Below are 56,309 nucleotides of genomic sequence, written 5' to 3'. Positions count from 1 at the left end.
CGCCCGGCCCCGATCCCGCGACCCGCCCCCGCGCCTGGCGGTGCGAGTGTGCAGAAGGTGGTGTGGCTGACCTCGAAATGGGTCTCGCTGTGGATCACCTCGCCGTCGATGGGAACCCCCGTCCAGGTGCAGCTGCTGCTGCCGCGGGATTGGTACACCCGCCCGGACATGCGCTTCCCGCAGATGATCATGCTGGACGGCCTGCGCGCCACGGACGACTACAGCGGCTGGACCCACGACGCCGACGCGGTCGACTTCTATGCCGACAAGGACGCGCTGGTGGTCCTGCCGATCGGCGGCGAGTCCAGCTTCTACTCGGACTGGGCGAAGCCGGACAACGGCAAGACCTACAAGTGGGAGACCTTCCTCACCAAGGAGCTCTCGCCGCTGCTGGAGAGCCAGTGGCGCGCCACGAACGCGCGTGGCGCGGAAGGTCTTTCCATGGGCGGCACCGCCGCGATGTTCCTGGCCGGGCGCAATCCGGGCTGGGTCAAGTACGCGGCCTCGTACTCGGGCTTCCTGACCACCACCACCCTCGGCATGCCGCAGGCCATCATGTTCGCGATGCGCGATGCCGGCGGCTTCGACTCCAACAACATGTGGGGACCGCCGACGAGCCCGGAATGGGCCGCGCACGACCCGTATTCGCTGGCCGACAAGCTGCGGGGCGTCAGCATGTACGTCTCCGCGGGTGCGGGCACCACGGGGGCGTTCGACAAGGCGACCGACATCCCGGGTGTGAGCACGAACGTCGCGGGTATGGGTCTCGAGATCCTGTCCCGGCTGACGACTCAGAATTTCGTCAGCAAACTCGAGAAGCTGGCGATTCCGGTGACAGCGGAGTTCCGGCCCTCGGGCACCCACTCGTGGCCGTACTGGGATTTCGAGATGCGTCAGTCCTGGCCGCAGGCCGCGGCCGCGCTCGGACTGAACCCCAGCGCGCCCGCCTGCAAGGCCGCCGGCGCGGTCGCCGGTGTGGTGCGAGCGGGTAAATGGCTGGGCGACTGCGTGGGTGGCGAGTACCAGGTGACCGGCGGCTCGGCGCAGGACTTCCATGGCGGACAGGTCTTCTGGTCGCAGGCGACCGGTGCGCATCCGGTGGCCGGCGCGATCGGCGGCACCTATCAGGCGACCGTGGGACCGGGGGGGCCGCTGGGCCTTCCGGTCTCCGACGAACGCGCCACGCCGGACGGACACGGCCGGTTCCAGGCATTCCGCAACGGCGTGATCTATTGGACCCCGCAGACCGGCGCCCAGATGGTGCGCGGTGCGATCCTGGACCAGTGGGGTAAACAGGGCTTCGAGCGCGGTCCGGCCGGATATCCGACCGGGGCCGAGTTGAAGACGCCGAACCGGGACGGCGTTGTTCAGGGCTTCCAGAACGGCCCGATCTATTTCAGCGAGAAGTCCGGCGCCCATCGGATACAGGGCCTCATACTCGGCAAATACGCGCAGCTCGGCTTCGAGAACAGCTGGCTGGGCTTCCCCGTCGCCGAGGAGCAGCCGCTGGCGAACCTCGGGCGCATGAGCCGGTTCGAGGGCGGCAACATCTATTGGAGCCCGCTGTCGGGCGCCTGGGCGGTGCGGGGCGGTCCGATCATGGACGCCTGGGCGAGGCAGGGCTTCGAGGGCGGCAGGCTCGGCTATCCGATCAGCGACGAGTTCCCGGTGCCCGGAGGGGTCCAGCAGAATTTCCAGACCGGATTCATCCTGATCCGCAACGGCAAGCCCGAAGTGCACGGATTGTAGGGTCTCCCGGCGCACGCCGGCGCAGTCTCCGACCCCCTCCGCGCCGTATCCCGCTAGCCTGGACGGCGACCTCACACCCCGGATTAGATCGAGGATACGAATTCATGCTTCGGACCCGTGGAACGGCAACCGGCGTGGCCCGGCGTGGCGCGGCAGCGAGCGTGGCGGTCGCGGCCGCCTCCGTGCTGCTGCTGAGCGCCTGTGGCCACAATGACTCGACGGCGTCGAGCACGCCCACGCTGGCGACCTCGACCACGACCGCCGCACCCAGCACCACGGCTCCGGCGTCCACTACCGCCGCCGCCACGACCACCGCCGCCCACAGCACCTCGAACCGCGCCGCGCCCGCCGCGCCCCCGCCGAACGAGCAGCCGGTGCAGGTCACGCCCACTCCCGAGCAGATCCAGCTGACCGCGAAGGATCACGCGTTCCTGGACAACCTGAAACAGCGCGGCATCACCGTGTCGGATCCGCAGACGGCGTTGGCGGCGGCGGCGTACGTCTGCCAGGCCCAGGCCGGGCACGTCTCCCCGCAGGAGATCCAGACCTACGTGGATGCGATGGCCGGTCAGGACCCGGCCTACGACCAGCAGAAGATGCCGATCGATCAGCTCGGTCAGAACTACATCGATGCCTCTACCCAGTTCTTCTGCCCCAAGTGACGCCGCGACGTAACGGCTTCCCCCGGGCCGGCCGCCGCGAGTGGGGTGGTCGCCGCCGTCGCCGGGGTATGGGCTGTCTGACATTCCTGGCGGTCGTCGCGGTGATCGTCGTCGTGGTGATCCTGCTGTGGTATCTGCTGGCCGGATTGCTGCGCCTGCCCAAGCCGGCCCCGCCCAGGCCGGGCCCGCCGAGTTCGCAGCCCGCCTCCTGCCCGGATGTGCAGCTGCTGGCGATCCCGGGCACCTGGGAGTCCGATGCCAACGACGACCCGCACAATCCGACGTTCAATTCCAAGGCGCTGTTGCTCAACGTCACCAACCCGGTGCGTCAGCAGTTCCCGACCAGCCGCGTGGACGTCTACACCGTGCCGTACGTCGCGCAGTTCTCCAATCCGATCGCGTTGCCGCCCGACGGGCAGGCGTCGTACAACGACAGCCGCTCCCAGGGCACCGAGCGCGCGATGGACGAGTTGACCTCGATGTACAAGAACTGCCCGCTGACCAGCTATGTGATCGCCGGATTCTCCCAGGGCGCGGTCATCGCGGGCGATATCGCCGCCGATATCGGCGCGGGCAAGGGCCCGGTCCCGGCAAGTCAGGTGCTGGGTGTGACGCTGATCGCCGACGGTCGTCGTATTCCGGGGCCCGGACAGGCGATCGAGGTCGGGCCCACGCCACCGGGTATCGGTGCGGAGGTGGCGCTGAAGGGCCTGAGTGTGCCCGGCATCACGATGACCGGTGCGCGCCCGGGCTTCGGCGGGCTGGCCGGCCGCGTCTACACCATGTGCCAGCGGGGCGATCTGATCTGCGCCGCCCCCGATCAGGCGCTGAGTCCGGCCAATCTCATCCCGAGCGTGCTGACCCTGGTTCGCGCGGCCGGGAATCCGATTCACAGTCTGTACGCCTCGTACGTTGTCGATGAGAACAACGAGGCCACCGCCACACAGTGGACCGCGAACTGGGCCGAAGGACTGATCAACCATGCGCCGCGTCCGCCGCATTCGTGACCGACCACGAGAGAACCCAAGGTTGGCTCCACAGCATGTAAAGTGCACCTCTGATTCCCGTCCCCACCACGGTGGGCGAAGGGTTACTGTCCAGTATTACCCTCGACACATCGGTCGAGAATGTGACGCTGATCAAGGAGGCAGCCGGTGAGCGTTTCGCCGACATCGAACTGAGGTGGGATGTCGGTGATACCCCTGCTACGAGACGGTCATGCTCCACAGGGTGCCGTGAGGTTCGCTCTGTAACATGTCTCTGGTTTGAACACATCTAGCCGATAGGTGGTCACCGCGCAGACCGCCAGAAAAGCTGCAGGCAGGCTCGTGCACGACGGAGCGGCCGCGGGCGTAAGAGAGTCGGGGTCTCACAGGTAACGGCGGCCAGGTCGCCGTGCTGCGTGTGCCTCGGAGGAGAAGGAATGACGGACGAGACTTTCGACGACTACCTGGACGACGACGGGAACATCAAACTTCCCGAGGGCCGTACTCTGGTCGACTACGTCGAGAAGCACACTCGCAATGACGCAAACACGCTTGCCTACCGGTACATCGACTACTCACGCGAGCGCGACGGTGAGTACCAGGACCTGACCTGGAAGGAGTTCGGCATCCGGCTGCGCGCGGTCGCCGCGCGTCTGCAACAGGTGACCAAGCCGGGCGATCGGGTGGCGATCCTCGCGCCACAGGGTCTGGACTATGTCATCTCCTTCTTCGCCGCGATCTACGCCGGCTGCATCTCGGTTCCGCTGTTCGATCCGGACGAGCCGGGCCACTCCGACCGGTTGCACGCGGTGCTGGCCGACAGCGCGCCCTCGGCGATCCTGACGGCGAGCTCCTCCGCCGCCGGGGTGCGCCAGCTGTTCCGTGCGCTGCCCGCCGCCAAGCGCCCGCGCATCATCGCGGTGGACGCCGTGCCCGACTCCCTCGGGGAGAAATGGGTGGCGCCCGTGGTCAGCGTCGACGATATCGCGTACCTGCAGTACACCTCGGGATCGACGCGCACTCCGGCGGGTGTGGAAATCACGCACCGCGCAGCGGGCACCAACCTGCTGCAGATGGTCAACGCGATCAACCTGGACGAGAATTCGCGCGGGGTCACCTGGCTGCCGCTGTTCCACGACATGGGCCTGCTGTGTGTGATCCTGCCCGCGATCGGCGGCAAGTACATCACGATCATGTCGCCGAGCGCGTTCGTGCGCCGGCCCTACCGCTGGATCAAGGAGCTGGCCGCGGTCTCCGACGGCGCGGGCACCTTCGCCGCCGCGCCGAACTTCGCGTTCGAGCACGCGGCCGCGCGCGGGCTGCCGCGCAACGGCGAGTCGCTGGATCTGTCCAATGTCATCGGCCTGATCAACGGCAGTGAGCCGGTGACCACCTCGTCGATGAAGAAGTTCAACGACGCGTTCGCCCCGTACGGTCTGCCCAAGACCGCCATCAAGCCCTGCTACGGCATGGCCGAGGCGACCCTGTTCGTCTCGGCCACCCGGCACGAGGACGAGGCCAAGGTCGTCTACGTGGACCGCGACGAGCTCAACGCCGGTCGCGTCGTCCGCCTCGAGAAGGGTGCGCCGAATTCCATCCCGCAGGTCAGCTGCGGCTACGTCGCGCTGTCGCAGTGGGCCGCGATCGTCGACGGCGATTCCATCGACAGCCCCGAGGGCGCCCGCGAGCTGCCCGAGGGCCGGGTGGGCGAGATCTGGTTGCACGGCCAGAACATCGGCATCGGCTACTGGGGCCGCGAGGACGAGACCCGCAAGACCTTCAAGAACCAGCTGGTACACCGGCAGGCCGAGGACAGCCACGCCGAGGGCGCCGCGTCGGACGCGATCTGGCTGCGCACCGGCGACTATGGCGTGTACATCGAGGGCGAGCTGTACATCACCGGCCGGGTCAAGGACCTGGTGATCGTGGACGGCCGCAACCACTACCCGCAGGACCTCGAGTTCTCCGCGCAGGAGGCTTCGAACGCGTTGCGTCCGGGCTTCATCGCCGCCTTCTCGGTTCCGGCCAATCAGCTGCCCCCCGAGGTGTTCGAGACCGGCAGCCACTCGGGCATCGAGTACGACGCCGAGGACTCCTCGGAGCAGCTGGTCATCGTCGCCGAGCGGGGTCCGGGCGCGGGCAAGGCCGACGCGATGCCGATCGCCGACTCGGTGCGTGGAGCCCTGTCACAGCGGCACGGTGTTACGGTTCGCGACGTACTGTTGGTACCCGCGGGTTCCATACCCCGCACCTCCAGCGGCAAGATCGCTCGCCGCGCCTGCAAGGCCGCGTATCTGGAGGGCACACTGCGTGGTGGTTACACGCAGATGGCTTTCCCCGATGCACCCGATGAAGAGTGACATGACGGCTATCCCGGCCGTCATCCCCTGCACCCCCGGACACAGGTAGCTTGAGGATTGATGGCTGATAACTCCGCCCAGAACCAAGCGGGCACCGAGACGACCGAGACCGCCGCCGTGGACGCGGGGTCGACCAACGGCGAAACCGCTGGATCCGCCGACGCCGCCGTAGCGCGGCAGGACGGCGCGGCCGCGGGGGCATCGACGGACATGTCGGTGGCCGAGCTGCGAGAGTGGTTGCGGCGCTGGGTCGCCGAGGCGACCGGCCAGCCGATCGATCAGATCACCGTGGACCGGCCGATGGAGGAATTCGGCCTGGCCTCGCGCGACGCCATCGCCCTCGGCGGGGATATCGAGGAACTGACCGGGGTGATGCTGAACGCGACGATCGTGTACCAGCATCCGACCATCGGCTCGCTGGCGGAACGAATCATCAACGGGGAGCAGGACATCCCCGAGGAACAGACCGACGATTCGTTCTACACCGCCGGGCACGATCCGGGCCTGGCGCACGATATCGCGATCGTCGGTCTGTCGACGCGACTGCCCGGGGCGGGGGATACGCCCGAGTCGACCTGGGAATTCCTGATCAACGGCGGCGACGGCATCCGTGAGCTGCCCGAGGGCCGGTGGTCGGAGTTCACCGCCGATCCGCAGATCGCCGAGGCCGTCGAGGCGGCCAACACCAAGGGCGGCTACCTGGATCAGGAGGTCGTCAAGGGTTTCGACGCGGAGTTCTTCGCCATGTCGCCGGTCGAGGTGGCGCGGGTGGATCCGCAGCAGCGGCTGATGCTGGAGCTGACCTGGGAGGCGCTGGAGCACGCGCGGATTCCCGCGAACGAGCTCAAGGGTGAGTCGGTCGGCGTGTACATCGGCAGCTCGACCAACGACTTCATGATGGTCGCGCTGCTGGGCGCGGGCAATCCCGATCCCGACGCGCCCGCCTCGGCCGACGCGTACGCGATCACCGGCGCCTCGACGGCGATCATCGCCAACCGCGTCTCCTACTTCTACGACTTCCGCGGGCCCTCGGTCACGATCGACACCGCCTGCTCCTCGACGCTGGTCGCGGTGCATCAGGCCGTGCGCGATCTGCGGTCGGGCGAGGCGGATGTCGCCCTCGCCGGCGGGGTGAACATGCTGCTCGCGCCCGTGGCCTCGCTGGGCTTCGACGCCATCGGCGCGTTCGCCAAGGACGGTCGTATCAAGGCGTTCTCGTCCGATGCCGACGGCATGATCCGCTCCGACGGCGGCGGTCTGGTGGTGCTCAAGCGCCTGGCCGACGCCGAGCGCGACGGCGACACGATCTACGGCGTCATCAAGGGCACCGCGGTCAACAACGACGGCCGCTCCAACGGTCTGCTCGCCCCCAACCCGGACGCGCAGGCCGACGTGCTGCGCCGCGCCTACCGGGACGCCGGAATCGTGCCCTCCACGGTCGATTTCGTCGAGGCGCACGGCACCGGGACCCCGATCGGCGACCCGATCGAGGCGAATGCGCTGGGGCGCGTCATCGGCCGCGGGCGCGACGCCGACAAACCCGCGCTGCTGGGTTCGGTCAAGAGCAACTTCGGCCACATGGAGTCCGCCGCGGGCGCGGCCAGCCTGGCCAAGGTGATCATGTCGTTGCGGCACAACGTCATCGCGCCGAACATCGGATACGCCGGGCCGAGCCCGTACATCCCGTTCGACGACGTGCATCTGAAGGTCGTCGACGCCCCGACCGAATTCCCGCGCTACAGCGGTAAGGCCACGATCGGCGTGTCCGGCTTCGGCTTCGGCGGCACCAACGCGCACGTGGTCGTTCAGGAGTACGTGCCCGCCGCGGCAGAGCCGGCCGTTCCGGAGGCAGGCGCCGCAACGGATCTGGACGACGAGAGCACCGACGTCGTCTCGGACGCCGAGGCGCTTCTCGCGAAAACCGATGAGCCGCAAGAGATCGCCGAATGGACCCAGGAGCGCACCGAGCCGCTGCCGGTGATCCTGCCGGTCTCGGCCTATCTGCCCTCGCGCCGCCGCCGCGCGGCACAGGACCTGGTCGAGTGGCTGGAATCCGATGCGGGACGCGATGTTCCGCTGACGGACGTGGCGCGGTCGCTGGCCAAGCGCAACCACGGCCGCTCGCGCGGCGTCGTCGTGGCGACCACCCGTGAGGAGGCGATCGCCGGCCTGCGCGCGCTGGCCACGGGCAAGCCCGGTCCGGGCGTGTTCACCGCCGACGCGCCCGCCGCGAAGGACGCCATGTGGGTGCTGTCGGGCTTCGGATCGCATCACCGCAAGATGGGTAAGCAGCTCTACCTGGAGAATTCGATCTTCGCCCGCATCATCGACCAGGTCGACGAGCTGGTGCAGGACGAGGCCGGATATTCGGTCCGCGAGATGATGCTGGACGACGCCGAGGATTGGGATATCGGCACCTCGCAGGTCGGGGTGTTCGCGATCCAGGTCGGCATCGCGGCGCTGCTGCGCGCGCACGGCGCCGAGCCGGGCGCGGTGGTCGGCCATTCGCAGGGCGAGGCCGCGGGCGCGTACATCTCGGGCGGCCTGCCGCTCGAGGACGCCGTGCGGGTCATCTGCGCGCGCTCGCGCCTGATGAAGGAGGGCGACGAGATGTTGCCCGACGAAGACGTGCGCAATATGGCGCTGGTGGAGCTCAGCGCCGAGGATGTCGAGGCGCTGCTGCCGGAATTCCCGGATATCGAGGTGGCGGTGTACGCCGCGCCCACCAACACCGTGATCGGCGGCCCGCCGGATCAGGTGCACGCGATCGCCGCGCGCGTGGAGGCCGCGGGCAAGTTCTCGCGCGTGCTGCAGACCCGCGGCGCGGGCCACACCTCGCAGATGGATCCGCTGCTGGGTGAGCTGGCCGCCGAGCTGGCCGGCATCGAACCCACCAGGCTGACGGTGGACCTGTACTCCACCGTGCACAAGGCCGCGGTCTATCGCGCCGGTCACGATCCGGTGCACGACGTGGACTACTGGGTGACCAACATGCGCCACTCGGTGTACTTCACCAACGCGGTGCGTCAGGCCGTGGACACCGGAATCACCACCTTCCTGGAGCTGGCGCCCAATTCCATTGCGCTGATGCAGGTTCTGGGCACCACGTTCGCGGCGGGCGTGCACAACGCGGCGCTGGTCCCCACGCTCAAGCGCAAGGAGGACGAGGCCGGGGGCATCATCTCCGCGCTGGCCCAGCTGTACGTGCAGGGCCACGCGGTCGATCTGTCCTCGCTGCTGACCCCGGGCGTGTACGCCGATATTCCGCGAACCGCCTTCCTGCGCAAGGAATACTGGCCCAAGGTCAGCGTCGTCAGCGGCTCCGGCAGCGGCCGGGCGCCGGGTGCGCACGTCGCGATGCCGGACGGCCGGCACGCCTGGGAGGTGCAGGCCTCGGCCGTCACCGATCCGGCCGCGCTGGTGCAAGCCGCTGCGGCACAGGTGCTTTCGGACGTCGCGCTCGGCGCGACCGTGACGCATGCGGCGGTGCCCGCGTCCGGGACGCTGACCACCACGCTGACCCCGCATCTGGGCGGCGGTTCGGTGCAGGTGCATGCCAAGGAGGGCAACGCGTTCCGGCTGTTGTTCGAGGCGGTCGTCACCGCCGCGACCACCGTCCAGCCCGCGGCGCTGCCGCAAGCCGTTGCGACCCCGGCTGTTCCGGTCGAGCAGGACGTAGCGGCCGCGCCGGAGGTCCTCGCCGAATTCAGTGAGCGCTGGGATCCCGAAAGCACCGAGACCGTCGAGAAGCGCCTGGCGAACATCGTCGCGGAATCCATGGGCTATTCCGTGGAGGATCTGCCGATGGAGATCCCGCTCATGGAGCTGGGCCTGGATTCGCTGATGGCGATGCGCATCAAGAACCGCGTGGAATACGAGTTCGACATTCCGCAGCTACAGATTCAGGCCGTGCGCGATGCCAGCCTGCACGAGGTCGCCAAGGTGCTGCACTACGCCATCGACCACCGTGACGAGATGCTGGAGATGGCGCAGAAGCAGGCCGAAGAGGGCGGAACCCTCGCCGTGGACGATGAATTCATCGCCGCGGCCCGTGCCGCGGTGGCGACGGGTCAGGACCCGGCCGCCGTGGTGCAGGCGAAGATCGACGACAAGCCTGCCGAACCGGTTGCCGGTGAGCCGAAGTCCGCTGCCGCCGAGGCCGATTCGACCAACGCCCTGGGCGTCGACGCGGCGGCCATAGCCAAGGCCGCCGAGGAGGACATTCCCCCGCGCGACGGCGCCGAGCGGCTGACCTACGCGACCTGGGCGACCATCACCGGCAAGTCCCCGGGCGGCATCTTCAACGCCCTGCCCGCCCTGAACGAGGCGACAGCGCAGAAGCTGGCCGAGCGGCTGAGCGAGCGGATCGGCGCGCCGATCGATGCGAAGCAGGTACTCGACTGCACGACCATCGAGCAGCTGGCCGACATCGTGCGCGAGAATCAGGACAGCGCCGGAGAGCTGGACGGTTTCGTGCGCACCCTGCGTGCTCCCGCCGCGGGCTCGAAGGCGTTGCCGGTCTTCGTCTTCCACCCCTCGGGCGGCAATACGCTGGTATACGAGCCGCTGCTCAAGCGCCTGCCCGCCGAAACCCCGATGTACGGGTTCGAGCGCATCGAGGGATCTATCGAGGATCGTGCCCTCGAGTACGCCGACAAGATCCGCGAGCTGCATCCGGACGGGCCGTACGTGCTGTACGGCTGGTCTCTCGGCGCGGTATTCGCATTGGGTGTCGCCCAGGTCATGCGCGCGGCGGGTGACGACGTGCGTATCGTCGGCCTGATCGATCTGGCCGTTCCGGTCGAGCCCGAGGACAACAGCGTGGCGGGCCGCCGCGCCCGCATCGAGCGCTTCCAGGCCTTCGCTCAGAAGACCTATGGCATCCAGGGCGAACTGGACGACGAGACGATGCAGGAGCTGGCCGAGGCCTCGGACGAGGAGCAGCTCCAGATCATCACGGAGATGATGAAGTTCGCCGACGTCAAGATCCCGGGCGGTGTGATCGAGCATCAGCGCACCTCCTGGCTGGACAGCCGGGACCTGGAGAAGACTCGGCCCTCGCACTACGAGGGTGACGCCGTGCTGTACCTGGCCGACCGGTACCACGACGGCATCATCGAGATCGATCCCCGATATGCCGATCGCCTGCCCGACGGCGGCTGGGACGGCTACATTCCGAACCTGGAGATCATCCCCATCCCGGGTGATCACCTGCAGATTATCGACGAACCGCGAATCGCCGTCATCGGCGCCGATCTCACCGAGAAGCTGGCGGCGATCGCAAAGGGAGAGCAGTGAGTACGACCGCCGAGAGACTTGCCGATCTACGCAAGAAACTCGAACTCGCCCAGGAACCCGCGGGCGAGGCAGGTGTGGCCAAGCGGGCCAAGAAGGGCATTCCGTCGGCGCGCGAGCGGATCGACATGCTGTTGGATCCCGGTACGTTCGTCGAGATCGGCGCGCTGATGCGCAATCCGGCGGTCAAGGATTCGCTCTACGGCGACGGTGTGGTCGTCGGCCATGGCTTGGTCGACGGTCGGCCGGTGACGGTGTTCTCGCACGATCAGACCGTGTATGGCGGTTCGGTGGGCGAGATCTTCGGCCGTAAGGTGGCCGCCGCGCTGAAGTATGCGGCGAAGGTCGGCTGCCCGATCGTCGGCATCCAGGATTCGGGCGGCGCTCGTGTCCAGGAGGCAGTGGTCTCGCTGGCCTGGTACGCCAATTTGGCACTGCTGACCGAGCCGCTGTCGGGCATGGTGCCGCAGATCTCGATCATGTTGGGGAACTGTGCCGGTGGCGCGGTTTATCAGCCGATCAACACCGACGTGGTGGTCGCGGTCGAGAGCGCCCACATGTTCGTCACGGGCCCGAAGGTGCTCAAGGAGGTGACCGGGGAGGATATCAGCCTCGAGGAGCTGGGCGGGGCGTATAGCCAGGCCGAGTACGGCAATATTCACCATGTCGCCAAGGATGAGCGGGCGGCCTTCGACTGGGTGCGACACTATCTGAGCTTCATGCCGCTGAGCTGCCAGGACACACCGCCTATCATCAATCCGGGTCTGGAGCCGGAGATGACAGACAGCGACCGAGAACTCAATGCCATCGTTCCGGACTCCGACAATGCCGGATACGACATGCATGAGATCCTGCTGCGCATTTTCGACGACGGCGACTTCCACGAGTACGGCGCCGCCCAGGCCAAGAACATCATCTGCGGTTTCGCCCGCGTCGACGGGCGCAGTGTGGGCGTGATCGCGAATCAGCCGCTGGTGTACGCGGGTTCGCTGGATGCCCGGGCCTCCGACAAGGGCTCGCACTTCGTCCGGCTGTGCGACGCGTTCGATCTGCCGCTGGTTTACGTGGTCGACACGCCGGGCTTCATGCCGGGTGTGGAAGAGGAGAAGAGCGGCGTTATCAAGCGCGGTGGTCGGATGCTGTTCGCGTTTGTCGAGGCCACCGTGCCGAAGGTAACCGTGGTGGTACGCAAATCGTACGGCGGCGCTTATGCGGCGATGGGTTCCAAGCAACTCGGCGCCGATGTGAACCTGGCCTGGCCGACGGCCCGCATCGCGGTCATGGGCGCGGAGAGCGCGGTAAGCCTGATCGGCGGTAAGCAGATCGCCATGGCCCCGGAGGATCAGCGCGACGCGATGCGCAAGCAGATGATCGAGTTCTACAACGACACCGTGGCCACGCCGTGGGTCGCCGCCGAACGCGGCTACATCGACGCGGTCATCGAGCCGGCCACAACCCGCTTGGAGATCCGTCGCGCCATGCGCCTGCTGCGCGACAAGCAGCTCAACCGCAACCCTCGCAAACACCACCTCCTGCCCCTGTAGATCCCCGAGCGCCTCGGACCGCGGACCTGTCCGCGATCCGAGGTGAACTGGCGGTGAACGGAGTGTCTTTGTCGGATTCGATGGGTCGAACAGCCGGTATGTGAGAGCCTTCAGCTATGGGTAGCGCACCGAAGGCCGTATTGGAAGGCGGGCCGACCGACCTGCCGCAACGCATCGTTCCGATCACTCCGCCGGGAGTCGAACTGCGAGTGCAGTTCAACGGCGGCTACGAGCGCTTCAAGGTGACCCCTCGCTGGCAGGACACCAGCCAGGGCAACCTCCCGGTTTACGAATGGGTCGCCCGCGTCGAGTGAAGATCTGCTGCACCGAAACAGCCTCGGCGAAACCGGAGGGGCGGCGCGACATCTCGCGCCGCCCCTCCGGTTTCGTCGTGTGACTCAATACAACCGCATCCTGCCCGGACTCCAGAGCCCCGAGCGGGCGGCAGTGCCGGTGTTGATGTCCGAAGGGGTGGCGTCGGGGTAGTAGCGGTCGTAACGCTCGAGGGAACCCCAGTCCCGGGCCCAGTCGTCCTTCAGATAGGTGGGGACGGTGGTGGAACTCGCGAGCATCTGGGTGAAGCCCAGCGGGCCGCCGAATTCCTCTGCCTGCCAGGTGTCGGTCGAGCTGACCGCGAGGGGCCGGTCCGGCAGGATGCGGTAGTTCGGCATGGTGGCCACGCCGTACCGGTGCAGGAACGGTTGCTGGCAGGGGAACTGCAGGCCCACGGCCCAGTCCTCCAGGACCGGCTGGGTGGCACCCAGGAAGGTGTTGAGCGTCTGGAGTTTCGGCACCCGTGGCGGGGTGAACGCCAGCCACTGGTCGCCGATCAGCACCCGGCGGTCGGCGACGATGCGTACGACGTCGGCGTCGGGTGCGATCTTGTCCATCGGGATGCGCAGGTTGCGCCACGACGGGGCCGGGCCGATATCGCGCGGCACATAACTGCCCTCGGACCGCACGGTGCCGTCGTGCTGACGCTTACCGTATTCGAGCAGCAGATTCTGGCCGTACTGCAGCGCGCCGGTCTCGTCGAAGGACAGGATCCGCCCGGCCGCGGTGATCACGATCAGAGGCGACTGCGGTGAGCGGGCCGGGAGTTGATACCAGCTCGAGGTCAGATGCGCCTGGGTCTGCAGCCCTGCCTGGTAGCTGCCCATGATCGGGGTCGTATTCGGGTCCAGGCCGAACGGCAGCGCGACGGTGCTGCCGTTGACGCCCGGATGAGTGATCGAACCGCCGCCCGTGCCCGCGCTCTGCCCCTTGGCGAAGCTCGCGCCGACGGACTGGGTGGAGGTATTGCCGCTGCCCGGCTTCACCTCGACCGCATCGGCCTCGAGATCCGAGGGCACCCCGTTCGGGTCGAAGCCGGTCGAATCCGTGCCCGCGAGCGGGCCGCCCTTGGCAGACGGATGGGCCGGATCGGTGATCGGCCGCAGGCGTCCGCCGTTGGAATTCGGTTCCACCAGAACGTCGTTGGCCAGCCCGCAGCTGTTGCCGCCGACAGCGTCGGCGTTGGACCGGGCCAGCGAATATCCCGGATACTGCGAATACGCGCCCTTGACCAGCGAGAGCACCTCGAACAGCACCATCAGCGCCGCGACAACGGTCAGCGGGATCGCGGCGAACCTGCGTATGCGCCTGCCGCGCACCGACTTCGCGCTCGCCTGTGGTCTCGCATAGCCCTCGCGCAGCAGTTGCCAGCCCACGAGCAGCACAGCCAGGACGAACAGCACCAGCACGATGGTGTTCGACTTGATGCCGTGCACCTGCACCTGTTTGTCGAACCACGGCACGCCGTAGCTGGACACGTACCAGTAGCCGTTCGTGCCCGAGAACGACAGCGCGAGCACGAACAGCAACGCGGCCAGGAAGATCGAGCGGTTCTTGCGCGAGCGCAGCGCCGTGGCCGAGACCGCCACCGCGGTCACCGCCGCCAGTGAGCCCGCGATGCCGGCGTACGCGCCGAAGTGGTGGGTCCACTTGGTGGGGTTGAACATCATCAGGAAGATCGTCCCGAACACCACGCCCAGCAGACGCCAGGTCGGCGCGCTGGCGATGCCCGGCACCCGGACCCGGCGCAGCAGCACCAGCATCGTGGTGACCAGGCACAGGATCATGATCAGGAAGGCGAACCGGCGCGAGACCGAGCCGTCCACGGTCTGCACGAACAGGTAGTAGTACCGCAGATAGTCCTCGTACCACGCCAGATTCGGCCCGGCCGCTTGACGAACCCGGTCGGCCTCCTGAATTCCGGCGAAGGTCTGCGAGGCGTAGACGACGGTGAGCACCAGGAATCCGGCCGCGGCGAGCGGCGCGAGCAGCGGCAGGACCGAGCCCGGGAACGAGCGGCCCCAGCGCGACCGCGACGCCGCGGCCAGCACCCGGCGGCGGCGCACCACGATCCGCACCAGTGGGCGAATTCCCGCCAGCAGCGCGGCGATACAGTTCAGTCCGGTCGGCGCGGCGGCCAGGGTGAACGCCGCCGCGACGATCGCGACAGCGGCGGGGACCAGGCGTCCGGTCGCGATGGCGCGTTCGATCGATACCCAGGTCAGCAGCACGCCGAGCGCGACGATCGGCTCCGAGCGCAGACCGTTGTCATAGGGCAGCCAGAACGCCAGGAACACCAGGCCGCCGGTCCACAGCGCGACCTTCGAGGTACGCACACCCCGGCCCAGCCGCGGCACCACCTCGCGGCTGATGACCATCCAGCACAGGATCGCGCACAGCGTGGCCGGGATGCGCACCCACGGACTGGCGGTGGAGATGTGCGCGAAGGCCTGGATCGTGTCGTAGTACCAGCCGAACGGTGCCTCCGGCACGCCGTACCAGCGGAAGTAGTTGGCCAGATAGCCCGCGTGCGGCGCGACCCGAACCATGGTCAGGATATAGCCGTCGTCGGAGGTGTTGGCGCCCACGAAATGCCACACCACCAGGGTGCCGATGACGGCCGCGTCCGCCCAGGTCGGCCGCAGCCAGCGTGCGGGCAGGAATCGGCGGTGCCCGCGCCCGTCGCTGGTGTCCAGCCGGGCCAGGGCGCCCAGCGCGATGAGGGTGCACAACCACGCCGCGACCGTGGCGACCACCTTGGTCACGCTCGGATGCGAGGTGAACCGGGAATCGACGGTCATATGAAACGACAGCCCGGCCGGGGCGCGTCCCTTCAGATCGGAGAACACGCCCACCACCTGCGGCCGCAGATCCCCGACCTGCGTGCCCTCCACCGGCACGGTCGCCTTGTGCGTCGTCCCGTCCGCCGCCGGCTCATCGATCTGGGTGGTCAGGCCCTCGAAGGAGGCGGTGGTGTGCGCGGCGTCGGAGACGATCCGGATGGCGCCGCACCCGCCGAGCGCGGACCGCTTCGCCGACGTCACGATGGCGTTGCGGTTCACCACGTCCACCGTATCGGCGGTGACGCGCACGAACATCGCCTCGAGCGCGGCCCGCTCACCCTGCGGCGGCGCGGTTTCCAGGACCATCGAGCCGGGCGGCAGCTTCGCCACTGCCGCGCACGGGATGCTCGCCCGCAGATCCACCGGGACCTGCGACATCAGCGGCGCCTCGACATTGCCCAGCACCCCGTGCTGCGGCCAGTTCACCTCGGCGGTGGTCTGGTTCACCGGCAGGAACGGCGTCGCGAGCGCGAACAGCGCGCCCAGCAGGCCCGCGATCATGGCGATCGTGCGGGCCGTGCGGAAATCACGGGACGTCGCAGGGGCGACGGACCTCGGCTCTGTCAAGACAGCGGTTGTGGCGGCGGACACGGTTGGTGATGTTATCGCCTGTGACCGGTTCTGCCGCGGTTCACTGCCGGGCCTTGATCGGCGCGTCCTTGGCCCAGCCCCACCGGTTGCGGACGGTGACGCCGAGCGTGGCCGGGCGGGCATCCGGGACATACGGGGTGAACCTTTCCAGCTCACCCCAGTCCCGTTCCCAATCGTGGTCGAGGTAGGTGGGCACGGTGTCGGCCTTCAGCAGCACCTCGGTCCAGCCGAGCGGTCCGCCGCCGATCGCGTCCTGCCAGGCGTTGGAGGCGTCCGAGCCGACCCGGTCGGGCAGGATGCGCCACTCGGGCGTCTCGGCGACGCCGTCCTTGTGCTCGAAGGGGCGCTGGCAGGGGAAGGCGAGTCCGACGTGCCAGTCCTCCAGCACCGGATCGGTCTGACCGACAACCGAATTCAGGGTGGCCAGCCGCGGCAGGCGCGGCGGGGTGACCGCGAGCCATTGGCGGGTGGTCAGGTCGTCCGCGGCCGCGACGATCCGCACGGCGTTGGTTCGCGCCGGAATGCGGTCCAGCGGGACTCGCATATCGCGCCAGGAGGGTGCGCCGCCGATGTCCAGGGGCATGAAGTCACCGAGCGGGGTCACGGTGCCGTCCGCGTCGCGGTGCGCGAACTCCACCCGCAGCTTCTGGCCGTAGGTGAGCACGCCGTCCTCGTCGACCGACTGGATCCGCCCGGCGGCGGTCACGACCAGGACCTTGTAGGCCGGATTCCCTTGGGCCGCGGCCAGATCCAGCCGATACCACTGGGAGGTCAGGTGAGCCGGCTGCTTGCCGCCGCTGGTGTAGCTGCCCATGACCGGCGTGCGGGCCGGATCCAGGCCGAACGGCAGCGCGACGGTGCTGCCGTTGACCCCCGGACGCTCGATCGAACCGCCGCCGGTTCCGGCGGCGGTGGTGCGGCTGGTCGTGTTCTGGTTGTCGCCGCTGACGGAGTTGGCGCCGCCCTGGGTGGTCTCCTGGGCGTCGGCGGTCAGGTCGCTCGCGACGCCGTCCGGGGTGAATCCGACGCTGTCCGCGGCCAATCCGCCTGCGGCCGAACCGCTGTAGGGCTGTAGCAGCGAATCGGCCGTATTCGTCTCCACCAGAACGTCATCGGCCAGGGCGCACGTCTTCCCTTCCAGCGCGCGCAGATTCGACTCCGCGATGGAGTAGGCGGGGTACTGCGTGATCGCCCCCTTCGCCAGCGAGGCGACCTCGAACAGCACCATCGCGGCCGCCGCGATCGTCAGGGGTTCGATCGCGAACCTGTCGAAGCGCGACCGCGGCGAGCCGCGAAAATCCTTCTGCCCACCGGTCTTCCGGTACGGCTCGCGGTAGTACTGGAAGGCCGTGAGCAGCAGGCACAGCACCGCCAAGCCCAGGAAGGCCGTGGACAAGCCCTTGCCCAGGAGCAGCGGAGACTTGTCGAACCAGGGCACGCCGTAGCTGGACACGTACCACCAGCCGTTGGACCCGGTGAAGGTGACCGCGAGCAGGAAGAACACACCCGCGGCGAACAGCGAGCGGTTGTAGGGCGCGCGAATGCCGTTGACTCCCACCGCGACCGCGGTCAACGCGGCCACCGAACCGGCCAGTCCGGCATACACGCCGAAGTGGTGCGTCCACTTGGTGGGCGTGAACATCATCAGCAGCAGCGACATGAACACGATGCCCTGGATGCGTGCCGCCGGGCCGCGCGAGGTCCCCGGGATCCGGCCGTTCTTGCGCAGCATGACCAGGACGCATACCGCCAGGCACAGCAGCATGCCCAGGATGCCGAAGCGGCGAGACAGCGATCCGTCCGGCGACAGGGACAGCAGCGCGTCCCAGCGGGTCCGCTCGTCGAACCAGGCCACGTTCGGCCCGATGATCCGGCGCACCCGGGTGGCCTCCATGACCGCGGCCAGCGTCTGGTCGGCGAACACCACCACCAGCACCAGAACTCCGGCGGCGACGCCCGGCGCGAGCAGTGAGCCGTACCGCAGGATGGCCGACTCCTCGCCACGACCCGCACCCGTCGTTCCGGCGTGCGGCCGGCCGGATTGCGCCGGGCGATCCCGGCCGGCCGCATGCCGGGATGACGAAGCGGGTCGTGCGCGTTTGATGATGACCTGCAGCACCGGACGTGATCCGGCGATCATCGCGGCGATGCAGATGAGCCCGGTCGGCCCGGCCGCCAGCGAGAACGCGGCGATCAGCACGCCGATCGCGGCGGGCAGCAGCCGCGCGGTGGCGATGGACCGCTCGATCGAGGCCCAGGTGAGCAGCGCGCCCAGGGCGATCAGCGGTTCGGGGCGCAGGCCGTTGTCGTAGGGCAGCCAGGCGGCCAGGAAGATCAGGCCCCCGGTCCACCGCGCCACCCGGTCGCGCCGCACGCGGGCGCCCAGGCGCGGCAGTACCTCGCGGCTGAGCACCATCCAGCACAGCAGACCGGCCAGCAGGGAGGGCAGGCGCATCCAGGGACTCGAGTCGCTGACCCGGGTCATCCAGGACAGCACCTCGTACGGCCAGCCGAACGGCGCCTCGGCCACCCCGAACCAGCGGTAGTAATTGGACATGTAGCCCGAATGCGTGGCCGTGCGGGCCATATTCAGGATGTAGCCGTCGTCGGAGGTGTTCGCGCCGATGATGTGCCACAGCACCAGCGTGCCGAGCACCACCGCGTCGGCCAGGGTGAACCGCCACCAGTGCGGCGGCAGGACGCGCCGGGGGCGGCGGCCGTCGGAGGTGTCGATCAGGTGCAGGGCGATCAGCGCGAGCACGGTGAACAGCACCGCGAGCACGGTCACGACGGTCTTCAGCAGGGTCGGGGAGGAGGAGAAGCGCGAGTCGACACTCGCGTGCAGGTGTACGTCACCGAGTTGGGCGCGGGTCAGATCGGTGAATACGCCGACGATCTGGGGGCGCACATCCCCGGTCACGGTGTCGGTGAACGGCGTGCCGTCCTGGCGATGAACGCCGGTCAGCGTGGCGGTCGTCGAGGTCACCACGGAATCGAGGATGAGTTCGTCACAGTCGCCGACCTCCGCGATCGGGGCCGACAGCAGCGGGATCTCCCGTTGTAGCACCAGCAGGTTGGGTCCGGCGCCGGGATCGTCGGTCACCCGGACGAGCAGGCCCCTGGCCTGCGCGGCGGGCGCCTGCGCGGGCACCGTGGACAGTACGGTCGCGCCGGCGGGGGCCTTCTCGCCGGTCGTCGAGGGATGAGCCGTCGCCGGTTCGGCCGCTGCCACGGTGGCGGCCGCCCGGATCGCCGCGCACGGCAGCGAAAGGTGCACTCGTAGCGGCACGTACGACACGAGGGGCGCGTTCACCTGGACCGATTGCGGCTGCGGCCAGTCCAGCGTCGTGCGGTCCTGCCGGACCGGCAGTAGCGGCGTGATCACCGCGAGCAGCGTTGCCAGAACACCCGAGACGAGGGCGACCAAGCGGATACGGGAGAGCCCGGGGGAGTCAGCGCGCACGACTAGGGATGCTAAAGCGTCGGGGTCGACTGCAAGCGCAAGCTCGCATGATTGCGGCGGGGGAGTGGCCGGCCCGACCGCTCGGCCGCGACGCCCTACGATCGGTCTCGGATGGGCCGGGCTGTTAGGGGATCGGGGAGTTATCCACAGAAAATCCGGTTTTCCACAAGGTTATGCACAGGCCGGTCGGGCTGTGTGCATGATCGAGGTGTCCTGCCCTGCCATCGTCAGTGCCGTACCACCAGCGTGAACGGCCCTATGGTCGTCGCGGTGAAGTGCGGATCCTCGAACAGCGACTTGGGAAATGTGACGGTATAGCGGCGCACGTTCGGATCGTTCGGATACACGTCCGAGGCCAGGCGCAGCGTATAGCCGTCCCCGCTGCTGCGGAACAGGAAGGCGTCCGGCGCGCGCCACGGGCAGTGCTCGAGCGCGTCGACCAGGTCGGCCGGGGTTTTGAGCCCGGTCCAGCGCTTGATCTCGGCGGCGCGGGCCGGGAACAGGGCCAAGGGATTGGCGTAGTGCGGGGTCAGCGCCTGGAAGCCGTAGTACGGGTAGTAGGACAGGAAGCTGGTGTCCGCGGTCAGCACCACGGTCCGATCGCGCGGACGAGCGGTCTGCGCGAGCAATGTGGCGTCGAGCTGCCGGTAGTAGGACACCGCGGAGGGGCTGCGCTGATCCGCGCGTACACCGTTGCCGTCGGTATCGGTGTACGCCGTGGTGATCTCGGTGCTCAGCACGTTGGGGATGTTCTGGGTGAACGCCAGCGCGCCGATGATCCCGACCGCGACGACCACCGCGCGCAACCGTCGCGGCTCGTTCAATGCCTGGTAGACCGCCCGCGCACCCTCGGCGAAGCCGAAGACTCCCGCCGCGGCCAGCAGCACCTGCAGGATCGGATCCAGCCGGAACGCCAGCAACGTGGTGCCGGCCACCGTGATCGTCATCGACAGCAGCGACCACAGGTAGATGGCCACCACCGCGATCCCCAGGCCCTGCGCCCGCCGCGAACTGCTCGCCCGCAACACCAGCCAGATCGTGCCGATCAGGCACAGCACGCCCAGCAGCGAGAATTGGAACATCGGGAACGGCAGCTGCGATCCGTTCTCCGGGAGATAGTGCTGCGAGACGTTCGAGCCGTGTGTCGTCAGCGATTTCGCGAGGTACGGGCCATAGGTGAGCAGGCCGAGCACCCCGGCGAGCACACCCATCACGATCAGCCGTCCCAGGATCGGCCACAGTGTTCCGAGTACCGAGGCCCGCGCAGGCCCTCCGGCGGCCCGGCGCTGCCACAGCTGCACGAGCCAGGCCACGAGCGCCATCAGGCAGACGGCGAACACCGCTATGCCGAAGAACAGGGTGTAGCACATCGCGGAGAGGCCCAGGAACAGTCCGACCCCGATCGCCGCACCCCAACCGCCCGCCGTGGCCGCATCGCGTTCGGGCCGGTACAGCGCACCCCAGGCCAGCACCATCGCCGGGGCGAACAGCACCACCAGCACCGAGCTGTACGCCTCGGGCGAGGCATAGGCCACCGTCACCGCGGTGGTCGCCGCGGCCACCGCGACGGCCCAGTCGGCGCGAATCAGCTTGGACCACAACACCAGTGCGAGCACCGCGGCGATCGACAGCGAGACGATCGCCCACGGCTTGAATGCCTCCCAGCCGGGCATCCCCAGCAGATGCGCGACCCGTCCGCCGAGCCAGAACCATCCGGCCGGATAGTAGGGCGGCAGATCCGCATAGGTCATATCGTGCAGCGCCGCGGAATCGGTGAGGCGGGTCAGGTACGCCGTCCGGAACTCCTGATCCACCGAGATCCCGAACAGATACAGCTTCGTCGCCGCCAGCGGCATGCCCAGCGTGACCGTCACGAATCCCGAGATCCCGGCCCAGGACAGCACCTTCGCCAGCCAGGGCCAGCGGTGCAGCCGCATCAACAGGACGGCCGCGAACAGCACCACCGCCGCCGCCACCTGACCGACGGTGGTGATCGCCCGAGTCACATTGGAGGCGTTGAACGCGGGCCAGTGCACCGTCGAGAACGCCTCCAGCCCGACCACGGCGACGCCGCCCGCGACGATCGCCGCGAGCACCGCCTCACCGAGACCATCGCCCATCCGCCGGACAAGTACTCGCACGCCGCCTCCGGATTCCGCTATTCGGTTACCTGGACCGTAAACCGTGGGTCAGCCTAACCGCGCGCCGTGACGGCGGCCGATGTGGTCCGCCGGTGTCGATTGCGTCTCAATGCCTCGATTGGTAGCATCTGAATTCCTACCGAAAGTAGCATTGGGGGTGTGAAGTTGAGTGTCAGTCTCTCTGTACAGGATGTCGCGCTACTCGACGAGGTAGTCCGGGAGCAGGGGTTGGCGTCCCGATCGGCGGCGGTGCAGCAGGCGATCGCGCTGCTGCGGCAGGCCGGGCTGTCGGACGCCTACGCGGCCGCATGGTCGGAATGGGATTCCTCGCACGACGCGGATCTGTGGGATGCCACAGTCGGCGACGGGCTCGGGTGATGCGACGGGGTGAGATCTGGTTGGTCGATCTCGAACCGGTCCGCGGGTCCGAATCGAACAAGCGCCGCCCGGCGGTCATCGTGAGCAACGACTACGCCAACGAGACTGCCCGGCGACTGGGTCGCGGTGTGGTCACCGTCGTTCCAGTGACCAGTAAGACCGGTCGTGTCTATCCGTTCCAGGTCGTCCTCGATCAGGACGTGCCCGGGATTCGCGTCGAGTCGAAGGCGCAGGCCGAACAGGTCCGCTCGGTATCGGTCGACCGCCTGGGACCCCGGATGGGCGCGCTGCCGCCAGCGGTCATGGATGCCCTCGATCGAGCATTGCGCCTGCATCTGAGTCTCTGACGGGGCGATAACGATATCGGCGATGGCCCCGGACCGCACGGTCCGGGGCCATCGCCGTCGACTCGAGGACTAGATGGGGAGTCTGCGGAAGATCGCGCGGGGGATATGGCGCAGCACGATCATCACGTAACGGAACGTGCCGGGGGCCCAGACCAGGTCCTTGCCCTGCTGGGCGGCCGACACCGCGAGGGTGGCGATATCCTCCTTGTCGACCGTCAGCGGGGCTTCCTTGACGTGCGCGGAGAAGCGGGTGCGGACCATGCCGGGGCGGATCACCAGTACGCGCGGGCCGTGTGAGCGCAGCGCCTCGCCCAGGCCCAGGTAGAAGCCGTCCAGTCCGGCCTTGGTGGAGCCGTAGACGAAGTTGCTGCGGCGCACCCGCTCACCGGCCACCGAGGACATCACGATGATCCGGCCGAAGCCCTGGGCCTTCATCTTCTCGGCCAGCAGCACGCCGACCGAGACCGAGGCGGTGTAGTTGACCTGCGCGACCCGCACGGCCTTGCGCTGGTTCTGCCACAACTCCTCGGGATCGCCGTCCAGGGCGAAGGCCACGATGGCCACGTCCACATCGCCCGAGGCCCACGCCGCGTCGATGACCTTGGCATGGCCGTCGGTGTCCAGGGCGTCGAAGTCGACCACCTCGACGGAGGAAGCTCCGGCTGCCTCCATCTGGGTCACCGCGTCCGCGCGCAGCGGATCGTCGGGCAGCGCCGCCAGCACGATCCTGGCCGGACCCTTCTTCAGATACTCGGTGCAGATCGCCAGCCCGATTTCCGAGGTGCCGCCCAGGAGCAGAATCGTCTGCGGGTTGCCTACGGCGTTGATCACTGCAGCTCCAGCCTTCTCGCCATATCGGACATGAAAACGCCTGTGGGATCGACGCTCCGGCGGATCTTGATCCACTCGTCGATCCGGGGGTACATCTTGTGGAAGGTCTCCGCGCTGGTGCGGGAGTCCTTCGCGGTGTAGAGGCGGCCGCCGAACTCCACGACGCGGCGGTCCAGATCGGTGACCAGTTCGTTCAGGCCCGGCCGAATCGGGAAGTCGCAGCAGATGTTCCAGCCGGGCATCGGGAAGCTCAGCGGCGCCTGATTACCCGGGCCGAACAGCTTGAAGACGTTCAGCGCCGAAATGTGCCCGGACGCCTGGATATCGATGATGATCTGCTTGAATTCCTCGACCGCCTCGGTCGGCACCACGAACTGGTACTGCAGGAAGCCGGCCGGACCGTAGGCGCGATTCCACTCCGCGACCATGTCCAGCGGGTGATAGAACTGCGTCAGATTCTGGATCTTGCCGGTGTAATCCCCGCCCATGGCGTAGTACGCCTCGCCTACCGCGCCGAGGGTCAGGCGATTGGCGGTGAAGCTGGGGAAGATGTTCGGGACGGTGAGCAGCTGGGGCGCATCGAATTTCAGCGGATTGCGCTGCTTCTTCGCCGGGAGCTCGTCGAGTTTCGCCAGCCGACCGCGAGTGATCGTGGCACGGCCCAGTTTCGGCAGCGGATTCATCACGTCGAACCACGCGCTCGAGTACGTGTAGTTCGCTTCGCTGCCGTCGCTGTGCGCGGCGATGGTCTCCTCCAGCGAGCTGGTCTTGACGCCGTCGTTGATGAAATAGGCCGTCTCGGTCGGGATCATCTCGACGGTCACGCGCAGGATGATGCCGGTCAGCCCGTTGCCGCCGACGGTGGCCCAGAACAGCTTGGCGTTCTTCTTGGGCCCGATCGTCTGCACCTTGCCGTCGGCGGTGAGCAGATCGATCGAGCGCACGTGATTACCGAACGAGCCCTCGCTGTGGTGGTTCTTGCCGTGAATGTCGGAGGCGATCGCGCCGCCGACGGTCACCTGACGGGTGCCCGGCAACACCGGAACCCACAGGCCGAACGGCAAGGCCGCCTTCATCAGCTGATCGAGGCTCACCCCCGCGTCCACATCGACCAGGCGGGTGTCCTGGTCGATGCGATGGATGCGGTGCAGGGCGGTCATATCGATCACCAGGCCGCCCGCGTTCTGCGCGTGATCGCCGTAGGAGCGGCCCAGGCCGCGCGCGATGACGCCGCGGCGTAGATGCGCGGGCTTGGCGTCGTTGTCCTCCGCGACCATGGCGACCGCCTGGGCGATCAGCTCCGGGTCGGTGGTGGAGAGCACTTCCGAGGTGGTGGCCGCGGTGCGACCCCAACCGGTCAGGCGTCGGGTCTGCGTGGGCAGCGGCTGCGGTTCGTGCGACCCTGCGCTGCCGTTCTCCGGTGCGCCGCCGTCGCTCGGGGTCGCTGCCGGACCCGCGGCGGTGGAGGTCTGAGCTTTCGTGGACATCGGCATAGAGGCTACAGGTATCGCCGAAACTTGGTCCGGGAGTGACCGGCGCATCACCGGACTTGGAATCGACGTCACAGTGTGCGGAGGGTTTACCGGAGCCCTATCCGAATGCCGTTCACCGGGGGATCAGCACATTTCGACGCGGGACCGGTGGGCTCGGGATGTCCGGGCCGCTACGCTCGTGCCCGTGACCGCGCAACCTCATCTTCCCCTGCCGCCCGAGCTGCCCCTGGTGGACGAGCCCGGCGGCACGGATGTGGATCTGACGACGCAGATCATCCGGTTCGTGCTGACCGGTGTGCTGTCGGCGGTCGTGGACTTCGGGCTCTACCTGGTGCTGTGGAAGGGGCTGGGGCTCGAGCGCGACATCGCCAAGGCGTGCAGCTTCATCGTCGGCACGACCACCGCGTACCTGATCAACCGGCGCTGGACGTTCAAGGCCGAACCCAGCCGCAGCCGGTTCATCGCGGTGGTGGTGCTCTACGCGATCACCTTTGCCGCCCAGGTCGGCATCAACGCGGCGCTGAACGTGAGCTTGCCCGCGATGAAGGTGCACGTCGGAGGGCATTCGGTGGCCTTGGCGGTGCTGGTGGCGTTCGTGATCGCCCAGGGTGTGGCCACCGTCATCAACTTCATCGTGCAGCGCGCGGTGATCTTCAAGATTCGCTGAGCTCACCCCCTACACGGTATCCACCAGGCACTGCCGCTCGGCCTTCGCGGCGAAGTAGTCCCCACCCTTGGCGCGGGTGTCGTCCGAACCCCACTGCCGGGCCTCGCGCGGGGCCGGGATCAGGTGCGGAATGTGTTTTCGGCAGTGGATGTAGGCCTCCTCGATGGCGACCACCACCCACAGGGCCGCGGATCGCCCGCGCTGCGACTCGGGCAGGTCCGGGACCGAGGTGCGCAGCGAATCGTCCTCGACGATGCGGGCCGGGCCGTTGATGTGCAGGCCGATGAGGTCGCGGCTGAAGTCGATCAGCATGATCCCGACGTGCGGGTTCTCCAGGAGGTTGCCGAGGCTCGCCATGACGCCGTTGCCGCGGTATTCGGGATAGGCGATCGTGCGCTCGTCGATGATGTGCAGGAAGCCGGGCCGGCCGGCGCGGAAGCTGGCGTCGCATTCGCCGTGCCGGTCCGCGGTGGCGATGAAGGCCATATCCATGCGGCGGACGAATTCGATCATCCGGGTGTTGAGCCTGTCCAGTACCTGATCATCGTAGAAGCGGTCGGCCCGTTCCCGGGTGCCCGAGCGCTCCTGTAATTCTCGCTCGCCGTCGCTGCCGTGAAACTTGCGGGGCATTGGTCGCCCTCTCGCGTAGCTGAGGTTCGCATACGCCGGGGTGTGCGCGGAACCTCAGGCGGGCGTCAGCGTCACCGGCACACCGTTGAACACCGCATTCCCCGAGGGCGCGTCCACGAGCGAATCATCGGTCAGCGCATTGGCGTTCACCCCGGCGTGCGCACTCGCGACCGCCTGCTCGCTGTCGGTGTGACCCCAGCCGTGCGGCAGGCTGACCACGCCCGGCATGATCTCCTCGGTCGGCTCCACCGGCACCGTGAGCATCCCGGCCGCGGACTTCACCACCGCCCGGTCGGTCAGGCCCAAGCGGGTGGCGTCGTGTGGGTTGATGTGCAGGGTGCAGGTGTTGGATCCGCCGACGAGCGGTGCGATGTTGTGCATCCAGCTGTTGTTGGAGCGCAACTGGCGCCGCCCGATCAGCAGTAGTTCGGGTGCGACGTCGGCCAGGCGGGCGCGCAACCGGACCACATCCGCGATCAGCTCCGGCGGCGCGAGTTCGACCCGCCCCGAGGCGGTGCGCAGCACCTCGGGCAGGCGGCCCGGACGCAGCGGACCCAGGTCGACGCCGTGCGGATTATCCAGCAGCACTTGCAGATTCATGCCGCCATACGGTTCGGTGACGGGCGTGCGCACCGCATCGGGCCGCCACTGCCCATAGGGCCCCAGCCGCAGCATCATGTCGATGCGCTGCTCGGTGCTGTTGTCTCCCACCAATTCCGCGCGCCGCTCCAGCAGTCCGGCCTTGTGCAGCGTTCCGGCGATGACCAGTTCGTCGACGGTGGTGAGCGGGTCACGATCGGGCTCGGGCTGCTGTCCGGAGACCGCCAGGGCCAGGCGCGCGATCACCTCGGCCTCCGACGGGCGCCCGTCCAGCGGCACGAGCGCAGGCGAGTATCGGGCATAGTCGCGCACCGCGAACTGCAGCAGCGCGAAATCGTAGTGCGGCGACTGCGCGATCCGGGGCGGCGGCAGGATGACGTCGGCGTGCCGGGTGGTCTCGTTGAGATATCGGTCCACGCTCACCATGAATTCCAGCTCGGCCAGCGCGGCGTCCAGGCGGGTCCCGCTGGGCGCGGACAGCGCCGGATTCCCGGCCACGGTGATCAGCGCGCGAACCTGCCCCTCGCCGGGCGCGGTGATCTCCTCGGCGAGGGTCGCGATCGGGAATTCGCCCATGGCCTCGGGCAATTCGCGCACCCGGCTCGTCCAGCGGGCGATGCGGAAGGGGCGGGTGCGCACGATGCCCAGCGCGGCGGCGGTGCTGAACATCGCACCGCCCGCGCGATCCAGATTGCCGGTGAGCGCATTGATCACCTCGACCAGCCACTGGGTCAGCGTGCCGAATTCGGTGGTGCACGTGCCGATGCGGGCGTAGACGGCGGCGCTGGGCGCGGCGGCGAGTTCGGCGGCCAGGCGCACGATGGTCTCGGCGGGGACGCCGGTGCGCCCGGCGACCACCTCGGGTGTGAAATCCTGTGCGGCGGCGCGGACCTCGTCGAGGCCCTCCACCGCGACGCGCACGTCGAGCAGGTCCCGCGCGAACAGGGTGTGCACGATCCCGAACAGCAGGTAGGCATCGCTGCCGGGACGAATGAACAGATGCTCGTCGGCCAGCTTGGCGGTTCGGGTACGCCGCGGATCCACCACGACCATGCGGCCCCCGCGTCGTCGCAGCGCCTTCAACCGGCCCGGGAAATCCGGTGCGGTGCACAGCGATCCGTTGGACTCCAGGGGATTCGCGCCCAGCATCAGCAGATAGTCGGTGCGGTCCAGATCCGGCACCGGCACGGTCAGCGGGTCGCCGAACATCAGCCCGCTGGCCACCTGTTTGGGCATCTGATCCGCGGTACTGGCCGAATAGATGTTGCGAGTGCTCAGCGCGCGGGCGAGCACGGGAACGTACAGTGCCCCGGCGACGGTGTGCGCGTTGGGATTACCGAGATACAGCGCGGCCGACCCGCGGCCGTACTCGGCGACCAGCGCCGGAATCCGTTCGGCGATCAGATCGAACGCCTCCTGCCACGACGCGGTGCGCCAGGCGTCGGTGGCCCGATCCCGGATCATCGGTTCGGTGATCCGGTCCGGATCCTCGTCGAGGTGGCCCAGGCTCGCCCCCTTCGGGCACAGGAAGCCAGCGCTGAAGGGGTCCTGCCGATCGCCCCGCACCCGGACGATGTGATCCTCGTCATCGAGGGTGAGTTCGAGCCCGCATACCGCCTCGCACAGCGGGCAGGTGCGTAGCGCGGTCCGCTGACCGACGGTGACACGTGTCATAGATCTCATCATCACCCGCGCCGATCGAATGTGAAATACAAATCTCCGACCGCGCCGCGAGATCCCGAACTCACCCCCGGCTCCGGACAGCACGAAACCGCGGGAGGCCGTGCACCTCCCGCGGTCATCGCGATGTCGTTCTGTCGAACCTGTCTCAGCTGGCGATACGGGCCAACGCGGGCTTGCGGCGGGTGGCCGACCGCACGGCCGCGCCCAACGCGACGACCGGCGGAACCCAGCGGGCCTCGCTGGGCGCGACGCTCCAGCAGGCCTCGCCGGCGGACAACTGGGTGGGCGGCAGCGGGATGCCCGCACCGTCGGTGTGCACGATCGCGCCGACCTTGCGCAGCGCCTGGATGGCCATCGCGGCCTTCCGCACGCCGGTGACCAGGTGGATCTCGCGGCGCTCGGCGCCCGGAATCTCGATGATCGGACCAGTCAGGTTGTTGGCCCGCAGGTAACGGCGCACGGCTGCGGCGAGCTCGCCGGTGACCTCGATGCCCGAGACGTCCTCGTCGGTGATCAGGCAGACGCCATTGGTCGTTTCAGCGACCGTCCAGCCGCGCTGGATGTACTCCTGCGTGCTAGCGGCTACAGCTGCCGCCTTGACGGAAGCTGCCGCCTTGACGGAAGTCGGAAACGTCGTACGCACGGTCTTCTCCATTCCCCGGGTAGATCTTGGGTCCTGCTCGGTGTTCATGGGGCGTATCGGTGGGCGGTATTCGCGGTGTTACATGTCCGCGAAACTTTTTCGGCCTGCGTCGAATTCGTCACAAGATCACCGGCTTGATTCTTTTTTGCTATGACCTCTTCGTTTCGCTCCGGGTGAAGCGGTCACGATGAATACCTTCGTGCTCCTGGCTGTGAGCCGCTGAGGTGTTCCCTGTGAACTGAATCCGTTGTCTCTGGCAGAATCCCAACGGAATTCTTAACGCCCCCTGGGAGCAGGCGCATTGCCGGACGATGCCACCGGCGAGAGGATCACACCCATGAGTGATGAGCCCGGCGGGCCGGTGGAGGTAGAGCTCGATCCCGAGTACATCGCCTGGCGTGAATCCCTGGCGCGGCGGCTGTCTCGGCGGTCGGCCGCGCGGCGAATCCCCGACGAGGATGTCGGCGCGGAACAGATCCCTGGCGGATTCGGTGCGTGGAGCGTCGCCGCCGTCCGGGGCCTGCTCGATGTGCGGTTCCGCCGTCCGGCGACGCGCACCCTGCTGCCGCTGGCCTATCTGCTGGGCCTGGCGTTCGCGGTGACCGTGCCGGTTGTGCTGACCGTGCTGCTGTGGCGGGTCTCGTTGCTGCTGGGGATCGTATTTCTCGTCCTCGTCGCCGTGCCCCTCGGCCTGACCATCGCGGCCGCGGTCCGGCTGACGCTCGAGTTCCTGGTGAACGCGGCGCGGCTGGCGGGCCGGGTGACCCACATCGCCGAGCTGGCCGACGATCTGCACCAGGCGCTGTCGGATGTGGCCGAACCGGTCAACCAACTCTCCGAAGACGTTCGGGCCGTGCAGTTCTGGCGTTTTCGACGGCGCCCCGCCCGGAAGTGATTCGCGGCGGGATTGTTTCGCGTGCGCAGATGGTCTGACGTAGTATCGGCGGCGAAAGAGGGGGAGTTATGGGATTACCGTACGGAATTACCGGTTCGACAATGCCGCGTCGGCAACTCGGTCGCCGACTTCGTGACCTGCGCAATCGCGCCCGGATGACGACGCGGGTCGCGGCCCGGCGACTGGAGTGGTCCGAGGCCAAGATCTGGCGCATCGAAACCGGGCAGACCTCGCTGCGCGGGCTGGACGTCGAGGCCATGTGCAAGATCTACGGCGCGCCGCCGGAATCCGTCGATCCGCTGGTCGCGCTGGCGCGCGAGACCAAGGCACGCGGCTGGTGGATCGAGTACGGCGATGTGCTGCCGGAGGGGTTCGAGGTGTTCCTCGGCCTGGAGGAGGCGGCCACCCTCCTGGTGACCTACGAGAACGAGGTGCTGCCCGGCCTGTTGCAGACCGAGGGTTACGCCCGCGCGTTGGTGGAAGCCGCGCATCCGGCCAGCTCACCCGCGGAACTCGAGCGCCGGATCGCGGTCGTGCTCACGCGCCAGAATGTCTTGACCCGTCCGGGAAATCCGGTGCGGTTACAGGCGGTGATCACCGAATCGCTGCTGCGGCATCGCATCGGCGGTGTCGAGGTTATGGCGGGCCAGCTCGACCACCTGCGGCGGCTGTGCGATCTGCCGAATATCGAAATCCGCGTGATACCGGCGGGGTGCGGTTATCACGCGGGCATGGATTCGGGCCGGTTCGTCCTGCTCGAATTCGACGATGCCGAACTCGATCCCGCCGAGCCGCCGGTGGTGTTCGTGCAGACGTACACGGGCTCGGCCTTTTTCGACAAGGACCCCGACGTCGCGCGCTACCGTGACGCGTGCACGAGCATCCGGGCCGCGACGGTGGACGCCCGCGGGCCGATCGAGCGGGCCCGGGCCGCACTGAGCCCGGTCTGAGGCGAAGGCCGATTACCGCAGCGTGTGCTCGAGTACCTCACGGTGGGTCGGCGCCGCGGCGGCGTGCACCGCGCGGCCCTTATCGGTGAGACAGACGAAGATGGCGCGGCGGTCGTCGCTGCACATGCTGCGACTGACCAGGCCGTCGCGCTCGAGCCGGGCGACCGCGCGGGACAGCGCGCTCTGGCTCAGGTAGATCTCGCCGGCCAGATCGCTCATCCGGTAGGTCTCACAGTCCGCGTCGACCAGCCGATCGAGGGTCTCGAATTCGCTCAGGCCGATCCGGTGGCGACTCTGCAGCTCCTTTTCCAGGGCGCAGGACACGACGGCGTGCTTGTCCAGAAGTCCACGCCATTCACCCACCAGCCCGGCGGGAGCCACTGCCCGCGTCGGTGACGCTGTCGACGCCTTCGTCATGCGGCCATCTTAGTGCCTCGCATTGAACCATGCAACCGCATTAAATGCTTGCGCAACTAATGCGTACGCATGTAAGTTTTCGCTCATGACTTTCACAGCAACGCCTTCGGCCCCTGCCGATACCCGGTGGCCGATCCGCACCTGGGGCATGCTGATCACGCTGTGCATCGTGCTGTTCCTGGACGGCCTCGACGTTTCGATGATCGGTGTCGCCCTCCCGTCCATCGGCAAGGATCTGCACCTGGGCACGTCCACCCTGCAGTGGCTGGTCAGCGGTTATGTGCTCGGCTACGGCGGACTGCTGCTGCTCGGCGGTCGCACCGCGGACCTGCTCGGGCGCCGCAGGGTCTTCCTGATCGCGCTGGGTGTCTTCGCACTGGCCTCACTGAGCGGCGGGCTGGTCAGCTCCGCCGCACTGTTGATCGCCACCCGTTTCATCAAGGGGCTGGCCGCGGCGTTCACCGCGCCGACGGGCCTGTCCATCATCACCACCAACTTCGCCGAGGGCCCGGCCCGCAACAGGGCGCTGTCCATTTACACCGTGTTCGGTGCGGGCGGCTATTCCATGGGCCTGGTGTTCGGCGGCCTGATGACGGGGCTGGGCTGGCGCTGGACCTTCCTGCTGCCGGTGCCGATCGCGCTGGCCGCACTGATCGCCGCGGTCGTGCTCGTCCCGCGTGACCGCAAGCCCGAGGAGGGCGGACACGATCTGCTCGGCGCGCTGTTGTCCACCAGCGCGATGCTGCTGCTGGTTTACACCGTGGTCTCCGCACCGCAGGCCGGGTGGGCCTCGGCGCGCACCGTCGGCTCGTTCGCCGCGGTGCTGGCCCTGTTCGCGGCGTTCATCGTCGTGGAGAACCGGGTCCGGCATCCGCTGATCCGTCTGGGCATCCTGCGCAAGATCACGCTGGTGCGGGCCAGCCTGGTCATCGTCGCGCTGGCCGGTTCGTACTTCAGCTGGCAGTTCATCGTCACCCTGTACCTACAGGACACCCTGCACTGGTCGCCGTTGCACCTGGCGATGGCCCTGCTGCCGGTCGGCCTACTGGTGGCGCTGTCCTCGGTGTTCTCGGACAAGCTGGTCGACCGCTTCGGCACCGGACCGATCATCGCGGTCACCATGATCGCGATGAGCATCGGCTACCTGCTGTTCCTGCGGATCGACACGCACCCGTCCTACCTGGCGATCATCCTGCCCGCGGTGCTCCTGGTCGGCATCGGCTGGATCGGCTTCCCGTCGATCAACATCCAGGCCACGGCGGGTATCTCCGACGAGGAGCAGGGCCTGGCGGCCGGCGTGCTGCAGACCTCGATGCAGGTCGGCGCGGCAATCGTGCTGGCCATCAACACCGCGATCATCTCGTCCTCGGGCCATGGCGACGGGTCGGCGTCGGGGATGCTCGACAGCTACCGTCCCGGCCTGATCTTCGCCGGTGTGGTGGCGATCCTCGGCGCGCTGGTGGCGCTGACCCACTTCCTGCCGAAGCGGCGGGCGGTGGAGCCGGTCTCGAGCGACTCGGACGATGAGCCGGAACAGGAGCCGGAGTTGGCGGCCGCCTGAGTATTTCGGGTAGCGGGATACGAAAACCGTGGTGGACGAACATGTTTCGTCCATCACGGTTTCCGTATCTACAGAACCTTCTCGCCCGCAGTGAGATACGTGCTCTCGGTGACGGCCTTGTTCGGTCGCCACCAGTCCTCGTGCTCGCGGTACCAACGGATGGTCGCCGACAGTCCCGCCCGGAAATCGGCGAAGCGCGGTTCCCAGCCGAGTTCGGTGCGCAGCAGGCTGGCATCGATCGCGTAGCGCTGGTCGTGTCCGGGACGATCGGTGACATGGTCGAAATCGTCCGCATCCCGGCCGAATTCGGCCAGGATCAATTCGATCACCGACTTGTTGTCGAGTTCGTCGTTCGCACCGATGAGGTAGGTCTGCCCGATCCGGCCGTGCTCCAGGATCGTCCATACGGCCCGGTTGTGATCGTGCACGTGGATCCAGTCCCGCACCTGATGCCCCGCCCCGTACAGGCGCGGGCGCACGCCGTCGATCAGGTTGGTGATCTGGCGCGGAATGAACTTCTCCACATGCTGATACGGGCCGTAATTGTTACTGCAATTGGAGATCGTCGCGCGCACGCCGAACGACCGCACCCAGGCGCGCACGAGCAGATCGCTGGAGGCCTTGGACGCCGAATAGGGACTCGACGGGTTGTACGGCGTGTTCGGTGTGAACGGCGGCTCGTGTGCGTCGAGGTCGCCGTACACCTCGTCGGTGGAGATGTGGTGATACCGCACGTCGTGCCGGCGCACCGCCTCGAGCAGTGCGAAGGTGCCGACGATATTGGTCTGCACGAACGGAAACGGCTGGGCCAGGGAGTTGTCGTTGTGCGATTCGGCGGCGAAGTGCACGACCGCGTCCACGCCGCCGACGAGCCTGTCGACCAGCTCCTGGTCGGCGACGTCGCCACGCACGAACTCGATCCGGTCGGCGATCGAGTCCAGCGAGGCCCGGTTACCGGCGTAGGTGAGCGCGTCGAGCACCACCACCCCGACCTCGGGCCGGTCGGCGACGGTCTGGTGGACGAAGTTGGCGCCGATGAATCCAGCGCCGCCGGTTACGAGCAATCGCACGCCGCCAATCCTACTGGCGCACTATCGAGTCTTCCTCGGGCACGCCGCGAGGCGCCTGGTCACGCGGTGCGCGCGGATTCCTGCGCCGCGACCCGGGCACGCACGAACCGCGCCACCCGTCCCAGCGCGGTCCGGCTCTCCGGGAGGCCCGGGGCGATACTCATGAACGCGTGCACCTGACCGCGCCACAACTCGAGGGAGTTGGGCACGCCCGCCGCGGTCAGCCGTCCGGCCATCACCTCGCAGTCCGACCGCAGCACCTCGTCCTCGCCGACGATCAGCAACGCCGGCGGTAGGTCGGCCAGCAGACCGTTGACCGGAGACGACGCCGGATCCAGCCGTCCGTCCACGCTCGCGCCGTGCCGCACCACCCGCTCCAGTGCGGCAACCGGGATGTAGGCGTCGCGAGCGGCGTTCACGTACTCCCGTTTGGCCGCGCAGTCCAGATCCAGCAGCGGCGATATGCCCACCAGCCCGGCGGGTTGGGGCAGCCCCTCCGCGAGCGCCCGTAGGGCCGTCGCGAAACTCAGATATCCGCCGGCCGAATCTCCGGCGAATACGATCCGTGCCGGATCCACGCCGTGCCGCAGTAACCAGCGGTAGGCGGTCAGGCAATCCCGCACCGAACCGTCGATGGAGGTGCCGGGCAGCTGGCGATAGTCGACGTTGACCACGGCCAGGCCGGTGCGCCGGGCGAGTGCGGCCGCGATCGCGCGATGCGAGTCCAGACCACACAGGAAGAAGCCGCCGCCGTGCATGTACATCACCGCACCGTCGCGCAGCGCCCGCCGGGCCCCGGCCGGCCGGATGATCTCCATCCGGAATCCGCTCAGCCGCACCTGCTCCCGCTCCACACCCCGTGGGATCGGACGCAGTTTGCACAGCGTGTCGATCGCGATCCGGGCGACCGGCATGGTCAGCGGGGTAACCGGATAATTGCGGAAGACCGGGCCGATCACGCCCTTGCAGGCCAGCATCAACGCCCGCGATGCGATGCTTCCCCCGCCCGGATTGACCACGACCCCCGCCTCTGGCACCGGCAGGATTTCTTCGCTGTGTACGGCCGTCATGGCGCACCTACCTCACTCCGGCGCGACAGATCGCCAATAGCCGGAGTTCCGGCGGCGAGTTGTCCGCGCTGACATCTCACACAGGGGTCTTCTCAGAACACCACCAGTCAGGTGACGCGCACAACAGGTGCACACGTGACCTACACAACAGTGATTGTCCGATTTCGCTCCGCGGTAAACCCCCGTGACCGCGTAGCCGTCGAATCGCAACCGCCCCGCGAGGCCGGGCGGCGCACTGGCTGGCAGACTTGCCTGCCATGCGTGGAATCATCCTGGCCGGCGGCACCGGATCACGACTGCATCCGATCACGCGCGGGGTGAGCAAGCAACTGGTCCCGGTCTACGACAAGCCGATGGTGTATTACCCGCTCTCGACACTCATGCTGGCCGGCATCCGCGACATCCTGGTGATCACCACGCCTGCCGACGCGGACGCGTTCACGCGGCTGCTCGGTGACGGCTCCCAGTTCGGGATCTCGATCGACTACGTCGTGCAGCCCGAACCCGACGGTCTGGCACGGGCATTCGTGCTCGGCGCCGGCCACATCGGCGGCGAATGCGCCGCACTCGTGCTGGGCGACAACATTTTCCACGGTCCGGGCCTGGGCACCCGGCTGCGCCGTTTCGACGGCCTGGACGGCGGCGCGATCTTCGCCTACCGGGTCTCCGATCCCACCGCCTACGGCGTCGTCGAATTCGCCGAGGGCCGGGCCATATCCATCGAGGAGAAGCCCAAGCGGCCGCGCTCGAACTACGCCATCCCCGGCCTGTACTTCTACGACAATGACGTCGTGGAGATCGCCCGTGAGCTGCGCCCCTCCGCGCGTGGGGAATACGAGATCACCGATATCAACCGGACCTATCTGGAACAGGGCAAACTCCAGGTCGACGTGCTGGCCCGCGGCACCGCCTGGCTCGACACCGGAACCTTCGACTCCTTGTTGGACGCCAGCAATTACGTGCGAACCATCGAGGAGCGGCAAGGACTCAAGATCGCGGTCCCCGAGGAGGTGGCCTGGCGGATGAATTTCATCGATGACGAACAACTCTCCCGCCTGGCCGAACCCCTGGTGCGCTCGGGATACGGCGAATATCTGCTCGGCCTGCTGGTACACGGGCGCCGCGGACCGCACGGACAGGATTGGTAGACATGAGAATTCGGGAGCTGTCCGTACCGGGCGCCTGGGAGTTCACCCCCACGCTGCACGGCGACGAGCGCGGAGTTTTCCTGGAGACCTTCAAGGCCTCGGAGTTCGAGAAGGCGGCCGGCCGGCCGTTCGAGCTACTACAGGTCAACACCTCCGTCTCCGCAGCGGGCGTCCTGCGCGGCATCCACTACACCGAGAACCCCCCGGGCCAAGCCAAATACGTGAGCTGCGTCCGCGGCGCATTCCTCGACGTAGTGGTCGACCTACGCCCGGATTCCCCGACCTTCGGCGCCTGGGACACGGTACTGATAGACGACGTCGACCGCCGCTCGGTCTTCGTCTCCGAGGGCCTGGGCCACGCCCTCCTCTCCCTCGAGGACCACTCCACGGTCACCTACCTGTGCTCCCTGGAGTACTCACCCGAATTCGACCGAGATCTCGACGCTCTAGACCCGGACCTGGGCATCCAATGGCCCACAACCGCCCGCGACGGCAACCCCTTGACTTACAGCCGCTCACCGAAAGACGCTGCCGCACCGGGCTTCAACACCCTGCGCCGCTGATCGGCTCCTCCGTACTCGCCCAACTATTGCTCCTGTCTGCCTGGTTTTTGCGTCAGGAAGTTTTTTACACTCTGGAGCGGGAGTGTCCATTCTGAAACGCTATTACCGTCCTCATTGACAGTCTCTCGACTGTGAACCGAGTCCCACGGTGCGTTGGGGTTAAATTTATGATCCAGTTGTTCCATGAAAATCAAATGATTTTGAAAATGCACAGTATCGTCCTCTCGGTAGAGAGGCCACACCTCGATGTAGGCGGCTGCTTCAGGATCTTCGATGGCTACTACCAAGCAGGAGACCTCCGCGCCATCGCATATCCGGCGGAGCGCAGTATTCCAGCTGGACTCGTACTGATCAGTGCTCCAGTACGTTGTCGGCGCGTGGAAGTACTCTGTATCAGCCCCAAGCTTCATCATGCCGATCGACACAAGCGGATCATCCTTCGCGCGCTCCCCGGTGAATATTATATCGAATTCTTCCATATCAGCCTTTCACCCTTTGCATGTTCCATGTGTATGTACCCTGGCGTTGTCCCCGTCGATCTATCAGCTTCCATCCATTAGTGACATTATGGCTGTCGACATCGGGGGTGAGATAGTCCTTGCCGTTGGTGTAAACGGGTTGTCCGTGAGATTTGAATGGCGCTTTGGGGGGTGAGATTCGTTGATTATAGCCAAGCCTCTTCGCTTGGTCGGCATACTGCTGTTTGGTCGCGCCGTTCGGTGGGCCTTTCTCCTCCCACTCTTTCGCATATTTCGCCGCAGCATCTTTGGCGGCTTGGGTCGCGTCCTTTCGGCTTGCGCCGTTCTTGGCAGCCTGCGAGGCGGCGTCTTGGGCGGCCTTTGTCATCGCGGCGTGGTCGGTTTCGTCCATCGCCGCGAAGACAGCGGCGTCGATGCCTTCGCCGACGCCGATATCGTCCAGGGGGATGGTCACGATGGCGGTGCCGACGTCGACGAGGATGCTGACCCAGTTTGTCGCACGCATCGGACCGGCGATATCGGTCGCTTCGTTGAGTGGGGTGAAAGCGGTTGTGATGGCAGAGGCGGTTTCGGCGTCCGCGGCACCGAGACCAGCCAATGCGGTTTGTACTGTGGCTGTGTGGGTTGCCGCGCCCTGTTCCAGAGCGATGAGAGCCGCCTGAGACTGCCGTGATGCGGCGGCCGTCGCGGTTTGGGCGGGGGTGATGGTCGCGGTGCCGTCCTCGGCGAGACAGTAGCCGTCCAGCTCGGCGTTGTTGATTGCCTGGATCGCCGCAGTGTTGGTGTCGGCGATGCGCTGGTAGCCGCTCCGAGCTGCCGTTGCCGCGCCGGTCAGGGCGGTGCGTACGAGGGTGGTGTGGGCGAGGATGCGGGTGTGGCGGACGCGCATGGCGTCACCGGCCTCACCGATCCACCAGTCCGGGGAACCGTCGACGTGCTCGCTGATCGCACGGGTGTGGCGAGCGAGTTCGTCGTGCGCGTCTTCCCATTCGGTCGCCTGGTGTAACAGGGCGGCCGCATCCCAGTTGCGGGCCTGCGAGACGGTCGGCGCCCCCATCAGCGAGGCTGAATCAGAGCGTGGATGCGCTGTGCGTGGTCGGCGTCGGTGCGCTCGAAGGTATCGGCGCTGGTGGCGGTGGCGCCGCGGATCGTGCGGTAGTGGCCGGCGAGGATGCCCAATGCGGTGTGGGCGATGTGTGCTCCGGTGTGGCACGCGGTGCTGGTGGCCGACTCTGGTAGTGCGGCAGCGATTTGTGGCGCGATCTTCGTGGTGGTGACTGCCTCGACGCCGGTCGCGGTTGTGCCGAATCCGGTGGCGAGATCATTCATTCATTCGATCGATGTCGGCACATGACTGTCTGCCATGACTGTTCCCCCTGCGTATGTTCGCTAGACCAATCGATATGGGACCATACCGTGCTGCGGACAACGCACGAAGCGAATAATGCACGAACCGGAACGACCGGGGCTGGACCGGACTAGAGGTTCGAGCCCCAGACCATGAAGTGGTACTTGATGATTGCCGCTACCAGAGCGAGCACCGTGGCGACGATGATCGTGATGGCGGGACCGCGTACCGGGGTTTTTCCCTGGGAGTTGGTCAGCCGCAACGGTACCCAGCGCAGTAGCACTGCGACGCCCGCGACCGCCAGTGGTACGAAGTACCGGCCTTGTACGCCGTCGATGAGGTAGTAGCCGACCGGGGAGAACGACATGTACAGCGTCACATAGATCATCGCGACGCTGGCGGCGATCGCCAGGGCCACCAGGGCGGTGCGCAGTTGGGTCGCCGACAGTCGTTCGGCGATGCCGACGCTCACCGCGAAGGCCAGCAGGCAGGCCAGGATCGACAGGCCCGGCACGTCGACGTAGGCGAATCCGAGCTGGCCGAAGAACTGGGTGAACCACTCCCCGTCGCGCAACCAGATGCTATGGGTGAACACGTCGATGAAATGCCATGGGTGGCCGAGGATCTGGTGCAGCTGATCACCGGGTCGCACCGAATGCCATTGTGCCGGTTCACGCATCAGGCCCATGCCGTCGCCGGTGGGCGAGGCGATCTTCATCCAGACCGCGAACAGTGCGGCGCCGAGAATCGCGCAGCACCAAGGGATCCAGCGCAGCCAGCCGCGGAAACCGTACTGCCGGGCGGGGATCAGCGCCACCAGCATGGCCAGCAGCACATAGGTCGGTTTGCTCAGCGGCAGCGCGATTGTCGCCACCAGGGCCGCGGCGACCTCCGTGCGCGACAGTCGCGCATCCAGGAACAATCCCTTGACCAGCAGACACGACACCAGGATCGCCAGCGCGTTGGTGATGGTGTCGGCGGTGACCGTCCCGGCCTGGAACAGCGTGATCGGCAGCACCGCGACCGTGAACGCCAGCCACTGCACCCGATATCCGCGCAGCGCCCGCAGGGCGAATCCGACGATCAGCAGGTAGGCGAGCAGTCCGGCCAGGCGCGTCAGCAGCACGGTGTTCCCGACGTCGGCGCCGACGGCGGTGGCCAGCCACAGGCCCGCGACGGCTGGCACATACGGGATCGCCGAGTAGGCAGCGGTATTGGTGAACCACATGGGCTTGGTCGCCGAGCCGACCGGCGCGGAACCGAGCCGATCGTAGGCGGCGTGACCGGCCGACAGCGGCGCCGGTTCCTGTGGTTTGCGGCTGTAATCCCGCAGCGCGTAGCCCATCAGGGCATCGATGCTCACCGGGATTTGGCCGCCGTATGAGACACCGCGGGAGTCGGGAATGCGCTGCGGCAGGAAACCGCCGTGCGCGACCTGATAGGTCCGGCCGAACTGGGTGATCTCGTCATGGCCCCAGAAGGGGGGCGTCACCACACTGAATGTGACGCCGAAGATGGCTCCGATCAGCAGGAATACCACCGAGCCCAGGCCGATGCGCAGCTGCAGCCAGCACACCGCGGCGCTCAGGCGACTCGCTCTCGGGGGTGAATCATCCTCTGCGACACCATGTGCCGGTTCGGTATTCTGCTGGGGCTCGGCCACGGGACGACGATCGGTCTGGGGTTCCGCGTGTGTCGTCAATTCGTCTGTCCGATCCGTTCGGCCACGCCGTTGCGCGGCTCCTGGCGCCGCGGCGCGACCTCGATGACCTCGCCCCCGACGGCCGAATAGCGCAGGTACATCAACCGCGCCGCCTCGTGCCGGGACCTGCGGATGCCGTCCAGGATCAGCCCCGCGGTCCAGGCCAGACTGCCCAGCAGCAACAGGGTGAAGGCCAGGAACAGCGTCGGGAACCGGGGCACCTGGTGAATTTGGTAGAACTGCACGATGATCGGCACGGTCAGCACGATCGATATCAGCCAGGCCACCGTGCCGAACAGGCCGTAGAACGCCACGGGCCGCTCGTGCCGGGCCAGGCCGATGATCAGCGCCAGAATCTTGAAGCCGTCGTGATACGTGCGCAGCTTGGATTCGCTACCGGCCGGACGGTCCCGGAAACCGACCGGGACCTGGGTCTGCGGGACTCGCAGATGCAGCGAGTGCACCGTCAGCTCGGTCTCGATCTCGAATTCGCGCGATACCGCCGGGAAACTCTTGACGAACCGCCGCGAGAACACCCGGTAGCCCGAGAGCATGTCCTCGACGTTATCGCCGAAAACCTTCGCAACCACACCGTTCAGTATTTTGTTACCGGTTTCGTGACCTGTGCGATACGCCGTCTCCGAGCGGTCCCCGGCGTCCGCGTCGACGCGTCGCACCCCCAGGACGTGGTCGTACGGCCCGGACAGCAGGGCCTCGATCAGCCGCGGCGCGGCCGAAGCGTCATAGGTGTCGTCGCCGTCGATCATCAGATAGACGTCGGCCTCGATATCGGCGAAGGCGCGTCGCACGACGTTGCCCTTGCCCTTGGTGGTCTCGGTGCGCACGATCGCACCCGCTTCGCGAGCCCGCTCAGCGGTGGCATCGGTGCTCAGATTGTCGTAGACGTAGACGGCGATGCCCGGGACGGCGGCCGACAGGTCCGCGACGACCTTGGCGACCGACGCCTCCTCGTTGTGGCACGGCACGACGGCGGCGATACGAAGCTCGGTGGGGTCCACCCCGTCAATCCCTCATTAACTTGATCCGACGGTGAAGTACAACACCGGGAGGCTACAGGGAACCTCCCGTGGCGCGCCCGGTAACCCTGGTCGACGGACGGATTTCTCCCCGCTGGGCGGCCGCCTGTGCACCCGCTGAGGTACCGTCGCCAGGTGCCCAGCAGTGAGACCGTGACCGAGCCGGCCGAACGAACCGGAGGTCCCCTGCTGGGCAGGCTGATCTCCGCGTTCCGGACCGGCGGGGCGTTCCTGGTGGTCGGTGCGATCGGCTTTCTGGTCGACGCCGGGACCTACAACCTGCTGGTGTTCTGGGGCGGTCACGGAATTCTGTTCCACATACCGCTGGTGGCGAAGATCATCTCGATCGTGGTGGCGACAGTGGTCACCTATTTCGGCAACAAGTGGTGGACCTTCGCGCACCGCGGCGGCGGCAGCAAGACCCGCGAATATCTGCTCTACGCGGTATTCAACGTGATCGCGATCGGCCTGCAGCTGGGTTGCCTGGGCTTCTCCCGGTACGTGCTGCATCTGTCGACACCGCTGTCGGACAACATCTCGGGCACACTCATCGGTCAGATCGTCGCGGTGATCTTCCGCTACTGGGCCTATGACACCTTCGTGTTCACCGGTCCGAAAACGCCCCGATCGGGCGCGGATGCGTGAATCGGAGATAATGGTCCCGCCATATCGGAGCGGTATCGGGCGCGTAGCGCGGTGATCACGGGGGTAGTAACCCGTGGCACGGACGAAATCAGCACAACAGAGGGAAGCTGAGTATGGAGCAGTCGGCTGGCCAGGCCGTGACCGAGAACGACCGGCGTCCCGCGCCCGTCCCGGAGCGGCTGGTGCTGGCGCGCGGGGTGTTCACCGGACCGGCCCCCAAGATCAGCGACGAGCTGTATGCGGTGGTCAAGGGCAAGGCGCAGCGCGAGCGGTTGGCACTACGACTGGACAAGGGTGTCAGCGCGCATACCAACACCTACTTCGGCCGGTTCGCGGCCAGCTACTGGCAGCGTTGGACCACGGTGACCGAGGTCGAGGTCGCCATGACGCTCGAGGTGGGCGACCGGGCGCGAATTCGCCTGGCCGCCTCGGATATCGCGGGTCATCGTCGCATCATCGACTCGGCCGACGTCCATTCCGCCGGGCGCGTTGTGCTGCGGGCGCCGCTGGACCAGTACGTCGACGGCGGCGCGCTGTGGCTCGAATTCGACGCCGTCGGTGGGGAACTCGGCATCTCCGAGGTGGCCTGGACCGCGGTCGCGCCCGAGAGCATCCGGCCGGTGGCGATCGCGATCTGCACGTTCAACCGGGCTCCCGACTGCGCGGCGACCGTCGCGGCGCTGGCTTCCGATCCGGCCGTGCTGTCCGCGCTCACCGCGGTTTACGTGGTAGATCAGGGCACCGATCTGGTGGAGCAGCAGCCGCTGTACACCGAGACCGCGCCGCGGTTCGGCGAGAAGCTGCACTACATCCGCCAGCCCAATCTCGGTGGGGCGGGCGGTTTCACGCGTGGGCTGTACGAGGTGTCCAGCGCCGGGAGCTTCGAGGGCGCCGAGCATGCCGATATCATCCTGATGGACGACGACATCCTGTGTGAGCCGGAAACGGTGTTGCGGCTCAAGGCATTCGCCAATCTGACGGTGGAGCCGACGTTGGTCGGCGCGCAGATGCTGTTCCTGCTCAACCCCGACTACCTCAACGTCGGCGCCGAGGAGGCGTACCTGGGTGAGCTGAAGCACGGGCAGAAGGTGTCCAAGGCGCTGCGCAACACCAGCATGCTGAAGAAGAATCAGGAGCGCCGCGTCGACGCCGGGTACAACGCCTGGTGGACCTGCCTGATCCCGGCCGAGGTGGTCGCCAGGATCGGGCTGCCGCTGCCGGTCTTCTTCCAGTGGGACGACGTCGAATACGGCGTCCGGGCGCGCGAGGCGGGCTTCGTCACGGTGACCCTGCCCAACGCCGCGGTCTGGCATGCCGACTTCTACTGGAAGGACTACGACGACTGGGCGCGCTACTTCAGCATGCGCAACTCACTCATCGTCTCCTCCCTGCACACCGACCTGGATCCGAAAAACGTGACCCGCCAGCTGCTCCGCAATATCGGCGAACATCTGGTCGCGATGCAGTACGGCCTGGTGAACACCACACTGCAGGGCATCGAGGACTTCCTGAAGGGGCCGAAGGTGTTGCAGGACGGCGGAATCGCCGCCCTGGCCGCCGCGCGGGCGGGCCGTGCCGACTATCCGGAGACGATCAAGCATCCGGTCGCCACCGCTCCGGTCAACGCGACCGACATCCAGGTGCGCCGCGATTCGGGCGATCCGAGCCGGCCGCTGCTGGTGCTGGTCAAACGTGCCGTTCAGCAATGGACCGGCCGCACCCAGCCCGGCCTGAAGGCGGTGCCTCGCGAGGACGCGCACTGGTGGCACGTGTCGCTGTTCGATCACGTCATGGTGACCGACGCCTCGCAGTCCGGTGTGCGAATCCGCCGGCGCGACAAGGCCAAGGCCCGCGCCCTGCTGCTGCGCACCATCCGCGTCCTGCGTCGCCTGCACCGTGAACTGCCCGAGCTCAGCCGCCAATACCGCGCCGCCGTACCGGAACTCATCAGTCGTGAGAACTGGGAACGGCTCTACGGGAAATAAAGACGACCGTCGTTCCGGCGTGGGTCACGCCGGAACGACGCGTTATCCGGTCGCGTTCAGCCGCCGGACGAGCCGGCCGGTGGCGGCGGCGGATTGGTGATCACCTGTGCGTCTCGGTATATGACCCCGATTCCCGTGCTCGGGATCCTCGGGCCGGGCTCCCATACGGGTGGCCGCTGCACGATGGAACCGTCGGGCCGGACGATCGGCGTCTGCTGCTGGCCGATCGGCGGCCCCTGAACGAGGGGACAGGAGTACCTGACGGGCGCCGTCGAGCGCGGCGGGACGTAGGCCGTCCCCGTCACGATCGGTGCGCCGTTCGAGCAGATCACCGGGGCGTGCACCAGGTAGGTGTTCCGGCTGTCGTTGTTGCGACAGCCGAACTCCTGGCACGAGAGCCCGGGCGCCAGCTGCTGTGGTGGTGCTGCCACCGTGTCCGGTGCCAGCGCCCCGAGGGCGACCGCTGATACGGCAGTGCTGAATATCAACCTGTAACGCATTGGTCCTCCCTTCGTAGCCCGGGCCCGAGGCTGGTCCCTCGCAGCGCGGTGACCTCATTTTATAGCTGTCACGCATAGGAGGGATCGGGTTTTCGGCCGCGGAATATCGCGGGAGGCCGCCGCTCAGAGGAACAGGTCGGTGGACAGGGGCGCATCCCCCGGGGTGACGCGATACTTATCCAGATCGGTGATGCCGTGCGCGGCCAGGACCTCGTCGTCGAGGAAGAAGTTGCCGGTGGTGTCCTTCGCCGGGGAGGTCAGGACCAGGTAGGCGGAGTCCGCGTAGATGTCGGGGGTGCGGGAGGTGGACACCATCTCATCGCCGCCGAGCAGATTGCGGACCGCGGCGGTGGCGATCGTGGTGCGCGGCCACAGCGAGTTCACCCCGATGCCGTACTTGCGCAGCTCCTCGGCCAAACCCAGTGTGGTGAGCGACATTCCGTACTTGGCGATGGTGTAGCCGAGGGAGGCGCCCGCCCATTTCGGATCCAGGTTCAGCGGCGGCGAGAGGGTCAGGATATGCGGATTGCGACCCGCCTCGGCCGAGGCCCGCAGCGCGGGGATGCTCAATTTGGACAGCAGGAAACTGCCGCGGCAGTTGATGTCCTGCATGAGGTCGTATTTCTTCATCGCCAGTTGCTCGGTGGGCGCCAGATCGATCGCCGAGGCGTTGTTGACCACGATGTCGATACCGCCGAACCGCTCGACGGTCTCGGCCACCGCCCGTGCGACCCCATCGTCGTCGCGCACGTCGCCGACGAACTTGTGCACGCTCCCGCCCGCCTCTTCGAGTTCCGCGGCGGCGGTGTGGATGGTGCCGGGCAGCTTCGGATGCGGCTGATCGGTCTTGGCGATCAGGGTGATGTTGGCTCCGTCGGCCGCCGCGCGGCGTGCGATCTCGAGCCCGATGCCGCGGCTACCGCCGGACATGATCATCGTCCGGCCCGCTAGCGGGCGTCCTGTGTTCGTCATGCCTGTCTCCCGTTCTGTGCACCCGGTCCCACTCCGATGATCTCCAACGGACGGGCGCCGAGGTCCGGATTGGCCGATTCGCACAGTATGCGATGCCTCACTTCTATGCAATCAGTTGCATAGCGACGGGCAGCGGATCGGCTCGGGAGGCGACCCGGGCCGTGAATTGCTGCGGTCCGTTACGATCCGGCCGCGATCAGCAACAGGTTCAGCAGGATCAGCACGGCGACGATGCCCCAGCTGATGTACATGAACAGCATGCCCGGGGTTTTCTGTGGCACAGGGCCGATGGCCCCGCCCAGAAACCACACCAGGGGTGAACGGTAGAAGACGCGGGTGCTGTGCCCGTCGGCGACCGGCACGACCGTCTGGGCGGAGCCGTAATCCCATAGCCACTTGGTCTTGATCTGCACATGATGCTGCCCCGCGCCGACGGGGATGTGTGTGGCGCCCCACTTGGTGCCCGGAATTTCCTGGCCGTTCACCAGGATTCGCGGGCCACTGAGCGCGAGCAGGAATTGCAGTGGCATATACGAGGCGTCGATCAGTATTCCGGGTGGGCCCGGCTCCGGACGGAACTGCGGTATCTGTTGCTGCCCACCATAATTCGCCTGTGCGTACGGGTTCGGCTGGCCGCCATAGGGATTCGGCTGGCCGTACGGATTGGGCTGACCGTACGGGTACTGCTGACCGTACGGGTTCGGCTGGCCGTATGGATTGCCCGGGTACGGTTGCGGCGCAGCGGGATTGGGCATGCCGTAACCCGGCACGCCCGGCTGGGGAATGCCCGGCGAGGATGGACCGTTCGGCTGCCCGTAACCCGGCTGCGGGATTCCGGGCGTGGAGGCGCTGTGCGGCTGCCCATAGCCCGGTTGCGGAATGTTCGGCGTGGAGGGGGGATTCGGCTGTCCGTAGCCCGGCTGGGGGATGCTGGGCGCGGAGGCGCCCTGCGGCTGCGCGTCGTACGGGTTGGATCCATTGGGCTGCGGAGTTCCGTACGGCTGATTCGGCTGCCAGGACTGGCCGTAGGGCTGTTGTCCGCCGTAGGGATTACTCACGGCTATGCCTCCAAGAACGCTGATCTAGTCGGGTTTGTGGAACTGCTCGCGCCGACCCAGGCGCCGCAGTCGCAGCCATTCTCGCAGACCCTCCGGATCCCGTTGCTGGACAAGGAAGAACCAGGAGAAGCGGGCCCACTCCTGCGGCAGGAGTTTCCGCATACCCGGCTGTGACATCAGATAGCCGCGGTTGCGATAGGTGAAGTACCGTTTGACGGGATCGTCCGGATACTGGGTGTGCATGCGCCCGCCCAGAATCGGCTTGAATTCCGCGGATCCGTTGGGGTGCAGATACGCCGTGGTCAGGCAGGTGCCGAACGGCAGGCCCGAACGCACCAGCCGCCGATGGACCTCTACCTCGTCGCCGCGCACGAACAGCCGCAGATCCGGTACGCCGATCACATCGACCGCCCGCGCCGAGATCAGCGCGCCGTTGAACAGCGAGGCGATGCCGGGCAGGAAATCCTCGTCGCCGTCCGCGTGCAGCTCCGAGCGCCGGCGCCGCCACACCACGCCGCGGCGCAGCGGGAACGCGAGCTGATCCGGATCGTCGATATCGCAGACCACCGGGGAGACCTCCGCCAGGCCGTGCGTCTTCGCGCATTCGACCAGCGTGGACAGCACCTCGGGCCCCTCGGGACGACCGTCGTCGTCGGCCATCCACACCCAGTCCGCGCCGAGCGTCAGCGCGTGCAGAATGCCCAGCGCGAATCCGCCCGCGCCGCCGAGGTTGTGCTCGGAACCCAGATACGTCGATTCCACCGGCTGCGCCCGCACCAGCTCACCCACCTCGGGTTCGTTGGCGTTGTCGACAACGATCAGATGATCGATCGGGCGCGTCTGATCGGACAGGATCTTCAGCGATTCGGCGAGTAGCTCCCGGCGCTTGTGCGTGACTACCACCGCGATGATGCGGTTCGGAGCCTGGACAGTCATGAAGGATTGTGCTCCAGTTCCCGTTCTCGTGCGAGTTCACGCTGGATCTGCGCGACGTGGTCGCCCGCCTCTGGGCCCTCGTAGGCGCGCACGACCTCCTCGATGTCGCCGCGCATCCGCATATTTCCGTGGTCGATCCAGATCGCGGTATCGCACAGCTGGGCCAGGAATTCGTTGGAATGGCTGCAGAACACCAGGATTCCCGACCGCGCCACCAGATCGCGCAGCCGGTTGCGGGCCTTTTTCATGAATTCCGCATCGACCGCGCCGATACCCTCGTCCAGCAGCAGGATCTCCGGATCGATCGAGGTGACCACGCCCATCGCCAGGCGCACGCGCATACCGGTGGAGTAGGTGCGCAGCGGCATATTCAAATACTCGCCGAGTTCGGTGAATTCGGCGATCTCGTCCACCTTGGCCAGCATCTGCTTGCGGGTCTGCCCGAGGAACAGCCCGCGAATGATGATGTTCTCGAAACCGGAGATTTCCGGATCCATCCCGACGCCCAGATCGAATACCGGCGCGACCCGGCCGCGAATTCGCGCGGTGCCGCGGGTCGGTTCGTAGATACCCGAAAGCAGGCGCAGCAGTGTGGATTTGCCGGCGCCGTTGTGCCCGACCAGGCCGACGCGGTCGCCCTCCTTGAACGACAGGCTGATCTCCCGTAATGCCTCGACCACGACGACGTCCGAGGTATTGCGTCCGATCGCACCACCGGCCTTGCCCAGGAACGCCTTCTTCAGCGACCGGGATTTGGCGTCGAAGATCGGGAATTCGACCCAGGCGTCACGGGTCTCGATGCTCACATCGTCGGTCATATCGGCCTTTACACCCAGTAGGGCACACGGGAACGGAACTTCTTCAATGCCAGTATCGCCACCGCCCAGCCGATCACGGTGATACCGAGCACCACCTCCCAGGACAGCAGATGGATCGGCTGCCCCAGCAGCGGCGCGCGGATGATCTCCAGGTAGTGGAACGTGGGCACCAGCTCGATCAGTCGCGCCTTGCCGCCGATGCCGGCGCCGACCCGTTCGGTCAGCGACTGCGCGTTCCACATCACCGGGGTGAGCACGAACAGCATAAGGGTCATGCTGTTCAGAATCTGCGCGATATCGCGATAGCGGGTGCTCAGAATGCCGAATGCGATGGACACCCACGCGGCATTGAGGAACAACAGGACGATGCCGGGGATCGCCAGCAGCACAGTCCAACTCAGATGTCGCCAGACTCCGAACGCGGCCAGCAGAATCACGTAGATGATCGCGTTGTGCGCGAAGAACAGGAACTGCCGCCACACCAGCCGATAAATATGGACGCTGAGTGCTGAGGGCAGCTGCTTGATCAGTCCCTCGTTGGCGATGAAGACCTGTGAACCCTCGAGAATGCTGGCGTTGATCACATTCCAGACGATCAGGCCGACCGTCACATACGGGAGCTGGAAGCTGAGCGGCAGATGCAGCAGCGCGGCATACAGCACGCCCATCGCCGCGGCCTGCACGCCGGTGGCGATGGTGATCCAGAACGGACCGAGCACCGACCGGCGATACCGCTGCTTGATGTCCTGCCATCCGAGCGAAAGCCACAGCTCACGCTGTGCGAATCCGTCGCGTAGGTCCTTGAACGCACGACCGAACGACTGCGAATCGGACATCAGTGGTACCGGGGCTTCGGCCGGGCTTTGTTCGGCGGTTGCCGAGTCGGCGGGGGCAGCTGCTGCGGGCACAGTGCACTGTATCTAATCCGCCTCCGGTGTGCTCCGGGGGTGTTCGCGGCCCGGCTACAGATACTGCCCGCCGCTGCCCGACGGGCCCTGCCCGCCCTCGCGCTGACCGTGCAGGCCCGGCGGCAGGGCATGCCGCATCTGTTCGAGTTGCGCGCGGGCGGCCATCTGCTGGGCGAACAGCGCGGTCTGGATGCCGTGGAACAGGCCCTCCAGCCAGCCGACCAGCTGAGCTTGTGCGATGCGCAGCTCGGCGTCCGTCGGGATCGTGTCGTCGCTGAACGGCAGCGCCAGTCGCTCCAGCTCCTCGCGCAGCTCCGGGGCCAGGCCCTGTTCGAGCTCGCGCACCGAGGTCTTGTGGATCTCCCGCAGACGAGTGCGGCTGGCGTCGTCCAGGGGCGCCTGCCGCACCTCCTCGAGCAGTTGCTTGATCATGGTGCCGATACGCATGACCTTCGCCGGCTGCTCGACCATATCGGCCAGGGATTCCTCCTTGGCCTCCTCGTCGCCGTCGCCGCCGGGTCCGCCCATACCGAGCAGGTGACCGCCGATCGGCGATCCGCTCTGCGAACTCGCAGGGACGACCAGCGGCTGGCCGTCTGGTCCGATCACCACGATGGAATCCGGTTCTCCGTCCGAATGCGTCATGGGCTCCATCATGTCGGGTTCGCGTGTGCCGCGCTGCAGTGGGGATGGTGAGCCGGGGGTATCCTCTTGCGATCGTGTCCGCAGTTGGTCTGTACTTCTCGGTTTGCTGAAAGTCGGTCGACATGTTGCGTGATAGCTCACCTGGTCGCCTGCGCTGTGCGGGCCGGTCCGCGTCGTGCGCGAAACGCGTCAACCGGTCGGTTGCCGCGGACACGGTTACGCCACTACGCCCCCTGCCCTTAGAGTGGCCCACATGACTTACGACGTCGCGCGGGTTCGGGGCCTCATACCGTCCCTGGGCGACGGGTGGATTCATCTCGACCCGCAGGCCGGCATGCTGGTTCCGGATTCGGTATCACGGGCGGTCTCAACGGGTTTCCGCACGTCGGCCTTTTCTCATACGAATCGGGTGCCCGCCGCTCGGCGCAGCGGTGCGATCCTCGACGCCGCCCGCGAGGCGGTGGCGGATCTGGTCGGTGGTGACCCCGCGGGCGTCGTGCTCGGCCCGGATCGCGCGGTGCTGTTGGCGTGGCTGGCGGAATCACTGAGTTCGCGGCTGGGCCTTGGCACCGGGATCGTACTGTCGCGGCTGGACGACGAGGCGAACGTCGCGCCGTGGCTGCGGATCGCGAATCGGTATGGGGCCCATGTGCGGTGGGCCGAGGTGGAGATCGAGACCTGCGAAATGCCCGCGTGGCAGTTCGAGGAGCTCATCGGCCCCACCGCGCGTCTAGTGGCCTTGACGGCCGCCTCGCCGATCGTCGGCTCCGCCCCGTCGGTGCGGGTGGCCGCCGATCGGGTGCACGAGGTGGGCGGGCTGCTGGTGGCCGACTGTTTCGGCGCCGCGCCGTACGCGCTGATCGATATCGACGAGCTCAACGCCGACGTGGTGGCGTTATCCGCGCCCGCGTGGGGCGGGCCGCAGATCGGAGCGCTGGTTTTCCGGGATCCCGCCTTCCTGGACCGGATTCCGTCGATGTCGCTGAATCCGTACGCCAAGGGCGCCGAGCGACTCGAGGTCGGCGGGCATCAGTACGCGCTGCTGGCCGGGCTCACCACCTCGATCGACTATCTCGCCGGGCTCGATGAACAGGCCGCCGGGACGCGCCGGGAGCGCCTCGAAATGTCGGTCACCTCGCTGCAGGACTATCACGACCACCTGTTCGAGCACCTCATGGACGTGCTCGACCGCATCCCGAACCTGACGGTGATCGGCCGGGCCTCCACCCGCATCCCGACGGTCAGCTTCACCATCTCCGGGATGCAGAGTGAGAAGGTGTCGGCCAAACTCGCCGACCACCGCATTGGAACACTGTCCGGTGCGCACGGCGGCAGTCGCCTGCTGGACGCCCTGGGCGTCAACGACGAGGGCGGCGCGGTCACCATCGGATTGGCTCCTTACACAACCAGATTCGAGATCGACCAGGTCGGTCGCGCGTTGGCCTCACTGGATTGAGCGCGCCGGCCCCGAGTCGGGGCCGCGTTCATCGGGCGTGACCGGGGGCCTGCGTGGTAACGCTCCGCCTCCGGATCGATCACGCCTGGTCGATCCGGAGGATGACCTTGCCGACTGTGTCGGCCGAGTCCAGCAGGCGATGCGCGGCGGCGGCCTCGGTGACGGGCAGTTCGGCATGTACGACCGGGATCACGGTCCCGTCGGCGATCAGCGGCCACAGGTGGCGGCGCAGCTCGGCGACGATCTCGGCCTTGCTGGAGCGGCCGGCCGCCGGGCGTCGGCGCAGGTTGGTGGCGTGGATGGTGCCGCGCTTGGCCAGCAGCGCGCCGAGGTTCACCTCACCCTTGACCCCGCCCTGCATGCCGATGACGCACAGCTGACCGTCGTCGGCCAGGGTCTCGATGTTGCGGCCCAGGTACGCCGCGCCCATATTGTCGAGGATGACGTCCGCGCCACCGAATTCGCCGAGCGTCGCGACGAAGTCCTCCTCGCGGTAGTTGATCAGGATGTTCGCGCCCAGTTCCTTGCAGCGATCCAGCTTGTACTGGGATCCGGCGGTGACCGCGACCCGCGCGCCCCGGTGGACCGCCACCTGGATGGCGTGCGTCCCGATCCCGCTGCCGCCGCCGTGGATCAGCAGCAGCTGGCCGGCGTGCAGCCCGGCCCGCATGACCAGATTCGACCAGACCGTGGCCGCGACCTCCGGCAGGGCCGCGGCCACCGCGAGGTCCAAGCCCTCGGGCACCGGCAGCAGCTGATCGGCCGGTGCCAGCACCCGCTCGGCATAGCCGCCGCCGGACAGCAGCGCGCACACTCGATCGCCGGGCTTCCAGTCCCGCACGCCCGGGCCGACCTGCGCGATCACCCCGGAACATTCCATACCGATGATCTCGCTGGCGCCGGGCGGCGGCGGATAGAACCCCTGCCGCTGTAGCAGGTCCGCCCGATTCACGCCCGCGGCGACGACGTCGATCAGGACCTCGCCGACGCCCGGATCGGGCAGATCCGGTATCTGCGCCCAGCGCATCGTGTCTGGTTCACCGAAGCCATCGAGAGTCACCGCATGCATGGGGTAATTGTGGACTGTCGTGGATGGCGCGGGTGACCCGATGCCTCATTAGCTCGGTAGATCGGCCATTCCAACATTTCCGTTCAATAGAATGCTGCCTATGAACAACGAACCGAGCGGTCTCACGGTATCGGCGCCGAGATGGCTCAGCTCGGTGCAGCAACGGGCGTGGCGTGCGTATATGGACGGCCACCAGCGTCTGCAAGGCGAGCTGAACAAGCAGTTGCAGCGCGACTGCGATATGAGCCTGGCCGAATACCGCATCCTGGTCCTGCTGTCCGAATCCCCCTCACTCTCGCTGCGGATGAGCGACCTGGCCGACGGCGCCCTGTCCTCCCGCAGCCGCCTGACCCACCAGATCCGCCGCCTGGAGGCCGAGGGCATGGTTCACCGCACCAGTTGCGAGGAAGACGGCCGAGGCGTCCGCGCCCACCTCACCGAGGTGGGCACGCGCCGCCTACGCGCCGCCGCCCCCACCCACGTCACCGAGGTCCACCGAGATTTCATAGACCTCCTCACCCCCGAGGAACTAGCCATCATCGGCGAAGCCTTCACCCGCATAGACCAAACCCTCATCGCCCGCGGGAGCAGGAGTTCCTGACTACGGTTTGGTCGCGCTCAAGGCGTAGAGCATCGGAACCCGGGCGTCGGCGGGCGGCAGTTTCCACCACCCGGTCGACTCGTCGCGGACCATCCGTTCCCACCGAGGCCAGGGAAGCTGTTCGGTCTCCCTGAGCCGCGTGACGATCAAGCCCGCCCCGACAAGAGCCGTGACGACTTCGCCCAGCCCGTGCGCCCATTCATACCCGCGAGTGGCGCCGACGGGCAACGCAGGCCCGTCGGTATAGGTATGCGTCCCATCGTGTTCGATCGCCCCACGCCCTTCGAGGTAATCGTGCCGCAGCACCAATTCCGGCCCCGCGCCCGGATCCGGCTTCGGCGCCAGCGAAGTAAGCACAGGATGGAATTCCACAAGATACAACAGCCCACCCGGCCGAAGCAGTTCAGCGATCACCCCAGCCCAATGATCCAAATCCGGCAGATAACACAACGCACCCTTCCCGGTGTAGACGACGTCGAACCTGCTATCGCCGAGCTCGCCCACCGCGTCGTACACATCGGCCCGCACGTAATCGACGTGGATCCCCTGCCGATCCGCAATCCCGCGCGCCTGCTGTACAGCCTGCTCGGAGAAGTCCAGCCCGACCGTCCGCGCCCCGCGCTCCGCGAACGCAACCGTCTCGGTCCCCAGATGACATTGCAGATGCACCAAATCCCGACCCCCCAACGGCCCCAAGTCATCCCACTCGAACGAGGCGAACCAACACTCCGCCGGCACACCGTAGAACGCGGACGCCGCATGAATCGGCGTCCGGGCATCCCAGTTGCGCCGATTGGCAAGCATCATCGCGGCTGTCGCCTGATCGAATCCACTGTCCATGTTGCCCTTTCGCCTCTGCCTTGACCGCGATACTCCGGGCCTGCGGGCTCGAGTCGGCCGCCTGAACAATCAATATCACGCTCGGCTGCACTGTTGGCGAGACTGGTTGTTCCGGGAGGTGGTCGCGAAGCAGTGAGTGACATCATTTCCGCCAGAACCGAAAGCATTCTGCGAGCCCACGCAGAATTTCAGCGCGGTACTTCGCTGGCACATCGCGCATTGTGAGTGCGATCGCAATGGTCCGGCCAAGGGTGGCGATAGCCAGGGACAGTGTCGCGACCAGGATCAAGATAATAGTCATTGGTACTCATCACGCCTTCGCTCGTTCTTGGAGCCAGTAAAGCGCGAGGCGAAGTCAGCTCGACGGAACGTCCTGCAGTAACGCGGATTCTGTGGATAAGTTCCACTCTGTGGATAACTTAGAGCCGACTGCCCACCGTGTGTCCGATCGCCACCGTGGGGTCGAGGTCGGCGAGATTCGGGCCGGCTCCTAGACCTCCAACGCCTGTAACACGGCGTCGCAGATGAAGATCCGGTCGTACCGACCCTCGAGGCGCTGTCGCAGGACTCCCAGCTCGACAAGTTTCTTGATGCCTTCGTTAGCAGCCTGATACGACACCCCGTGTCGCTCGGCTGCGTAAGTCGCGGCGAGCATTGGGTATCCGATGAGATCCTGCGCTATGGCGACTGCCGCACTGTTTTGGCGTAGGTGCCTGACCCTCGCCTGAAACTGCTCACGAAGTCCCGCCAAACGCATTGCACGAGCTGCGGTCTCGAGCGATTCAGCATGGACTGCGGCGCAGATGAGCGATACCCAGTCGTCCCAGCGGCCAGTCAGTGAGACGTTGAGCAGGCCGTTTTGATACTCCTCCCGATTCCTTTCCAGCCAGGACGAGATGTTGAGGATCGGAAACCGCAATTCGCCGGCTATGACAAGCTGAAGCAGCGCGATCAAACGCCCTAGACGGCCGTTGCCGTCGGTAAATGGATGAAGCGCCTCGAACTGGTAATGCGCAAGAGCCATGGTCACCAACGACGGTATAGATGACGGCTTCCGTACCCATTGCTCCCATTGGGTGAGTCCGTCTCGGAGTAGATCGCCAGGCAGAGGTGGCACAAACCGGGCATGCTCGACCCGGTCACGTCCAACACCGCTGAAGACCTGAGTCCGGCGAATGCTGCCCGCGTCCGGGCCATCACTGCGTGCGGCGACCGTGCCGCCGCCTGCGGCGAATCCCTCGACCACCGGGCGATGGCGGCCAGGAAACTCACGGTGCGCACCACCGCAACCGACTGCCGAATCGTCAACGCGGTGGCAGCTCGCTACGGACCAGGATCGATACCCGATGCTGACCGTCCGGTTGCGGGAGACTCCCGGAAACCGACCGCAGTGAGAACTGCACAAGCTGAACATGGTGCGATAACCCCTCCTGAACTCCGGCGACACGCCCGTTAACCTGCATGCTGTTCTGCGCTAGAGACGTTGTTACCCAGAGTCTCATCCCGGTTGCCTCTTATCGAAGACGTCGATTCGCGAGGTAATAGCGGTGATGATCGCAAAAATAGACGACATCGACTGAAGTAGGTCGAAGGTATCTCGTGTCCATTCACCGAAAGCGCGGCGTGGTACCAGCATTGATGCTGGTCCCTGCTATAGCCGGTTGGTATTTTGCAACTGGCTGTGATGTACAGGCGCCACAATCGACAAGGTCCGTCGCGGAACCGCCACCCATCACAGCCGAGCGGGGTACGCCGACAACCCTGACCACGACGTCGTCATCCGCTCCTGCGACGATGTCGACGGTTCCTCTGAGCACCACGCAATCAGACGATGCCCAGGCTGACGTGGACTACGCCGCGGTGTGCGCCAACGCTGTCCTCGGGGTGCGTGTGGATGACACCGAGTGCGACGATGCCGACGAAAACTACTTCGGCGACGACAGCAGTGCGGCGGGGTACGCAGCAGCGGGTCTCGCGAGTGGAACTTTGGGGGCGGCGATGTGGTACTACCTGTCGGTCCGAAATCGAGTCGTCGCGCCAGCACTCGGAGAGCGAGTGTTGAACGGTAGCTACGCCGCGCCGTACCTCACCCCTGACGGCAGAATACCGGTGATAGATCGCGCGGGCAGCGTCGCTTTCAGGGGCGGAATCTTGACCAAGAGCACCGTTCTGCGTGGTGGCCTCGGATGGAGGCACCACGGTGGTCATTCGTAGTAGACAAAGGCGTGCTCGACGGTTATAGGCGGGCAAGAGCTGGTCAGTCGCGGTGAGTGTGGGATTTGAACCCACGGTGGCGTGAACCACGACGGTTTTCAAGACCGTTCCCTTAGGCCGCTCGGGCAACTCACCCCGCCTCGGTGTCGGAGGCCATCACAGAGTACTTGGAGTGGGGGTGGG

At 66.9% G+C, this 56,309-nt stretch carries 45 protein-coding genes and 1 tRNA gene; 19 read left to right on the top strand and 27 right to left on the bottom strand.

The annotated features are described in order from the left end of the window. The 7 genes from JZ791_RS21340 to JZ791_RS21310 form a co-directional block, all read left to right on the top strand. On the top strand, nucleotides 1-1,749 hold a 1,749-nt coding region (locus JZ791_RS21340; RefSeq protein WP_216896934.1), incomplete at its 5' end, for an alpha/beta hydrolase-fold protein. A 104-nt stretch (nucleotides 1,750-1,853) separates the two neighbouring features. Then, the gene (locus tag JZ791_RS21335) at nucleotides 1,854-2,411 is read left to right on the top strand and encodes a DUF732 domain-containing protein (RefSeq protein WP_216896933.1); all 558 of its coding nucleotides are present in this window, start codon (nucleotides 1,854-1,856) and stop codon (nucleotides 2,409-2,411) included. Between the two features lie 68 nt (nucleotides 2,412-2,479). Further along, a complete protein-coding gene (locus tag JZ791_RS21330) occupies nucleotides 2,480-3,418 on the top strand; it encodes a cutinase family protein (protein ID WP_216896944.1) in 939 nt (312 codons plus the stop codon). Nucleotides 3,419-3,834: 416 nt separating this feature from the next. After that, nucleotides 3,835-5,757: a long-chain-fatty-acid--AMP ligase FadD32 gene (fadD32, locus tag JZ791_RS21325; protein WP_216896932.1), complete on the top strand. Its 1,923-nt coding sequence runs from the start codon at nucleotides 3,835-3,837 to the stop codon at nucleotides 5,755-5,757. A 60-nt stretch (nucleotides 5,758-5,817) separates the two neighbouring features. Beyond that, the gene (gene pks13 / locus JZ791_RS21320) at nucleotides 5,818-11,055 is read left to right on the top strand and encodes a polyketide synthase Pks13 (RefSeq protein WP_216896931.1); all 5,238 of its coding nucleotides are present in this window, start codon (nucleotides 5,818-5,820) and stop codon (nucleotides 11,053-11,055) included. After that, the gene (locus JZ791_RS21315; RefSeq protein WP_216896930.1) at nucleotides 11,052-12,596 is read left to right on the top strand and encodes an acyl-CoA carboxylase subunit beta; all 1,545 of its coding nucleotides are present in this window, start codon (nucleotides 11,052-11,054) and stop codon (nucleotides 12,594-12,596) included. Before pks13 ends, JZ791_RS21315 begins: the two co-directional genes overlap by 4 nt. Nucleotides 12,597-12,712: 116 nt before the next feature. Further along, complete coding sequence (locus JZ791_RS21310) at nucleotides 12,713-12,910, top strand: DUF5988 family protein (RefSeq protein ID WP_216896929.1); 198 nt, start codon at nucleotides 12,713-12,715, stop codon at nucleotides 12,908-12,910. Between the two features lie 84 nt (nucleotides 12,911-12,994). On the opposite strand, the gene JZ791_RS21305 is transcribed toward JZ791_RS21310, so the two are convergent. The 3 genes from JZ791_RS21305 to JZ791_RS21295 all read right to left on the bottom strand — a co-directional run bounded on the left by JZ791_RS21305 (nucleotide 12,995) and on the right by JZ791_RS21295 (nucleotide 21,946). Next, the gene (locus JZ791_RS21305) at nucleotides 12,995-16,363 is read right to left on the bottom strand and encodes an arabinosyltransferase domain-containing protein (protein ID WP_438804550.1); all 3,369 of its coding nucleotides are present in this window, start codon (nucleotides 16,361-16,363) and stop codon (nucleotides 12,995-12,997) included. Between the two features lie 40 nt (nucleotides 16,364-16,403). Continuing rightward, on the bottom strand, nucleotides 16,404-19,826 hold the full coding sequence (locus JZ791_RS21300; protein WP_308163019.1) for an arabinosyltransferase domain-containing protein: 3,423 nt from the start codon (nucleotides 19,824-19,826) through the stop codon (nucleotides 16,404-16,406). A gap of 227 nt (nucleotides 19,827-20,053) precedes the next feature. Beyond that, complete coding sequence (locus JZ791_RS21295; protein ID WP_216896941.1) at nucleotides 20,054-21,946, bottom strand: galactan 5-O-arabinofuranosyltransferase; 1,893 nt, start codon at nucleotides 21,944-21,946, stop codon at nucleotides 20,054-20,056. Between the two features lie 180 nt (nucleotides 21,947-22,126). On the opposite strand from JZ791_RS21295, the gene JZ791_RS21290 reads away from it, so the two are divergent. Together JZ791_RS21290 and JZ791_RS21285 are read left to right on the top strand one after the other, a co-directional pair. Continuing rightward, the gene (locus JZ791_RS21290; protein WP_216896928.1) at nucleotides 22,127-22,345 is read left to right on the top strand and encodes a ribbon-helix-helix domain-containing protein; all 219 of its coding nucleotides are present in this window, start codon (nucleotides 22,127-22,129) and stop codon (nucleotides 22,343-22,345) included. After that, nucleotides 22,342-22,692 carry a type II toxin-antitoxin system PemK/MazF family toxin gene (locus JZ791_RS21285; protein ID WP_216896927.1) on the top strand — a complete coding sequence of 117 codons (351 nt, stop codon included), beginning with the start codon at nucleotides 22,342-22,344 and terminating at the stop codon, nucleotides 22,690-22,692. The genes JZ791_RS21290 and JZ791_RS21285 overlap by 4 nt, the downstream gene beginning before the upstream one ends. A 69-nt stretch (nucleotides 22,693-22,761) precedes the next feature. On the opposite strand, the gene dprE2 is transcribed toward JZ791_RS21285, so the two are convergent. Both dprE2 and dprE1 read right to left on the bottom strand, forming a co-directional pair. Further along, nucleotides 22,762-23,523 carry a decaprenylphospho-beta-D-erythro-pentofuranosid-2-ulose 2-reductase gene (gene dprE2, locus JZ791_RS21280; protein WP_216896926.1) on the bottom strand — a complete coding sequence of 254 codons (762 nt, stop codon included), beginning with the start codon at nucleotides 23,521-23,523 and terminating at the stop codon, nucleotides 22,762-22,764. After that, on the bottom strand, nucleotides 23,520-25,016 hold the full coding sequence (gene dprE1 / locus JZ791_RS21275) for a decaprenylphosphoryl-beta-D-ribose oxidase (RefSeq protein ID WP_216896925.1): 1,497 nt from the start codon (nucleotides 25,014-25,016) through the stop codon (nucleotides 23,520-23,522). Before dprE1 ends, dprE2 begins: the two co-directional genes overlap by 4 nt. Before the next feature lie 178 nt (nucleotides 25,017-25,194). Between dprE1 and JZ791_RS21270 the strand changes: the two genes are divergently transcribed. After that, the gene (locus JZ791_RS21270) at nucleotides 25,195-25,683 is read left to right on the top strand and encodes a GtrA family protein (protein WP_438804549.1); all 489 of its coding nucleotides are present in this window, start codon (nucleotides 25,195-25,197) and stop codon (nucleotides 25,681-25,683) included. 9 nt (nucleotides 25,684-25,692) lie between these two features. Here the strand turns inward: JZ791_RS21270 and JZ791_RS21265 are convergent, their stop codons facing one another. From JZ791_RS21265 to JZ791_RS21255, 3 genes are all read right to left on the bottom strand, one after another. Next, entirely contained in the window at nucleotides 25,693-26,313 is a 621-nt protein-coding gene (locus tag JZ791_RS21265) for a pyridoxamine 5'-phosphate oxidase family protein (RefSeq protein ID WP_216896924.1), read from the bottom strand. A 54-nt stretch (nucleotides 26,314-26,367) separates the two neighbouring features. After that, a complete protein-coding gene (locus JZ791_RS21260; RefSeq protein ID WP_216896923.1) occupies nucleotides 26,368-28,587 on the bottom strand; it encodes a molybdopterin-dependent oxidoreductase in 2,220 nt (739 codons plus the stop codon). Nucleotides 28,588-28,741: 154 nt separating this feature from the next. Continuing rightward, nucleotides 28,742-29,251: a hypothetical protein gene (locus JZ791_RS21255; RefSeq protein WP_216896939.1), complete on the bottom strand. Its 510-nt coding sequence runs from the start codon at nucleotides 29,249-29,251 to the stop codon at nucleotides 28,742-28,744. Nucleotides 29,252-29,576: 325 nt separating this feature from the next. On the opposite strand from JZ791_RS21255, the gene JZ791_RS21250 reads away from it, so the two are divergent. Next, nucleotides 29,577-30,134, top strand: coding sequence for a DUF4282 domain-containing protein (locus JZ791_RS21250; protein ID WP_216896922.1), 558 nt, complete (start codon nucleotides 29,577-29,579; stop codon nucleotides 30,132-30,134). A 68-nt stretch (nucleotides 30,135-30,202) separates the two neighbouring features. Continuing rightward, entirely contained in the window at nucleotides 30,203-31,084 is an 882-nt protein-coding gene (locus JZ791_RS21245) for a helix-turn-helix domain-containing protein (RefSeq protein WP_216896921.1), read from the top strand. Between the two features lie 12 nt (nucleotides 31,085-31,096). Here JZ791_RS21245 and JZ791_RS21240 read toward each other — a convergent pair whose 3' ends face one another. After that, entirely contained in the window at nucleotides 31,097-31,501 is a 405-nt protein-coding gene (locus tag JZ791_RS21240) for a MarR family winged helix-turn-helix transcriptional regulator (protein ID WP_216896920.1), read from the bottom strand. Between the two features lie 85 nt (nucleotides 31,502-31,586). Between JZ791_RS21240 and JZ791_RS21235 the strand changes: the two genes are divergently transcribed. Next, a complete protein-coding gene (locus JZ791_RS21235) occupies nucleotides 31,587-33,062 on the top strand; it encodes an MFS transporter (protein WP_216896919.1) in 1,476 nt (491 codons plus the stop codon). Nucleotides 33,063-33,130: 68 nt separating this feature from the next. On the opposite strand, the gene rfbB is transcribed toward JZ791_RS21235, so the two are convergent. After that, nucleotides 33,131-34,132: a dTDP-glucose 4,6-dehydratase gene (gene rfbB, locus JZ791_RS21230; RefSeq protein WP_216896918.1), complete on the bottom strand. Its 1,002-nt coding sequence runs from the start codon at nucleotides 34,130-34,132 to the stop codon at nucleotides 33,131-33,133. Between the two features lie 59 nt (nucleotides 34,133-34,191). Further along, nucleotides 34,192-35,202, bottom strand: coding sequence for an alpha/beta hydrolase (locus tag JZ791_RS21225; protein ID WP_216896917.1), 1,011 nt, complete (start codon nucleotides 35,200-35,202; stop codon nucleotides 34,192-34,194). A gap of 257 nt (nucleotides 35,203-35,459) precedes the next feature. Between JZ791_RS21225 and rfbA the strand changes: the two genes are divergently transcribed. Both rfbA and JZ791_RS21215 read left to right on the top strand, forming a co-directional pair. Beyond that, nucleotides 35,460-36,350 (top strand): glucose-1-phosphate thymidylyltransferase RfbA, encoded by an 891-nt coding sequence (rfbA, locus tag JZ791_RS21220; protein WP_216896916.1) that lies wholly within the window; start codon nucleotides 35,460-35,462, stop codon nucleotides 36,348-36,350. 2 nt (nucleotides 36,351-36,352) lie between these two features. Further along, nucleotides 36,353-36,913: a dTDP-4-dehydrorhamnose 3,5-epimerase family protein gene (locus JZ791_RS21215; protein WP_216896915.1), complete on the top strand. Its 561-nt coding sequence runs from the start codon at nucleotides 36,353-36,355 to the stop codon at nucleotides 36,911-36,913. Nucleotides 36,914-36,936: 23 nt separating this feature from the next. Here the strand turns inward: JZ791_RS21215 and JZ791_RS21210 are convergent, their stop codons facing one another. The 5 genes from JZ791_RS21210 to JZ791_RS21190 all read right to left on the bottom strand — a co-directional run bounded on the left by JZ791_RS21210 (nucleotide 36,937) and on the right by JZ791_RS21190 (nucleotide 41,461). Then, nucleotides 36,937-37,392 carry a hypothetical protein gene (locus tag JZ791_RS21210; protein ID WP_216896914.1) on the bottom strand — a complete coding sequence of 152 codons (456 nt, stop codon included), beginning with the start codon at nucleotides 37,390-37,392 and terminating at the stop codon, nucleotides 36,937-36,939. Between the two features lies 1 nt (nucleotide 37,393). Continuing rightward, nucleotides 37,394-38,449: a toxin C-terminal domain-containing protein gene (locus tag JZ791_RS21205; protein ID WP_216896913.1), complete on the bottom strand. Its 1,056-nt coding sequence runs from the start codon at nucleotides 38,447-38,449 to the stop codon at nucleotides 37,394-37,396. Then, nucleotides 38,449-38,721 (bottom strand): hypothetical protein, encoded by a 273-nt coding sequence (locus tag JZ791_RS21200; protein WP_216896912.1) that lies wholly within the window; start codon nucleotides 38,719-38,721, stop codon nucleotides 38,449-38,451. The genes JZ791_RS21205 and JZ791_RS21200 overlap by 1 nt, the downstream gene beginning before the upstream one ends. A 149-nt stretch (nucleotides 38,722-38,870) precedes the next feature. Continuing rightward, nucleotides 38,871-40,403 (bottom strand): DUF2142 domain-containing protein, encoded by a 1,533-nt coding sequence (locus JZ791_RS21195; RefSeq protein WP_308163017.1) that lies wholly within the window; start codon nucleotides 40,401-40,403, stop codon nucleotides 38,871-38,873. 35 nt (nucleotides 40,404-40,438) lie between these two features. Continuing rightward, nucleotides 40,439-41,461, bottom strand: a complete 1,023-nt coding sequence (locus JZ791_RS21190) for a glycosyltransferase (protein ID WP_216896910.1) — start codon at nucleotides 41,459-41,461, stop codon at nucleotides 40,439-40,441. 153 nt (nucleotides 41,462-41,614) lie between these two features. Here JZ791_RS21190 and JZ791_RS21185 point away from each other — a divergent pair, with 153 nt between their 5' ends. Continuing rightward, nucleotides 41,615-42,124: a GtrA family protein gene (locus JZ791_RS21185; protein WP_308163016.1), complete on the top strand. Its 510-nt coding sequence runs from the start codon at nucleotides 41,615-41,617 to the stop codon at nucleotides 42,122-42,124. Nucleotides 42,125-42,237: 113 nt separating this feature from the next. Continuing rightward, nucleotides 42,238-44,109, top strand: a complete 1,872-nt coding sequence (locus JZ791_RS21180) for a glycosyltransferase (RefSeq protein ID WP_216896909.1) — start codon at nucleotides 42,238-42,240, stop codon at nucleotides 44,107-44,109. 56 nt (nucleotides 44,110-44,165) lie between these two features. Here the strand turns inward: JZ791_RS21180 and JZ791_RS21175 are convergent, their stop codons facing one another. The 7 genes from JZ791_RS21175 to JZ791_RS21145 form a co-directional block, all read right to left on the bottom strand. Beyond that, nucleotides 44,166-44,609 carry a hypothetical protein gene (locus JZ791_RS21175; RefSeq protein WP_216896908.1) on the bottom strand — a complete coding sequence of 148 codons (444 nt, stop codon included), beginning with the start codon at nucleotides 44,607-44,609 and terminating at the stop codon, nucleotides 44,166-44,168. Nucleotides 44,610-44,732: 123 nt separating this feature from the next. Beyond that, nucleotides 44,733-45,581, bottom strand: a complete 849-nt coding sequence (locus JZ791_RS21170; RefSeq protein WP_216896907.1) for an SDR family oxidoreductase — start codon at nucleotides 45,579-45,581, stop codon at nucleotides 44,733-44,735. A gap of 179 nt (nucleotides 45,582-45,760) precedes the next feature. Next, nucleotides 45,761-46,639: a hypothetical protein gene (locus JZ791_RS21165; RefSeq protein ID WP_216896906.1), complete on the bottom strand. Its 879-nt coding sequence runs from the start codon at nucleotides 46,637-46,639 to the stop codon at nucleotides 45,761-45,763. Nucleotides 46,640-46,663: 24 nt separating this feature from the next. Further along, nucleotides 46,664-47,575: a galactofuranosyltransferase GlfT1 gene (gene glfT1 / locus JZ791_RS21160; RefSeq protein ID WP_216896905.1), complete on the bottom strand. Its 912-nt coding sequence runs from the start codon at nucleotides 47,573-47,575 to the stop codon at nucleotides 46,664-46,666. After that, on the bottom strand, nucleotides 47,572-48,393 hold the full coding sequence (gene wzt / locus JZ791_RS21155; protein ID WP_216896904.1) for a galactan export ABC transporter ATP-binding subunit Wzt/RfbE: 822 nt from the start codon (nucleotides 48,391-48,393) through the stop codon (nucleotides 47,572-47,574). The genes glfT1 and wzt overlap by 4 nt, the downstream gene beginning before the upstream one ends. 8 nt (nucleotides 48,394-48,401) lie before the next feature. Next, nucleotides 48,402-49,229: a galactan export ABC transporter permease subunit Wzm/RfbD gene (gene wzm / locus JZ791_RS21150; RefSeq protein ID WP_216896937.1), complete on the bottom strand. Its 828-nt coding sequence runs from the start codon at nucleotides 49,227-49,229 to the stop codon at nucleotides 48,402-48,404. A 126-nt stretch (nucleotides 49,230-49,355) separates the two neighbouring features. After that, nucleotides 49,356-49,946, bottom strand: coding sequence for a bacterial proteasome activator family protein (locus JZ791_RS21145; RefSeq protein ID WP_216896903.1), 591 nt, complete (start codon nucleotides 49,944-49,946; stop codon nucleotides 49,356-49,358). Nucleotides 49,947-50,199: 253 nt separating this feature from the next. Between JZ791_RS21145 and JZ791_RS21140 the strand changes: the two genes are divergently transcribed. Then, nucleotides 50,200-51,402, top strand: coding sequence for a cysteine desulfurase-like protein (locus tag JZ791_RS21140; protein WP_216896902.1), 1,203 nt, complete (start codon nucleotides 50,200-50,202; stop codon nucleotides 51,400-51,402). A gap of 79 nt (nucleotides 51,403-51,481) precedes the next feature. Here JZ791_RS21140 and JZ791_RS21135 read toward each other — a convergent pair whose 3' ends face one another. Next, nucleotides 51,482-52,471, bottom strand: a complete 990-nt coding sequence (locus JZ791_RS21135) for an NAD(P)H-quinone oxidoreductase (RefSeq protein ID WP_216896901.1) — start codon at nucleotides 52,469-52,471, stop codon at nucleotides 51,482-51,484. 100 nt (nucleotides 52,472-52,571) lie between these two features. Here JZ791_RS21135 and JZ791_RS21130 point away from each other — a divergent pair, with 100 nt between their 5' ends. Continuing rightward, the gene (locus tag JZ791_RS21130) at nucleotides 52,572-53,072 is read left to right on the top strand and encodes a MarR family winged helix-turn-helix transcriptional regulator (protein WP_254206048.1); all 501 of its coding nucleotides are present in this window, start codon (nucleotides 52,572-52,574) and stop codon (nucleotides 53,070-53,072) included. Here JZ791_RS21130 and JZ791_RS21125 read toward each other — a convergent pair whose 3' ends face one another. From JZ791_RS21125 to JZ791_RS21115, 3 genes are all read right to left on the bottom strand, one after another. Beyond that, nucleotides 53,073-53,912, bottom strand: coding sequence for a class I SAM-dependent methyltransferase (locus tag JZ791_RS21125; RefSeq protein ID WP_216896900.1), 840 nt, complete (start codon nucleotides 53,910-53,912; stop codon nucleotides 53,073-53,075). Between the two features lie 490 nt (nucleotides 53,913-54,402). After that, the gene (locus tag JZ791_RS21120; protein WP_216896935.1) at nucleotides 54,403-55,326 is read right to left on the bottom strand and encodes a Fic family protein; all 924 of its coding nucleotides are present in this window, start codon (nucleotides 55,324-55,326) and stop codon (nucleotides 54,403-54,405) included. Between the two features lie 850 nt (nucleotides 55,327-56,176). Next, nucleotides 56,177-56,261, bottom strand: a tRNA-Ser gene (locus tag JZ791_RS21115). Nucleotides 56,262-56,309: the final 48 nt, after the last annotated feature.

This window comes from Nocardia alni, from assembly GCF_019038435.1.
GTDB lineage: Bacteria > Actinomycetota > Actinomycetes > Mycobacteriales > Mycobacteriaceae > Nocardia > Nocardia alni.
The sequence above is the reverse complement of the archived record's forward strand: the minus strand, read 5'-3'. Positions and strand labels throughout refer to the sequence as shown.

Bases quoted from the DNA above. Each gene is read 5' to 3' on its own strand.
- JZ791_RS21295 (WP_216896941.1), bottom strand. From the start codon at position 21,946: ATGGGCGATGGTCTCGGTGAGGCGGTGCTCGCGGCGATCGTCGCGGGC.
- JZ791_RS21200 (WP_216896912.1), bottom strand. From the start codon at position 38,721: ATGAATGATCTCGCCACCGGATTCGGCACAACCGCGACCGGCGTCGAG.
- JZ791_RS21335 (WP_216896933.1), top strand. From the start codon at position 1,854: ATGCTTCGGACCCGTGGAACGGCAACCGGCGTGGCCCGGCGTGGCGCG.
- JZ791_RS21120 (WP_216896935.1), bottom strand. From the start codon at position 55,326: ATGTTCAGCTTGTGCAGTTCTCACTGCGGTCGGTTTCCGGGAGTCTCC.
- JZ791_RS21330 (WP_216896944.1), top strand. From the start codon at position 2,480: ATGGGCTGTCTGACATTCCTGGCGGTCGTCGCGGTGATCGTCGTCGTG.
- JZ791_RS21310 (WP_216896929.1), top strand. From the start codon at position 12,713: ATGGGTAGCGCACCGAAGGCCGTATTGGAAGGCGGGCCGACCGACCTG.
- JZ791_RS21265 (WP_216896924.1), bottom strand. From the start codon at position 26,313: ATGCCCCGCAAGTTTCACGGCAGCGACGGCGAGCGAGAATTACAGGAG.
- JZ791_RS21145 (WP_216896903.1), bottom strand. From the start codon at position 49,946: ATGACGCATTCGGACGGAGAACCGGATTCCATCGTGGTGATCGGACCA.
- JZ791_RS21140 (WP_216896902.1), top strand. From the start codon at position 50,200: ATGACTTACGACGTCGCGCGGGTTCGGGGCCTCATACCGTCCCTGGGC.
- JZ791_RS21170 (WP_216896907.1), bottom strand. From the start codon at position 45,581: ATGACGAACACAGGACGCCCGCTAGCGGGCCGGACGATGATCATGTCC.
- JZ791_RS21135 (WP_216896901.1), bottom strand. From the start codon at position 52,471: ATGCATGCGGTGACTCTCGATGGCTTCGGTGAACCAGACACGATGCGC.
- JZ791_RS21240 (WP_216896920.1), bottom strand. From the start codon at position 31,501: ATGACGAAGGCGTCGACAGCGTCACCGACGCGGGCAGTGGCTCCCGCC.
- JZ791_RS21125 (WP_216896900.1), bottom strand. From the start codon at position 53,912: ATGGACAGTGGATTCGATCAGGCGACAGCCGCGATGATGCTTGCCAAT.
- JZ791_RS21215 (WP_216896915.1), top strand. From the start codon at position 36,353: ATGAGAATTCGGGAGCTGTCCGTACCGGGCGCCTGGGAGTTCACCCCC.
- wzt (WP_216896904.1), bottom strand. From the start codon at position 48,393: ATGACCGACGATGTGAGCATCGAGACCCGTGACGCCTGGGTCGAATTC.
- JZ791_RS21130 (WP_254206048.1), top strand. From the start codon at position 52,572: ATGAACAACGAACCGAGCGGTCTCACGGTATCGGCGCCGAGATGGCTC.
- JZ791_RS21260 (WP_216896923.1), bottom strand. From the start codon at position 28,587: ATGACACGTGTCACCGTCGGTCAGCGGACCGCGCTACGCACCTGCCCG.
- glfT1 (WP_216896905.1), bottom strand. From the start codon at position 47,575: ATGACTGTCCAGGCTCCGAACCGCATCATCGCGGTGGTAGTCACGCAC.
- JZ791_RS21205 (WP_216896913.1), bottom strand. From the start codon at position 38,449: ATGGGGGCGCCGACCGTCTCGCAGGCCCGCAACTGGGATGCGGCCGCC.
- JZ791_RS21175 (WP_216896908.1), bottom strand. From the start codon at position 44,609: ATGCGTTACAGGTTGATATTCAGCACTGCCGTATCAGCGGTCGCCCTC.
- fadD32 (WP_216896932.1), top strand. From the start codon at position 3,835: ATGACGGACGAGACTTTCGACGACTACCTGGACGACGACGGGAACATC.
- rfbA (WP_216896916.1), top strand. From the start codon at position 35,460: ATGCGTGGAATCATCCTGGCCGGCGGCACCGGATCACGACTGCATCCG.
- JZ791_RS21210 (WP_216896914.1), bottom strand. From the start codon at position 37,392: ATGGAAGAATTCGATATAATATTCACCGGGGAGCGCGCGAAGGATGAT.
- pks13 (WP_216896931.1), top strand. From the start codon at position 5,818: ATGGCTGATAACTCCGCCCAGAACCAAGCGGGCACCGAGACGACCGAG.
- JZ791_RS21250 (WP_216896922.1), top strand. From the start codon at position 29,577: ATGAGTGATGAGCCCGGCGGGCCGGTGGAGGTAGAGCTCGATCCCGAG.
- JZ791_RS21235 (WP_216896919.1), top strand. From the start codon at position 31,587: ATGACTTTCACAGCAACGCCTTCGGCCCCTGCCGATACCCGGTGGCCG.
- JZ791_RS21180 (WP_216896909.1), top strand. From the start codon at position 42,238: ATGGAGCAGTCGGCTGGCCAGGCCGTGACCGAGAACGACCGGCGTCCC.
- JZ791_RS21255 (WP_216896939.1), bottom strand. From the start codon at position 29,251: ATGGAGAAGACCGTGCGTACGACGTTTCCGACTTCCGTCAAGGCGGCA.
- JZ791_RS21225 (WP_216896917.1), bottom strand. From the start codon at position 35,202: ATGACGGCCGTACACAGCGAAGAAATCCTGCCGGTGCCAGAGGCGGGG.
- JZ791_RS21245 (WP_216896921.1), top strand. From the start codon at position 30,203: ATGGGATTACCGTACGGAATTACCGGTTCGACAATGCCGCGTCGGCAA.
- dprE1 (WP_216896925.1), bottom strand. From the start codon at position 25,016: ATGCCGATGTCCACGAAAGCTCAGACCTCCACCGCCGCGGGTCCGGCA.
- wzm (WP_216896937.1), bottom strand. From the start codon at position 49,229: ATGTCCGATTCGCAGTCGTTCGGTCGTGCGTTCAAGGACCTACGCGAC.